Source organism: Chitinophaga sp. S165 (assembly GCF_003182155.1).
Taxonomy (GTDB): Bacteria; Bacteroidota; Bacteroidia; order Chitinophagales; family Chitinophagaceae; genus Chitinophaga.
In genome coordinates this window covers 346,030-403,700 of record NZ_QGTG01000007.1, presented here as the reverse complement: position 1 = coordinate 403,700, position 57,671 = coordinate 346,030, and the positions used below count along the sequence as shown (strand labels likewise).

The 57,671-nt window shown below is 45.0% G+C and carries 53 protein-coding genes (2 of these 53 only partly in view); 9 read left to right on the top strand and 44 right to left on the bottom strand.

Annotated features, from left to right (window positions below):
- The 14 genes from nuoL to C7475_RS24830 form a co-directional block, all read right to left on the bottom strand.
- Window positions 1-870, bottom strand: the beginning of a protein-coding gene (nuoL, locus tag C7475_RS24895; RefSeq protein WP_110056117.1) for an NADH-quinone oxidoreductase subunit L. The gene continues 1,035 nt to the left of window position 1, outside the view; the window shows 870 of its 1,905 coding nt (coding positions 1-870); it begins with the start codon at window positions 868-870; its stop codon lies beyond the left edge, outside the window.
- 43 nt (window positions 871-913) lie between these two features.
- Entirely contained in the window at window positions 914-1,231 is a 318-nt protein-coding gene (gene nuoK, locus C7475_RS24890; protein ID WP_110056116.1) for an NADH-quinone oxidoreductase subunit NuoK, read from the bottom strand.
- Between the two features lie 47 nt (window positions 1,232-1,278).
- Complete coding sequence (locus tag C7475_RS24885; protein WP_110056115.1) at window positions 1,279-1,776, bottom strand: NADH-quinone oxidoreductase subunit J; 498 nt, start codon at window positions 1,774-1,776, stop codon at window positions 1,279-1,281.
- A gap of 48 nt (window positions 1,777-1,824) precedes the next feature.
- The gene (gene nuoI, locus C7475_RS24880) at window positions 1,825-2,334 is read right to left on the bottom strand and encodes an NADH-quinone oxidoreductase subunit NuoI (protein WP_110056114.1); all 510 of its coding nucleotides are present in this window, start codon (window positions 2,332-2,334) and stop codon (window positions 1,825-1,827) included.
- Between the two features lie 26 nt (window positions 2,335-2,360).
- Window positions 2,361-3,398, bottom strand: coding sequence for an NADH-quinone oxidoreductase subunit NuoH (gene nuoH, locus C7475_RS24875; RefSeq protein WP_199236284.1), 1,038 nt, complete (start codon window positions 3,396-3,398; stop codon window positions 2,361-2,363).
- Between the two features lie 35 nt (window positions 3,399-3,433).
- Window positions 3,434-4,525 (bottom strand): 2Fe-2S iron-sulfur cluster-binding protein, encoded by a 1,092-nt coding sequence (locus C7475_RS24870; RefSeq protein WP_110056113.1) that lies wholly within the window; start codon window positions 4,523-4,525, stop codon window positions 3,434-3,436.
- Between the two features lie 22 nt (window positions 4,526-4,547).
- The gene (nuoF, locus tag C7475_RS24865) at window positions 4,548-5,912 is read right to left on the bottom strand and encodes an NADH-quinone oxidoreductase subunit NuoF (RefSeq protein ID WP_110056112.1); all 1,365 of its coding nucleotides are present in this window, start codon (window positions 5,910-5,912) and stop codon (window positions 4,548-4,550) included.
- Window positions 5,913-5,957: 45 nt separating this feature from the next.
- Window positions 5,958-6,443, bottom strand: a complete 486-nt coding sequence (gene nuoE / locus C7475_RS24860; RefSeq protein WP_110056111.1) for an NAD(P)H-dependent oxidoreductase subunit E — start codon at window positions 6,441-6,443, stop codon at window positions 5,958-5,960.
- 24 nt (window positions 6,444-6,467) lie between these two features.
- The gene (locus C7475_RS24855; protein ID WP_110056110.1) at window positions 6,468-7,685 is read right to left on the bottom strand and encodes an NADH-quinone oxidoreductase subunit D; all 1,218 of its coding nucleotides are present in this window, start codon (window positions 7,683-7,685) and stop codon (window positions 6,468-6,470) included.
- Between the two features lie 18 nt (window positions 7,686-7,703).
- Complete coding sequence (locus C7475_RS24850; protein WP_110056109.1) at window positions 7,704-8,225, bottom strand: NADH-quinone oxidoreductase subunit C; 522 nt, start codon at window positions 8,223-8,225, stop codon at window positions 7,704-7,706.
- A gap of 63 nt (window positions 8,226-8,288) precedes the next feature.
- Entirely contained in the window at window positions 8,289-8,852 is a 564-nt protein-coding gene (locus C7475_RS24845) for an NADH-quinone oxidoreductase subunit B (RefSeq protein ID WP_110056108.1), read from the bottom strand.
- Between the two features lie 98 nt (window positions 8,853-8,950).
- Entirely contained in the window at window positions 8,951-9,343 is a 393-nt protein-coding gene (locus C7475_RS24840) for an NADH-quinone oxidoreductase subunit A (protein WP_110056107.1), read from the bottom strand.
- Between the two features lie 161 nt (window positions 9,344-9,504).
- Complete coding sequence (locus tag C7475_RS24835; RefSeq protein ID WP_146217644.1) at window positions 9,505-11,223, bottom strand: lipopolysaccharide assembly protein LapB; 1,719 nt, start codon at window positions 11,221-11,223, stop codon at window positions 9,505-9,507.
- 40 nt (window positions 11,224-11,263) lie between these two features.
- A complete protein-coding gene (locus C7475_RS24830) occupies window positions 11,264-12,184 on the bottom strand; it encodes a substrate-binding domain-containing protein (protein WP_110056105.1) in 921 nt (306 codons plus the stop codon).
- Between the two features lie 690 nt (window positions 12,185-12,874).
- Here C7475_RS24830 and C7475_RS24820 point away from each other — a divergent pair.
- Together C7475_RS24820 and hisS are read left to right on the top strand one after the other, a co-directional pair.
- Window positions 12,875-13,312 carry a low molecular weight protein-tyrosine-phosphatase gene (locus C7475_RS24820; RefSeq protein ID WP_110056103.1) on the top strand — a complete coding sequence of 146 codons (438 nt, stop codon included), beginning with the start codon at window positions 12,875-12,877 and terminating at the stop codon, window positions 13,310-13,312.
- 28 nt (window positions 13,313-13,340) lie between these two features.
- On the top strand, window positions 13,341-14,690 hold the full coding sequence (gene hisS, locus C7475_RS24815) for a histidine--tRNA ligase (RefSeq protein ID WP_110056102.1): 1,350 nt from the start codon (window positions 13,341-13,343) through the stop codon (window positions 14,688-14,690).
- A 96-nt stretch (window positions 14,691-14,786) separates the two neighbouring features.
- On the opposite strand, the gene C7475_RS24810 is transcribed toward hisS, so the two are convergent.
- From C7475_RS24810 to C7475_RS24760, 12 genes are all read right to left on the bottom strand, one after another.
- On the bottom strand, window positions 14,787-16,766 hold the full coding sequence (locus C7475_RS24810) for a protein-disulfide reductase DsbD (protein WP_110056147.1): 1,980 nt from the start codon (window positions 16,764-16,766) through the stop codon (window positions 14,787-14,789).
- A gap of 114 nt (window positions 16,767-16,880) precedes the next feature.
- Window positions 16,881-17,336 (bottom strand): protein-disulfide reductase DsbD domain-containing protein, encoded by a 456-nt coding sequence (locus tag C7475_RS24805; protein WP_110056101.1) that lies wholly within the window; start codon window positions 17,334-17,336, stop codon window positions 16,881-16,883.
- 63 nt (window positions 17,337-17,399) lie between these two features.
- On the bottom strand, window positions 17,400-18,092 hold the full coding sequence (gene purQ / locus C7475_RS24800) for a phosphoribosylformylglycinamidine synthase subunit PurQ (protein ID WP_110056100.1): 693 nt from the start codon (window positions 18,090-18,092) through the stop codon (window positions 17,400-17,402).
- 170 nt (window positions 18,093-18,262) lie between these two features.
- Window positions 18,263-19,246, bottom strand: a complete 984-nt coding sequence (locus C7475_RS24795; RefSeq protein WP_110056099.1) for a hypothetical protein — start codon at window positions 19,244-19,246, stop codon at window positions 18,263-18,265.
- Between the two features lie 212 nt (window positions 19,247-19,458).
- Window positions 19,459-20,088, bottom strand: coding sequence for a hypothetical protein (locus C7475_RS24790; RefSeq protein ID WP_110056098.1), 630 nt, complete (start codon window positions 20,086-20,088; stop codon window positions 19,459-19,461).
- A gap of 77 nt (window positions 20,089-20,165) precedes the next feature.
- The gene (locus C7475_RS24785) at window positions 20,166-21,323 is read right to left on the bottom strand and encodes a tetratricopeptide repeat protein (RefSeq protein ID WP_110056097.1); all 1,158 of its coding nucleotides are present in this window, start codon (window positions 21,321-21,323) and stop codon (window positions 20,166-20,168) included.
- 102 nt (window positions 21,324-21,425) lie between these two features.
- Entirely contained in the window at window positions 21,426-22,052 is a 627-nt protein-coding gene (locus C7475_RS24780) for a DNA-3-methyladenine glycosylase (protein ID WP_110056096.1), read from the bottom strand.
- Window positions 22,053-22,076: 24 nt separating this feature from the next.
- Window positions 22,077-22,643, bottom strand: a complete 567-nt coding sequence (locus C7475_RS24775; RefSeq protein WP_110056095.1) for a hypothetical protein — start codon at window positions 22,641-22,643, stop codon at window positions 22,077-22,079.
- A gap of 90 nt (window positions 22,644-22,733) precedes the next feature.
- Entirely contained in the window at window positions 22,734-25,508 is a 2,775-nt protein-coding gene (locus C7475_RS24770) for a M14 metallopeptidase family protein (protein ID WP_110056146.1), read from the bottom strand.
- An 84-nt stretch (window positions 25,509-25,592) separates the two neighbouring features.
- Window positions 25,593-25,730, bottom strand: coding sequence for a hypothetical protein (locus C7475_RS33050; RefSeq protein ID WP_158286612.1), 138 nt, complete (start codon window positions 25,728-25,730; stop codon window positions 25,593-25,595).
- Complete coding sequence (locus C7475_RS24765) at window positions 25,727-28,507, bottom strand: M14 metallopeptidase family protein (RefSeq protein WP_110056094.1); 2,781 nt, start codon at window positions 28,505-28,507, stop codon at window positions 25,727-25,729. Before C7475_RS24765 ends, C7475_RS33050 begins: the two co-directional genes overlap by 4 nt.
- 446 nt (window positions 28,508-28,953) lie before the next feature.
- Window positions 28,954-30,465 carry a hypothetical protein gene (locus tag C7475_RS24760; protein ID WP_110056093.1) on the bottom strand — a complete coding sequence of 504 codons (1,512 nt, stop codon included), beginning with the start codon at window positions 30,463-30,465 and terminating at the stop codon, window positions 28,954-28,956.
- A gap of 266 nt (window positions 30,466-30,731) precedes the next feature.
- On the opposite strand from C7475_RS24760, the gene C7475_RS24755 reads away from it, so the two are divergent.
- On the top strand, window positions 30,732-31,661 hold the full coding sequence (locus C7475_RS24755) for a TIGR01777 family oxidoreductase (protein ID WP_110056092.1): 930 nt from the start codon (window positions 30,732-30,734) through the stop codon (window positions 31,659-31,661).
- Between the two features lie 9 nt (window positions 31,662-31,670).
- Here the strand turns inward: C7475_RS24755 and C7475_RS24750 are convergent, their stop codons facing one another.
- From C7475_RS24750 to C7475_RS24720, 7 genes are all read right to left on the bottom strand, one after another.
- A complete protein-coding gene (locus tag C7475_RS24750) occupies window positions 31,671-32,870 on the bottom strand; it encodes an anthranilate synthase component I family protein (protein ID WP_233259953.1) in 1,200 nt (399 codons plus the stop codon).
- 111 nt (window positions 32,871-32,981) lie between these two features.
- A complete protein-coding gene (locus C7475_RS24745; RefSeq protein WP_110056090.1) occupies window positions 32,982-33,440 on the bottom strand; it encodes a hypothetical protein in 459 nt (152 codons plus the stop codon).
- A 100-nt stretch (window positions 33,441-33,540) separates the two neighbouring features.
- Complete coding sequence (locus C7475_RS24740) at window positions 33,541-34,839, bottom strand: adenylosuccinate synthase (RefSeq protein ID WP_110056089.1); 1,299 nt, start codon at window positions 34,837-34,839, stop codon at window positions 33,541-33,543.
- Window positions 34,840-35,033: 194 nt separating this feature from the next.
- Window positions 35,034-37,286, bottom strand: coding sequence for a bifunctional (p)ppGpp synthetase/guanosine-3',5'-bis(diphosphate) 3'-pyrophosphohydrolase (locus C7475_RS24735; protein WP_110056088.1), 2,253 nt, complete (start codon window positions 37,284-37,286; stop codon window positions 35,034-35,036).
- 49 nt (window positions 37,287-37,335) lie between these two features.
- Window positions 37,336-38,061 carry a 2'-5' RNA ligase family protein gene (locus tag C7475_RS24730; RefSeq protein WP_110056087.1) on the bottom strand — a complete coding sequence of 242 codons (726 nt, stop codon included), beginning with the start codon at window positions 38,059-38,061 and terminating at the stop codon, window positions 37,336-37,338.
- Window positions 38,062-38,099: 38 nt separating this feature from the next.
- Entirely contained in the window at window positions 38,100-38,852 is a 753-nt protein-coding gene (locus C7475_RS24725; protein ID WP_110056086.1) for a response regulator transcription factor, read from the bottom strand.
- Window positions 38,853-39,143: 291 nt separating this feature from the next.
- Entirely contained in the window at window positions 39,144-40,604 is a 1,461-nt protein-coding gene (locus C7475_RS24720; RefSeq protein WP_110056085.1) for an alpha-L-fucosidase, read from the bottom strand.
- A gap of 270 nt (window positions 40,605-40,874) precedes the next feature.
- On the opposite strand from C7475_RS24720, the gene C7475_RS33195 reads away from it, so the two are divergent.
- On the top strand, window positions 40,875-41,048 hold the full coding sequence (locus C7475_RS33195) for a DUF6728 family protein (protein ID WP_199236283.1): 174 nt from the start codon (window positions 40,875-40,877) through the stop codon (window positions 41,046-41,048).
- A gap of 40 nt (window positions 41,049-41,088) precedes the next feature.
- Here the strand turns inward: C7475_RS33195 and lpxB are convergent, their stop codons facing one another.
- From lpxB to C7475_RS24685, 7 genes are all read right to left on the bottom strand, one after another.
- Window positions 41,089-42,192, bottom strand: coding sequence for a lipid-A-disaccharide synthase (gene lpxB, locus C7475_RS24715; protein WP_110056084.1), 1,104 nt, complete (start codon window positions 42,190-42,192; stop codon window positions 41,089-41,091).
- A gap of 90 nt (window positions 42,193-42,282) precedes the next feature.
- A complete protein-coding gene (locus C7475_RS24710) occupies window positions 42,283-42,588 on the bottom strand; it encodes a hypothetical protein (protein ID WP_110056083.1) in 306 nt (101 codons plus the stop codon).
- A 31-nt stretch (window positions 42,589-42,619) separates the two neighbouring features.
- Window positions 42,620-43,399 carry a 5'/3'-nucleotidase SurE gene (gene surE / locus C7475_RS24705; protein WP_110056082.1) on the bottom strand — a complete coding sequence of 260 codons (780 nt, stop codon included), beginning with the start codon at window positions 43,397-43,399 and terminating at the stop codon, window positions 42,620-42,622.
- Between the two features lie 103 nt (window positions 43,400-43,502).
- The gene (locus tag C7475_RS24700; RefSeq protein WP_110056081.1) at window positions 43,503-44,294 is read right to left on the bottom strand and encodes an ABC transporter permease; all 792 of its coding nucleotides are present in this window, start codon (window positions 44,292-44,294) and stop codon (window positions 43,503-43,505) included.
- A 17-nt stretch (window positions 44,295-44,311) separates the two neighbouring features.
- Entirely contained in the window at window positions 44,312-45,205 is an 894-nt protein-coding gene (locus C7475_RS24695; RefSeq protein WP_110056080.1) for an ABC transporter ATP-binding protein, read from the bottom strand.
- Window positions 45,206-45,213: 8 nt separating this feature from the next.
- Entirely contained in the window at window positions 45,214-47,613 is a 2,400-nt protein-coding gene (locus C7475_RS24690; protein WP_110056079.1) for a 3-hydroxyacyl-CoA dehydrogenase/enoyl-CoA hydratase family protein, read from the bottom strand.
- A gap of 173 nt (window positions 47,614-47,786) precedes the next feature.
- Window positions 47,787-49,019, bottom strand: coding sequence for a PepSY domain-containing protein (locus C7475_RS24685; protein WP_110056078.1), 1,233 nt, complete (start codon window positions 49,017-49,019; stop codon window positions 47,787-47,789).
- Between the two features lie 167 nt (window positions 49,020-49,186).
- Between C7475_RS24685 and gpmA the strand changes: the two genes are divergently transcribed.
- From gpmA to C7475_RS24670, 3 genes are all read left to right on the top strand, one after another.
- Window positions 49,187-49,876, top strand: a complete 690-nt coding sequence (gpmA, locus tag C7475_RS24680) for a 2,3-diphosphoglycerate-dependent phosphoglycerate mutase (RefSeq protein WP_110056077.1) — start codon at window positions 49,187-49,189, stop codon at window positions 49,874-49,876.
- A 94-nt stretch (window positions 49,877-49,970) separates the two neighbouring features.
- Window positions 49,971-50,453 (top strand): hypothetical protein, encoded by a 483-nt coding sequence (locus C7475_RS24675; protein ID WP_110056076.1) that lies wholly within the window; start codon window positions 49,971-49,973, stop codon window positions 50,451-50,453.
- The gene (locus C7475_RS24670; protein ID WP_110056075.1) at window positions 50,443-50,805 is read left to right on the top strand and encodes a type II toxin-antitoxin system PemK/MazF family toxin; all 363 of its coding nucleotides are present in this window, start codon (window positions 50,443-50,445) and stop codon (window positions 50,803-50,805) included. Before C7475_RS24675 ends, C7475_RS24670 begins: the two co-directional genes overlap by 11 nt.
- Window positions 50,806-50,857: 52 nt before the next feature.
- Here the strand turns inward: C7475_RS24670 and metG are convergent, their stop codons facing one another.
- Complete coding sequence (gene metG, locus C7475_RS24665) at window positions 50,858-52,924, bottom strand: methionine--tRNA ligase (protein WP_110056074.1); 2,067 nt, start codon at window positions 52,922-52,924, stop codon at window positions 50,858-50,860.
- Between the two features lie 137 nt (window positions 52,925-53,061).
- Here metG and C7475_RS24660 point away from each other — a divergent pair, with 137 nt between their 5' ends.
- Entirely contained in the window at window positions 53,062-53,973 is a 912-nt protein-coding gene (locus tag C7475_RS24660) for an LD-carboxypeptidase (protein ID WP_110056073.1), read from the top strand.
- On the opposite strand, the gene C7475_RS24655 is transcribed toward C7475_RS24660, so the two are convergent.
- The 3 genes from C7475_RS24655 to C7475_RS24645 form a co-directional block, all read right to left on the bottom strand.
- A complete protein-coding gene (locus C7475_RS24655) occupies window positions 53,953-54,756 on the bottom strand; it encodes an alpha/beta hydrolase (protein ID WP_110056072.1) in 804 nt (267 codons plus the stop codon). The genes C7475_RS24660 and C7475_RS24655 overlap by 21 nt on opposite strands.
- 9 nt (window positions 54,757-54,765) lie before the next feature.
- Window positions 54,766-55,578 carry a HesA/MoeB/ThiF family protein gene (locus C7475_RS24650; RefSeq protein WP_110056071.1) on the bottom strand — a complete coding sequence of 271 codons (813 nt, stop codon included), beginning with the start codon at window positions 55,576-55,578 and terminating at the stop codon, window positions 54,766-54,768.
- Window positions 55,579-55,672: 94 nt separating this feature from the next.
- Entirely contained in the window at window positions 55,673-57,040 is a 1,368-nt protein-coding gene (locus tag C7475_RS24645) for a sensor histidine kinase KdpD (protein ID WP_233259952.1), read from the bottom strand.
- A 494-nt stretch (window positions 57,041-57,534) separates the two neighbouring features.
- On the opposite strand from C7475_RS24645, the gene C7475_RS24640 reads away from it, so the two are divergent.
- On the top strand, window positions 57,535-57,671 hold the start of the coding sequence (locus C7475_RS24640; protein WP_110056070.1) for a YqgE/AlgH family protein. 418 nt of this gene lie beyond the right edge of the window; only the first 137 of its 555 coding nucleotides appear in the window; its start codon is at window positions 57,535-57,537; its stop codon lies beyond the right edge, outside the window.

Sequence of the window (57,671 nt, the reverse complement as noted above, 5' to 3'; positions counted from 1 at the left end):
CAGACCTATTACAGCAACAACAGTCTGAATGCATGGAGCAAGTGTATATAACACATTGCTGCGTGCAATCATGTAGATACCTGCGGTCACCATCGTAGCAGCGTGGATCAGGGCAGATACAGGTGTAGGACCCGCCATCGCATCAGGTAACCAGGTGTATAAAGGCAGCTGGGCAGATTTACCGGCAGCACCAACAAACAGTAGGATAGCGATAACAGGTATTATCTTATCACCTGCGCCAACTGCTGCAGCTTTTTCAAATACTTCAGGAAAAGTTACACTGCCAAATTTCACGATCATCGCGAAGATACCCAGCAGGAAGCCGAGGTCACCGATACGGTTCATCACGAAAGCCTTCTTGGCAGCATTGTTATAAGCGGTGTTTTTGAACCAGAACCCGATAAGCAGGTAAGAGCAAAGCCCTACGCCTTCCCATCCGATGAACATCATCACATAGTTAGCGCCCAGTACAAGTATCAGCATGGAGAAAACGAACAGGTTGAGGTAAGCGAAATAACGCGCAAACCCTTCACTGGTTTCATCATGCATGTAAGAAGTGGAGTAAATATGGATCAGAGAACCAACACCGGTAATGATCAGCAAAAATAAAGCGCTCAGCTGGTCTACCTGGAATGCGAAAGGTATGTGCAGGCTGCCTGCGGAAATAAAGTCAAACAACGTAACTGTCTGCGCCTGAAATCCGGGGGCTTTCACCTCCAGGAAGATCAGTAAGCTAATTACAAAGGCAGCCAATACAGCTCCGCTTCCTACTATACCCGCCAGTGATTTGGAGAGGTATCTTCTTCCCAATCCATTCACCAGGAAACCTAATAATGGTAAAAATGGTACCAGCCAAACTAGATGTATCATCTATTCAAATACTAATTACGATTTACAATTACGATTCAAGCTGTTAGTTCTTCAGCCTGTTCATGATATTAATATCCACCGACTGTGAATTCCTATATACCATCACGATAATGGCCAGTCCTACGGCAACTTCCGCAGCAGCTACCACCATGATAAAGAATACAAAGATCTGCGCTCCGCTGGCATCTACACGGCCAGCATCTGCCCACATCTTAGAGAAGGCAACCAGCAGCAGGTTTACAGCATTCAGCATCAGTTCCACGCACATGAAAATAATAATGGCATTTCTGCGCATCAGCACGCCCATCACCCCGATACAAAAGAGTACTATGCTTAAGAAAATGTAATATTGAACAGGCATCTTTAAAGAATTACAAATTGATCAATGACGATTTACAGATGTTGTGGTTATGCTTCTCTTTTCCCGATTATCACAGCACCGACCATAGCACTCAGGAACAGGATGCTGCTAACTTCAAAAGGGACTACGTATTGATTGAATAAAGTTTTACCAAGGTTGGAGATCAGCCCTATATCAGATGCTGCTGGCTGAATCGGAGTTACATCGGCTTCACGGAGCGCACCCAGTAATACCAGCAATAGGGCGCCGCCACTGATAGCACCGGCATATTTCAACCAGTTACGCTTCTGTGGCTCTATTTCTGCATTCAGGTTCATTAACATGATCACAAACAGGAACAATACCATGATGGCTCCCGCATATACTATAATATGCACCACAGCCAGGAACTGCGCATTGAGCATAATGTAATGCCCTGCTATGGTGAAAAAGGTAACTATCAGGCAAAGGACACTGGTAACGGGGTTCTTGCTCAATATAACGCCCAGGGCGGATATAATAGAGATGATTGAAAGTACCCCGAAAACGATTTGTTGTAAACTCATTCCCATTGCTATAATGACTATTATGGTTTTAGCTAAGACTGTCTTTTATTATGCTTGTTTCTTTTCACCAGGTGCTGGTATGAGCAGGTCTGGTTTTCCGTAAATGAAACCTTCGCGTTTGTAGTTAGCAGGTGCAAATGTTTCTGTCAGATAGATAGCATCTTTCGGACAAGCCTCTTCACAAAAACCACAGAAAATGCAACGCAGCATGTTGATCTCATAGCGGGCAGCATATTTCTCTTCACGGTACAGGTGCTCTTCACCTGGTTTTCTTTCTGCTGCTTCCATTGTGATCGCTTCTGCCGGACAAGCAACTGCACATAAACCACAGGCAGTACAGTTCTCACGTCCTTCAGCATCACGGTTCAGGATATGCAGACCACGGAACACCGGGCTGAATGCACGCTTCTGCTCCGGATAACGCACGGTTTCCTTCCTCTTCCAGATATGCTTAAAGGTGATCACCATCCCCTTTATAATATTCCACAAATAGATCTTCTCGATGAAGGTCATCGGCTTGCGGTCCACTTGTCTTGCCCTACTTGTTAAAGCTTGCATATTATGCTATTAAAATAAGTCGTTAATTAATGTGTGCTGCGATACAATACGATCGCTCCTGTTATCAACATATTAGCCAGTGCCAGCGGGATCATGATGTTCCAACCCAGACGCATCAGCTGATCGTAACGGAACCTCGGGATCGTCCAGCGTACCCACATAAAGAAGAACAGGAAGCAGATGATCTTGATGAACAGGGCTGCTGTGCCCAGGATAGTCACCAGGTTAGGTGCCAATCCGAGGCTGTCCATGAATGGGAAGGAATAACCACCGAAGTACAGACTTGCCATCAGCGCAGAGCTGATGAACATGTTGATGTATTCTGCAAAGAGATAGAAACCCAGTTTCATGGAAGAGTACTCCAGGTGATAACCTCCATTCAATTCACTCTCAGCTTCTGACAGGTCGAACGGCGTACGGTTACATTCTGCAAAAGAACATACCAGGAATATCAGGAAGCCCAGTGGCTGGTAAAGTACATTCCAACCGCCATGGCGCTGCTGTTCTACTATTTCTTTGATGCTTAAAGTACCGGTCATCATCAGCAGTGCGATGAGAGACAAACCCATTGCCAGCTCGTAAGAGATGATCTGGGAAGCAGCACGCACGGATGCCAGCAGAGAGTATTTATTATTGGAAGCCCATCCACCCAGCATGATACCATATACACCTAAACTCACTACTCCGAAAATGTATAAAATACCAATGTTAATATCGGCGATCTGCAAAGACACGGTATGACCTGCGATGGTCAGGGTATCTCCCCAGGGAATTACTGCGCTTGTCATACAGGCTACGATCATAGCCAGTGACGGACCAAGAATGAACAGGAAACGGTTGGAATTGCCCGGAATGATCTCTTCTTTAAAGAAGAGTTTACCTCCATCGGCCAGAGGCTGTAATAATCCCATAAAACCGGCCCTGTTAGGACCAATCCTGTCCTGAATTATACTTGCTACTTTTCTTTCACCCCATGTGGAATACATAGCAACCAGCAGTGATACCGCCAGTACGCCTGATATCAGCACTATCTTTTCGAGGATAAAGAACCAGTCTATATTCATCAAATACGAATTATCAATTACGAATAATGAGTCTATTATTTCTTATTAAAGTCATCTGAATGCGCCGGACCGTCGATCTGAGACAGATCAATCTCCGGTCTGTTCACCTCACTGATGTCATGGATATCCAGCAGCAGTTTAGGCTGACGGCCTTCCAGTACTTCTACCAGTGTATCTTTAGGTTTGTGAACACCTACATAGTGACCCTGAGAAATAACACTCTGGCGCTCTATTTTACGTGGGCCTTCTATGGTCCAGTCTTTTACGTCTTTCTTATCAAAGCGGCAGGTATCACAGATCCATTCTTCCACTTCACCGTATTTATCCTTGCGGGCAGTTACGCGGAATACTTCATCACCGCGCATCCACAATACGGTTTTACCACAACATTTCGGATCGTGGCAATCACGATGTGCATCTACCGGTTTCAGGAACCAAACACGGTTCTTGAAGCGGAAGGTCTTATCTGTCAGCGCACCTACAGGACAAACATCAATCACGTTACCGATGAAGTTGTTGTCCAGTGACTGCTGAATATAAGTTCCGATCTCCGCAGCTTCTCCACGACCGAGTACGCCATGCTCACGCTTTTCAGTCATCTGATCGGCAGTGAATACACAACGGTAGCAGAGGATGCAACGGGTCATGTGTAATTGTATCTTATCACCGATGTCGATCCTGTCGAACGTACGGCGTTTGAATTCGTAGCGGGTAGTATCTGCACCGTGCTCGTAGCTGAGGTCCTGCAGATGGCATTCGCCGGCCTGGTCGCATACAGGGCAGTCCAGCGGATGGTTCAGTAACAGGAATTCCACCACACCTTTACGTGCTTCCTGCACTTCCGGAGAGGTGATATTGGCTACTTCCATACCATCCATTACGTTGGTACGGCAGCTAGCTACCAGTTTAGGCATAGGACGGGGATCAGCTTCTGATCCTTTGGTCACTTTCACCAGGCAGGTACGGCATTTACCACCGCTACCCTGCAGTTTGGAATAGTAACACATTGCAGGCGGCACGATATCTCCACCAATTCTACGGGCAGCATTCAGGATAGAAGTACCCGGCTCCACTTCCACGGAGATATTATCGATCTTAACCTTAAAGAGTTTCTTTTCTTCAGCCATTTTGCATCGCTTAAATTGATTCTTATACAGCAGCAGGAGCAGCTATTTCCAGAGGATCTGCGTAATGTGCCAGTCCGAAGTTACGTTTGGTAGCTTCTTCAGGATGCAGCACATGCCATTCAAACTCGTCACGGAAGTGACGAATAGCAGCAGCTACCGGCCAGGCAGCAGCATCACCCAACGGGCAGATGGTGTTACCTTCTATTTTACGCTGGATATCCCACAGCAGGTCTATGTCGCTCATTTTACCCTTACCATTCTCGATATTCTGCAGTACACGCTTCATCCAACCGGTGCCTTCACGGCATGGGCTGCATTGACCGCAGCTTTCATGGTGATAGAAACGGGCGAATGTCAGGGTGTTCTTCACAATACACTGGTCTTCGTCCAGTACGATGAAACCACCGGAACCCAACATGGTACCGGTAGCAAAGCCACCGTCAGCGAGGCCTTCGTACGTCATCATACGCTGCTCGCCCTTTGCTGTTTTCAGCAACAGGTTAGCCGGCAGGATAGGTACGGAAGAACCACCGGGGATACACGCTTTCAGGCGTTTGCCATTAGCGATACCACCACAATATTCATCAGAGTAAATAAATTCTTCTACTGAAATATTCATCTCGATTTCGTACACCCCAGGTTTATTGATATTACCACAGGCAGAAATGAGTTTGGTACCGGTAGATTTGCCAATACCGTATTTCGCATATTCATCACCACCGATGCGCAGGATAGGCACTACGGCAGCAAGTGTTTCCACGTTGTTCACAACTGTCGGACAATCCCACAGACCTTTCACAGCCGGGAACGGAGGTTTGATACGCGGGTTACCACGTTTACCTTCCAGGGATTCTATCAGGGCAGTTTCCTCACCGCAGATATAAGCACCTGCACCGCGTTGTACATATATTTCAAGATCGAAGCCGGTACCCTGGATGTTTTTACCCAGCCAGCCATTTTTCTTAGCTTCCGCGATAGCCTGTTCCAGAATTTCAGGGATCCAGGCGTACTCACCACGGATATAGATATAGCAACTGTTACAACCCAGTGTATAACTGGAGATGAGCAGTCCTTCTATGAGCAGGTGAGGAATAAATTCCATCAGGTAACGGTCTTTGAACGTACCAGGTTCAGATTCGTCAGCATTACAAACCAGGTAGCGGGGTACGCCTTCCGGTTTTGCGATGAAGCTCCATTTCATACCGGTAGGGAAACCGGCGCCACCACGGCCTCTCAGACCGCTCTTCTTCACTTCTTCCAGCACCTCTTCAGGTTTCATGCTTTTGAGCGCCTTTTCTGCTGATCCATAACCTCCATTGGCCCGGTATACATCATAGTACCGGATCCCTTCTATGTGCGCTTTGTCAAAAAGTAGTTTGCGTCCCATCTTACTTTTTATGATTGTAGACCGGTATTCCGGTCATTCAAAGTTTTAGTTTGCTTTAACCCTGCATTCCTCAATAATAGCATCTACCTTTTCAGGGGTCAGGTGCTCACGGAAGTGTTTACCCAGCTGCATCATGGGAGCGTATCCACAGGCACCGAGACATTCTACCGTTTTGAGCGTGAACAGACCATCATTAGTGGTTTCACCCACACCGATGTCCAGTTTCTTTTTGATATAGTCGATGATGTTATCTGAACCACGCAGCATGCACGGACCTGTCTGACATACTTCAAATACGTATTTGCCTACAGGCTTCAGGTTAAACATCGAGTAAAAGGTAGCCACTTCATACACTTCAATCGGCTTGATCTGCAGCAGGGAAGCCACGTAATCCATGGTTTCCGCGCTCAGCCATCCGCCAAACTCTTCCTGTGCCAGGTGCAGCAAGGGAATCAAAGCACTCTTCTGCTTCCCGGCCGGGTAACGGGCGATGATCTCTTTTACTTTATTCAGCTTCTCTTCAGAAAACATAACTATAGAAAGAAAAATTAATAATTAAGCGTCCAGTTCACCTGCGATCAGATTCAGGCTACTCATACAGATAACGGCATCGCTGAGCATTGCGCCTTTGATGAGTTCCGCATAAGCCTGGTAGTATATGAAACATGGGCGGCGGAAATGCAGCCTGTAAGGGCTACGGCCACCATCGCTGATGAGGTAGAAACCCAGTTCACCGTTGCCTCCTTCTACAGGATTGTACAATTCGCCAGGCAGAATATCAGCTTCCCCCATGATGATCTTGAAGTGGTAGATAAGTGCTTCCATTTTGGTGTATACCGCACTCTTTTCAGGCAGGTAGTACGCTGGTACATCCGCATGGTATACATCTGAAGGCAGGTCTTTCAGCTTATCCATCGCCTGACGGATAATGCTCAGACTTTCCCACATTTCACCGTTACGTACCAGGAAACGGTCGTAACAGTCGCCGGTGGTACCTACTGGTATTGAAAAGTCGAAATCTTCGTAAGATGAATATGGCTGAGATACGCGTACATCATAATCCACACCTGCAGCACGCAGGTTAGGACCGGTAAAGCCATAATTCATGGCTCTTTCCGCGCTGATAGGACCTACGCCCTGAGTTCTTTCCATGAAGATACGGTTACGGTTCATCAGGGTTTCGAACTCCTTCAGCGCCACCGGATATTCCTTCAGGAAGCGTTCTATTTTCTCAAAGGCAGCAGGTGTAAAGTTTCTTTCGAAACCACCTACGCGTCCAATATTGGTCGTGAGACGGGAACCGCATATTTCCTCATATATTTCGTATGCCAGCTCACGGTACTTCATGAGATAAAGGAAGCCTGAGAAGGCGCCGCTATCCACGCCTACCACACCATTACAGATCAGGTGATCTGTAATACGGGCCAGTTCCATGATGATCACACGGAGGTAGTCAACACGTTTGGGTGTTTGAATACCCAACAGTTTTTCTACGGTCATGTGCCATCCCATATTATTGATAGGAGATGAACAATAGTTCAGACGATCTGTTAAAGGAGTGATCTGGTAGTAAGGACGGCGTTCTGCTATTTTCTCAAATGCACGGTGGATATATCCCACAGTAGATTCCGAACTCACGATACGCTCACCGTCAATTTCCAGAATATTCTGGAATACCCCGTGCGTAGCGGGGTGGGTAGGTCCCAGGTTAAGGGTTTGTGTCTGCCTTTCTATGGAGCCTTCCGGCAGTATGATATGTTGCTGCTCTGACATGTTCAAACGTATAATTTATTAAATGCCAATATGCCCGCCGCGGCCGAACATTTCATCATCTTTATCGGTACGGGTCTGATCTTCCAGCGGAAATTCCTTACGCATGGGGAAATAGGTCATTTCGTCCACGTTCAGGATACGTTTCAGGTTCGGGTGCCCTACGAAGTTCACACCGAAGAAATCGTATGTTTCCCTTTCCATCCAGTTGGCTGATTCAAACAGCCTGGTAGCTGTGAAAACGCGTGTATCCTCAATGCTGGTGTATACTTTAAAGCGCAGTCTCACCCTTTCTTTGAAATTGTGCAGGTGATATACTACTGCAAGCTCCTCCCCTGTTCTGTTGGGATAGTGTACGGCAGTGAGGTCCGTTAAAAAACGAAATTGCAGCTCCTCATCATCGTACAGGAACTGCATTACTTTCAGGTTCAGGTCTTTCGGCGCGGCAAATGATAAACATCCAAAGGATTCTTCCACCTGGCTGATTGATTCCCCAAACTTTTCTGTTAACCTTTGCTTTATATAGTCGTTTGTCAAAGACATTACGATTTCAATTTTCTATTTCAGATTGACTTTTCGCGGATATGTTCTTTCTCCTGTACCCGATTACTGGATACCGTAAGAGTTCAGTAATTCCTTGTATCTATCGCTATGACGGCGGCGCAGACTTTCCTGTCCTACCAGGTCCTGTACGCGCATGAAACCATCAATGATCGCTTCCGGACGCGGAGGGCATCCTGGAACATATACATCCACAGGGATTACCTGGTCGATACCCTGCAAAACGGAATAAGTATCAAATACACCACCGCTGCATGCACACGCGCCAACAGCTACAACCCAACGAGGTTCAGCCATTTGCAGGTACACCTGACGTAATACCGGACCCATTTTCTTGGAAATTGTGCCCATTACCATCAATAAGTCACACTGGCGGGGAGTGAAAGCCATTCTTTCGGAACCGAAACGGGCCATATCGTAGGTAGAAGCCATGGTCGCCATAAATTCGATACCACAGCAGGAAGTAGCAAAAGGTAAAGGCCAGATAGAATTCTTACGAGCTGCACCAATCACCTGGTCGAATGTTGTTGCGAAAAAACCTTCCCCTGCATACCCATCGGGTATTTCCACATTCTTCACTTTCTCATTATACTGAACCGGACGTGCCATACCATGTCAGATTTAAAAATTTCAAAATCAGATTTGACCTAAACGCACACGGGATTGCCAGCCATCGGCAACCCTTTCTGCAATATTTTATATAAAAATCAGTCTTCCCATTTCAGCGCTCCCTTCTTCAAAATGTAGAAGAAGCCGCCCATAAAGAACGCTACAAAAAGTAACATGGCCATGAAGCCATCCCATCCCAGTTCTCTGAAATTCACCGCATAAGGATAAAAGAAGATCACTTCTACGTCAAAAAGCACGAACAATATGGCGGTTAGGAAGTACTTAATGGCTACTGGCTGGCGTGCATTACCTTTTTGTTCAATACCGCTTTCAAAGGTAGCTAGTTTGTCGCTGGTTTTACGTTTTGGCCCCAAAAAATGTGTTGCTACCATTGTAAGACCAACGAAGCCCAGTGCAGCTACAAGCTGCATAACAATGGGAAAATAGCTGAAAGGAGTAGTTGCTGACAATAATTCTGTGTCTGTAAACATAAGCTTCCCTGTATAAAATCGTTCTCCGAATGAGCAAAAATAGGCTAACTAATGCAAAAATCAAATCTTATGAAGGATTAAAATATTATCTTTTTTCACCAAACGGCAATAAAAAAGCCTCCTGTCGGGGGACAGGAGGCCTTCATATAACTATTTGTTAATTATTTTTTGTTACCCTGAGCTGGTTTAACAGCAGCTGCTTTGGCTTTGTTATCCAGGTTTTCCTGGATAGCTTTCACGGTAGCATTGTTAGGATCGATAGCCAGTACTTTATCCATCCAGATCTTCATATTTGCCTGATCTTCTTTATTATAGTAGTAGATCATCATATACTGGTAAGGGAACATCAGCTGGGCTGGTTTGTTCACTTTTTCTTCACCTTTGATCTCGAAGAATTTCTGGAAGTAAGGTACAGCGGTACCTAATTTCGCATCCGGATCTTTAGCCATGTTAGCACGGCCTCTCCAGTAAGTACCCAGCGCTTCGTTAGTAGGATATTTTGCAGCAAAAGCACCCCAGGTTGAGTCAGCCTTATCGTATTCTTTTGCGTAGATTTCCCAGGTACCTTTAAAGAACATATCCTGTACTTTACCAGTATTCTGTTCGTCGGTGAAATCGCTAACAAGTTTACCGTACCATTCAGCGGAACGTTTGAAATCTCTCATGTTTTTGAAAGTCTCAGCTACGTTTCTGTATTTATCTACGTCTTTAGCAGTGTCTGCCAGTGCGTATTTTTCCAGGTACATAGCAGCCAATGAATCATTGAGAGCTTCCTGCGCAGAATCGGTAGTGTTCTGCTGGTAGATAGCGCTGAGCAGTTTATAATCGTTAGCCTGCAGTTTAGGCTCGCCAACGGTTTTAACGTACTCTTCGATCACTTGTTTACCGGTGGTAGTGTCACCTTTTTGCAGATAAGCATCTGTCAGCAGGCGTACGAATTTACCTTTATTACCTTCAGTTGTCTGAGGTAATACAGCTTTCGCCTTGTTGATAGCTGCATCATAGTCTTTTCTGTAGAAAGAGATAGCAGCCAGGTTGTATTCGTTTTCCAGTTTACCGGCGCCGGCGCCTACTACTTCCATGTATTTTTCAAGGTACTTAGCTGCATTTTCAAGTGACAGCTGAGCTTTGGTTGGAGTAATATAGAACTGGTACAGTTCCTGGTAAGCTGGTGCGTAGTTAGGATCAAGATTGGTTGCTTTTGTCCAATCGTTCACGGCATCCTGCAACAGTTTAGCGTTGTAGTTTACCAGTCCTTGTTTTGTTACTGCTTCAGCGTTGTTTTGATCCAACTCAAGTGCTTTATCGTAGGAAGTGATTGCCTTACCACCATTTTCACCTCCCAGGTAACGGTAAGCATCGCCTAATTCAATATAGTCAGCAGGTGTAGCAGTATACATCTGTTTTTTCTTACGGCCTTCATTATTCAGTAATTTTTCCATTACAGATAATGCATAACCGCGGTCACCACCTTTGATTTCAGTGTTTGCGTCGGCAATAGCACGTGCAACGTCACCATCACGTCCTTCTGTAGCAGTGCTAGCTGCTTCAAATTTTTGTTTTGCTGCAGCCGCATCACCTTTCATCAGATCAAGACGTCCCATAGCTACCTGCAGTAAAGACGATGTAGGCACGGCCTGCAATCCTTTCTGAAAAGTAGCAGCAGCACCAGCGTCATCATGCATACCCAGCTGCGCTATACCTGCGTAGTAATAGGCCCTGTCTTCAGTTGGTTTGGCAGCTATCACTTTTTCCAGGGTCTGTTTGGCTGTTTCATACTTGCCATAATACAGGTCTTTCAATCCATCTTCTACAGATTGGGCCATCACGCCGTTCGCGACGCACAGCATTGCAACAATTAAACTTTTCCGTCTGTTCATGAGCAATCCGGTTTTTAATTTTAGTTGTGTTAGTTTTTTTTTACCTAATGTTCGCTTCCCTGAATACCACATTCAATCTCGCAGGAAACAGTCTGAATTTCGAAATGATCATCTGTCCTTCATAACTCCCCAGGAAAGTGGCGAACCCTGATCCCAATCCAGAATATGGTTCCTTCAAGCAATAGAACAAACCACGTTTAAGTTGGTAGGATCCAAGAGCGATATATGCCTGATATGGTTTTACAAATTCCGAACCATAATCTGCCCTCACTTTGACCACTTGCACCTTATTTGTAAATTCAATCGAAGCCGAGTCGTTAGGATCAGAGATCCAGCTTACCCCAATTACGCCAATCGCATCCTTCATTTTAGCCACATAGTCAACCACTTCAGGGTTCGTTTTAGCAGCCATTACGTTCTGCGGCAACGGTTTCCCTTTGTTGATCGAATCGCGGACATATCTTACCGTACTTGAATTCTGATTATCAAAAACTACCTGAGGTTTTTTCGTGGAATCAGACCCGTCCATAATTTCCCGCACCTGGTCCATTGTGAGGATACTGTCGGGATTACTGCGGTTAGTAATCAACGCTACACCATCCCACGCCAGCAACAGGCTTTGCGGCTTTATCTTTAACTCCTTGATATACGCCCTTTCTTGTTCACTGAAATCTCTTGTTACAAAGATCAGTCTTGAACTGTCAGCCAACAGATCTTTAAAGCAATCTGCTTCGGGTTTATATTCAGCGATGATATGCGCTTTCTTATATAAGGATTCAAAAACCTTAATCTCGGCTTCCATCAGTGGACGATAGGTTTCATCCACACTTATTCTGATGGTCCCTGAAGTTGGCGTATCGTGCTCCTCCCCGGACTTGTTGGCCTGTCCGCAAGATGCCAGTAAAGCTACAGCTAACGAGAAAATAGCGACCTGGCCACGCCTTATTATTCTGGTGATCATATGTTCGTCTCTTTATTTAATCCTTTTGATGAAATAGATATCTCACTCCTCTATATACACGGAAAAGGCCATACGCAATTAGTACGATGCCTAAAATGTTCAATATAGTCTGAGATACCTGAAACTGGCCCAGGTTATATTTCTGCGCAAAGATTGCATATAGGCCAAAGAGCAGAAAAAATATACCTCTGATTAATTCCCCGAGCGAACGATAATTTACCTTAGTCCGCGTGTTTCCAGATCTTTCTTGTTGCATTAGCATTGTTAGCGAATTACAAGTATACAAAAAAATATTTCCAAATAAATACCTGTTCTTTTAGAGGATTGTTAAAAAAAGGCGGTTCCGGCCCCATACCTGTAACTCTAAACCAGCCACTACAGCAGGTTTAATAAACGTCCGGCATACACACATTTTTTCATATTCAATCTACATCTAATTAAACAAGAACTTGTTAAAGCCATGTTAAATACTTGTACTTTCAGACCTATGTCGTACATAATCACCCAAATATATACTCATAAAAATGAAAGTTTAGTATTAATCATTCTTGTTATATAGATGCAGAGAATTCCGGATTCCATAATACTCATTGTCCCCTTTTTTACTGTTGGTACGGCCTGATATAGTGTGGTTCAAGATTTGGGCCAGGGAATAAAATAATGTTAAAATCTTGTAGGTTTGCGGAAATTATGAAAATACTGATGGTATGCCTGGGCAATATTTGCCGTTCGCCCCTGGCAGAAGGAATATTAAGGCACCTGGCCATTCAGCAGGGATTGGACTGGGAAATAGACTCTGCCGGCACCGGCAACTGGCATGTTGGCGATCCGCCTGATAGACGTTCCGTGAAGGTTGCCCAGCAATATGGTATTGATATTTCCGGTCTGCGTGGCAGACAGTTCCAGGCTACTGATTTTGACCGTTTTGACCGCGTTTTTGCCATGGACCTGGATAATTACAGGGATATACTCCTTAAAGCGAGAACAGACGCAGATAAGGCTAAATTGCAGTTATTACTGGACGATCAGCAACCAGTACCTGATCCGTGGTATGACGACGCCTTGTTCGAACCGGTGTACAAAATGATCTACGAGGCCTGTGAAAAGATCGTGACAGGCAAAAAATAATTACTTTATAAAGCATAACTGAACAATAATGATAAAACCCAGTATACCCAAAGGTACCCGCGATTTCGGGCCAGTTGTGGTAAGAAAGCGGCAATATATATTCCAGACCATCCGTGAGACATTCGAACTGTTCGGGTTCCAGCCTCTGGAAACCCCTACTATGGAAAATCTGGATACACTTACGGGTAAATATGGTGAGGAAGGTGATAAACTGATCTTTAAGATCCTGGACAATGGTGATATCCTGGGACGCGCTCAGCAAGCAAAGGACAGTAGGGAATTGAGTATTTTGTTATGCGAAAAAGCCCTGCGTTACGACCTCACTATTCCATTCGCAAGATATGTGGTGATGAACCAACATGAACTGGCGCTTCCTTTCAAACGTTACCAGATGCAGCCCGTATGGCGTGCCGACAGACCACAAAAGGGCCGCTATCGCGAATTTTATCAATGCGATGCTGACGTAGTAGGTAGTAACTCGCTTCTAAATGAAATTGAACTTCTTCTTATATACGATACTGTTTTTACAAACCTGAAACTGGAGGGATACGAAGTTCGCATCAATAACAGGAAAATATTGAGTGCACTGGCAGAGGTGATCGGCCAACCAGCTCTGCTCACAGATATTACTGTCGCTATCGATAAATTAGATAAAATCGGTATTGATAAAGTTAAAGAAGAACTTCAGGAACGCGGACTTGCTGCAAGTGAAATAGGTATCATTGAAAACTTCCTGAGCATCGAGGGCAACAATGAGGAAAAACTGACACAGTTGAGCACTCTCTTCAAAGATTCTCCAACCGGCTTGAAAGGTATCGAGGAATTATCTTATGTACTGCACACTCAACCGGATGCCTTTAAAACTACCCCTATCCTGGACGTAACGCTTGCCCGTGGCCTGAACTACTATACAGGTATGATCGTGGAAGTAAAAGCCCCTGCTGCTGTAAAAATGGGTAGTATCGGAGGTGGCGGTCGCTATGACGACCTGACCGGCCTGTTTGGTCTCCCCGGTCTTTCAGGTGTGGGTATTTCCTTTGGTGTAGACCGCATTTATGATGTACTGGAAGAACTGCAGTTATTCCCTGCCGCCGCTCAACAGGGTACACAAGTGCTTTTCTTTAACCTTGATCCGAATGTGACAGGTACACTTTTTAAGTTGCTTATGCAGCTGCGTGCAAAAGGTGTTTCATCGGAGCTATTCCATGAGCCATCTAAGATGGATAAGCAAATGAAATATGCTAATAAAAGGAATATACCTTATGTGATCATTATGGGTGAAAGTGAAATGCAGGAACAAGTGGTGAGCATTAAGAATATGGTGACGGGAACACAGGAGAAAATAGCGATGAAAGATCTTGTGAATTATAATTTCTAAGGAAATTAAAATATAGGCAAAGGCCCGCATTAAAATTGAAAAGGGGCTGTCTCACAAGTTTTGAGACAGCCCCCTTTATAGTAGTATTTAATACCCTTATTTCCCCTTCCTGAACGCTTCTAATCCACACTTCAACCAGCTCGCATACTCCTTTGCATTTGGAGTATATCCTACTGGTTTCGTTAACAGTTTCTCATCAGGACTGATCAACACGTAATAAGGTTGTGAGTTATTCACAAAGTTCTCTGTCTGCATCGTTGCATACTTATCACCGATCGTTTTGATCTCCTTCTTGCGACCAGTATTGGTAGTAAACAAGAACTGCTGATCTTCCGGTAATAATTTCCTGTCATCCACATATAATGACACCAGGATATAATCTTCTTCTATCAACGTTTTCACCTGATCATCGGGCCATACATTCTCTTCCATTTTGCGGCAGTTTACACAAGCCCATCCTGTAAAGTCTATCAGGATCGGTTTGTTCTGTTCCTTCGCCAGTTTTAATGCGGCCTCATAATCATTCACCACATTCGCTTCTACTCCTTTAGCTGCATTCTTGTAAATACTATAGCTTAAAGGCGGCGGGAAACCACTGATCAGTTTACGGTTAGCGTACTTTGTATTGGTTACACCCGGTAGCAGGTACAAAGTTGCAGCGAGGAAGAGCAGGGCCAGTACCCAGCGGGTAGGACTGATCTTTTTCAATGGCGCATCATGCGGGAAACGGATCTTACCCAAAAGGTACAATACGATGAGGAAACCACAGATGATCCACACTGCAAAGAAGATCTCACGTTTTACCAATCCCCAGTGTGTTACCAGGTCAGCATTGGAGAGGAACTTAATTGCCATTGCCACTTCGATAAAACCTAATACTACTTTCACAGATGTCAACCATCCACCGGATTTAGGTAAGGATTTCAACATGTTAGGGAACATGGCGAATAATGCGAAAGGCAATGCCAATGCAAATCCGAAACCAGCCATACCAACTGTCAGCTGCATAGCACCTCCGTCGGTTGATAAGGAACCTGCCAGCAAAGATCCCAGAATAGGACCTGTACAGGAGAAGGATACCAGTGCCAGTGTCAATGCCATGAAGAAAATACCAATAATACCACCTACGCTCGTTTTTGCATCCACCTTACTGGCAAGACCACTTGGCAGTGTGATCTCAAAAAAGCCAAAGAACGAAATGGCAAATACAATGAAGATCACAAAGAAGATCACGTTTAACCATACGTTAGTTGAAATATTATTCAGGATCTCAGGATCCAGTGTATCAAGAAAATGGAATGGTAAACTTAACAACACATAGATCAGGAAAATGAAGAAGCCATAAATGCTGGCATTCATCACACCTGTCTTCTTGTCTTCCGATTTCTTAGTGAAGAAAGATACCGTCAGTGGGATCATAGGGAACACACAAGGCGTCAGCAATGCGATGAAACCGCCGATCACTCCCAGGATAAACAATCCCCAGAGACTTTTTTTAGCAGTTCCTTCTTCTCCACCGCAATTATTCACGGGATGATCTTTATCGATCGCTGCACGTTTCAGTGTTTGTCCGCCGGTAGCAGATTCCTGCAATCCTGCTGCTACGTTCACCAGGTTACCGTTTGCATCCACATTAAAGCGGAACTTCACTTCTTCCGGCCCCACAACCTCGTCGCCTTTCAGCGCCATGTAGTTTACAGCGCCTTCCAGCTTAGTAACAGGACCATTTAATTTTATTGCTACCAGGAGAGAAACCTGGTTTTCGAAGTATTTGATCTCAGTATTATCGAATAATGGTTCAGGCGCTTTCTTCAGCTCTCCTTCTTCCGTGATCCCCGTTACTGTGGCAATGCTGTCAATCACTACGCGGGTATTCGGCTCATCATCTTTCATTGTGGTGGAAAACAGCTTCCAATCTTTCTCTACAGTACCTTTCAGATGTAATATATATTCATGTTCACCCTTTTTTTCCGCTGTATATTCCCATTTTGCAACAGTGGCTGGTGCAGGATTTTCCTGCGCCCTTACAGCAAATACGGCGGTGATAAGGATAATGAACGTAAGCAAGTGCTTCATATAAATAATAGGCTTTAAAGACTTCTGACTATTCCAAATAATAAACGAGTCCCCGGGGAACTCGTTCATTACTTTCTGTTTACCGGCCGGATGGATCATCATCCGTAGTAATAATTATTTTCCTCCTACGCTGATAGCGAATTCCACTTCTTTCGGCGGCAGGCATTGATGATCATCGCAGACCATGAATTCTACACTGCCTTTTACTTTAGTGGCAGCCTTACCCTTAACGGTCACTTTCTGCACGAAATCCACCTGATTTTCGTAGTATTTCAGCTCGGAATCAAAGTTCTTATCGAATGCCTTATGCAGTTTACCTACTTCACGGATCTTACCTACAGGTACCACCAATGGATTCTTAGTCAGTTTGAAGGTGGTTGGTACCGGACCTTCACCTGCTTCCTGTGCGTACAGGTGCCACTTACTTTCCACGGTAGCTGTCATGTGCAGTTCATAGGTAGTAGCGTCGATCTTCTTGGCGGTAAAATCCCATTTTACCGGGTTTTCTATTTGCGCACTTGCCAGCACAGGCAATGCAAACAGTAAAACTGCTGTCAGTAATTTTTTCATGCTAGATTTTTTAACTGGTTGGTTGGCTCGATTTTTAAATATGGGTGGCTATTCCACCAAAGATCAATTGTTATTGATAAGGCTCTGGAAAATAAGCTGGCCATCGGTATTACCCAACACTGAGCTGGTAGCCCTCTCAGGGTGTGGCATCATACCGAAAACATTACGCTCTTTGTTACAGATACCGGCAATGTTACGCAGCGCACCATTAGGGTTAGCGGTATCAACCACATTACCAAACTCGTCGCAGTAACGGAAAAGTACCTGATTGTTAGCAAACAGGCTTTCCAGCGTAGCATCGTCAGCATAATAACGGCCTTCTCCATGTGCTACCGGGATCTTCAGCGCACGGCCAGTTACATCTTTTGTCAGGGATGCAGATGTATTTTCACTTTTCAGGAATACATTCTTACATACGAACTGCTGATGACCATTCTGCAGCAAAGCACCTGGCAGCAGGCCAGCCTCGCACAGGATCTGGAAACCATTACATACGCCAATCACACGGCCACCTTTATTGGCAAACTCAATCACGCTCTGCATCATAGGGCTAAAGCGGGCGATAGCGCCACAACGCAGGTAATCCCCATAAGAAAAGCCACCTGGCAGTACAATACAGTCTTCTTTAGTGAACTTGCTCAGGTCAGAGTCTTTGTGCCACAGCTCAATTACTTCCTGCCCAAGATCATTGCGCAGGGAATCGATCATATCATGATCACAGTTAGAGCCCGGAAAGGTGACAACGCCAAATTTCATGTTTAATTTATTGAAGGTTACGGTCTAAAATATTATTCATGCTTCTATCCGGCAGAGATAATAGCTGTTGGACCATTAGTCGAAATTACCGGAAAAGGCACAAAATTACTACGCCGTCCGCACATTTCCATAGCCGTTCGTCCGGTTTTAACAAAACCGGTACAATCCAGCTAATTTTTGCTGAAATACTGCATTATAATGACATAGGCCAATGTCAGGATGTGAACGACGTTGGCTACCGTATTATTGATAATCGACCAGTATGCGTTCGCTACAAACAGGGAAAGCGGTAAAATAGCCAGAACCCAGTAGGCGGGAGAGAAATGAACATTGAACAGGGGTACGATCATCGCTACAAATACATATACGATCAATACGCTCCAAATCTTACGGCCTTGTATCAGCATCTTTTTGAGCGTACGCTGCAGCAATAACCAGCCCAGAATGAAAAAGAAGACACTTATAGCTACAGCTCCCCATATTTTATAATGGTCAATAAAAGGTACTTCAAGGCCTATCCGGGGAATTTTTGCAAACAACGCCCACTGATCAGTCAGGAACAGGTAAGTTCCTAAAAGATAGATCGGGCAAATCAGACCCAGCAGGGCAATGATCCATTCTGCCAATCGGAACGGTCGCATAATGAGCAGACTTAACCACAATAACAGGCAAAAGATCGTTGCCGGGAAGTAGAACAGTCCACATACCCCGAGGGCAAACCCAATGTTAAATACCACATCACGGGCTGACGTACGGGTGTATAGTAAGGTAATACTGGAAAATACCCACAACATCACCAGATTGACCAGTAAAGCAGGGGAAAAGATGTTCCAGCCCTGATACAGGGAGGTAAAAAGTATATAGCTCATTGCCGGCAGGTAAGTCGGCTTTGAAAACAGTCGTTGGTGATTGACAATCTTGGTTACCAGCAGTGCCTGCAGCAATAGCAACAGTACAGCCAGCGAAGTGAACAGGAAGGGGCTCTTGCCAAATGCCATTTCCATCCATTTAACGAGCAGATCGTATAACAACCCTTCGTTACCATCTGAAAGGAAGGTAGACGGATGGATCAGGTAATAGAATTTTACCAGGAGCGTATATATCAACAGCAACAGTACCGTAAGCGGGTTGCCTGAGCGGAAAAACTTTACCACAATATGAATTCTCTTTTCAACTTTTGAAAGCGTTCCAAAGGTATTTTAAAGCGGGAGAAAATCAAAATATTATGAAAACCATGAATAATTAACCTGTTAGGTCCCTTTAAGCAGGGTGTGACTACGCTTTAAACATGCCTTGTACACGACGCATACATGACGCATACATGACGCATACATGACGCATATGTGGACTTAAACAGGGACAAAGGTCATTCGGCCTCCCCGGTCTCCCCCTCGGGTGTTACTACGTCAATTCTGTCGATCAGCAACCGGTCCCCCTGGATCACAAAGTCGATCCGGAGGGTATAGACAATAGTGACATCTATTGATGCCCCGTTTTCAGTTTCTGTATAATTAGCGAAGGTGGCCTCACTGAAATTGGAAATGTCCTCTTCGTACTCCTGGCTTAGCAGGATCAGGTCGGCATCAAATCCATAGGGAGACTCCGTCCGGACACTGTCCTGCCGGATCTTATCTGCGCAAAGCTGAAAATAGGCATTTTTGTCCTCGATGTAACCCTGGGTAAAAATGCCGGAATTGGCCAGAATACGGATATAAGCTGCGGTGCTGTCAAAATTGACCGCGTACCTGCCGGTGTCTTCCACCCCGGAGTTGTCTACCAACTGGATATCTACCAGCGAATCGACCCGGGTGGCGTACCAGTCAAAAAACTCCCGCACCTTTTCTTCAAGTACCGGCTGGTTGACCTCCGGACTAACGGTGCCCTTAAAATATGTTCTGGCAGAAGGGGTTTCCTGGTCCCTGTGAAAATCGATCAGGCTACAGGCACTGACCGTTAACGTAATCCCAAGCAGGAATAGGTTTCTTTCTCTTTTCATTGTCAGATATGGTATATAGATAGCTGTTACTTGCCCTGGGGTATCTACAAAAAAAGACCCATCATTGGGCGGGTTTGTTATTTCCCCGCGCTTCTGACAGCTCCTTCCACAACAATTCCCAAACGGGTGAACGTATTTCCCTTCGTGATCGTTATCCGGTTTTCCTTAAACCATTTCATAAAGTCATTCCATTTCTGTTCATGCTCGCTTGTCCACTCCCCGAAAGCTTTTTCCTCACCCTGACCCAGTATCCAGTAGTTATAAGCCTCCAGGTGCCCGGCTTCTCTCACTTTATGCTGGAAGTCGAAAAGCACCACCGGATGAAGTGTGTCATTTCCCTGTTGCTCATATAAGCGCAGGAACTTGGTCCTGATGCGATCTAAAGATGTCAGATTGATCATCTTCTCTCCTATCACCGATTGTACCAGGGTCTTTTCGTATACTCTGCTCGCGAATGAGCTACTCAATGCTGCCGTCATCTGAGAGGTCAGACTGGCAACACGTGCCTCCTTACCCAGCTTCGAATCGAGCAAGATCATATTATTGTTACGGGCAAAGCTTACGGTTACACTGGTATCGGAGTCAAATTTAATCTCTCCTTTGTAAGTATAATATAAAAGTTTACTGATTTCTTCTGTGCGTTTAGACCCTCGTTCCAGGTTCATAAATATTTCCCCATATATCATTCCCCATACTTCCTGGTCAGAATCGAGGAATATCTTCGCAGCCCTGTAATAATTGGACGGGTACATGGGTGCAGCCTTTATTCCCTTCTCGAAAAATCCCAATGCTGAATTCTGGTCATTTTTCTTCAATTCCATGACACCACGCTCCAGGTATAAACTACCTTCTTCCGGAAACTTTTTGATGCCTTCATCATAAGTGGCTATTGCCTTATCGGGCTTTCCCATTTCATCGAGGGCGTTTCCCATCATAGCGTATACTCGGCCCGTCGCTTTTTTTATTCTGACTAACTTTTTTAATAGCTGGACGGCATCATCAAATTTTCCTTGCTGATATTTAGCCAGGGCAATTTCGTAGAGAAACTCCGGTTCATCCGGGTCCAGTTTACGGCCTTCCTCAAGTAATGCTATTGATTCATCCAGTTTACCGTTGTCCATCAGCTCAATGGCTTCCCGCTTTTTCTCCTGGGCCTTTTCTTTGTCGGTCGTCTGGGCATGCACTACAGATACAGAAAAACAGCTGATGATTATCAGGGGTAAAAGTATTCGCATAAAATAGGTATTGAGATTGTCCCTTATAAGATAATAAAGATAAATATTTCCTATTTGAAGAAATACAGCTTTGCCTGAGGATTGGGAAAATTTTAACGAAGACTATTTCCGGAAGGGCTTTCCACTTACATATTTATTGTTGCTGACGATAAAGCGGTATGGCAACAAAGCATCAGCGCCTGCATAATCCACGCCTATCCGGGGAGTAGCGATAATGTCTTCTCCGGGAGGAACAAAACCATCTGAAGCAAGGTAAAAGTCATCGCTCACCAATGATTGCCCGGTACGGCTGGTATTGATCCCCAATGCCTTTGCAACATTGCCTGGGCCACGGGTCAATGTGAAATCGGCAATCTTCTTTCCTGTACGTTGCAGCATAACAGGTATACCTGTTAATGGCTCCGCCCCCCTGATAAGAATGGCATGCGGAATATCGATCTCGTTAGTCACGATATTGAACATCTGATGAATACCGTAACAAAGGTATACATATGCCATACCCGCCTCACCGTACATAACTTCTGTACGTGCAGTACGCCTGCCGCCATAAGCATGAGAAGCCTTGTCGGTAACACCGGCATAAGCTTCGGTTTCTACTATACGCGCAGTTGTGAGCTCACCGTTAAATTTTGTTACGATGATCTTTCCTAATAATTCACGGGCAATTGTCAGAACGTCAGGACGGTCATAAAAACCCGATGATAGTGGCTGATAAGCGGTGGTGTGCAAGGTGTTCAGATATAACCGTTCCCGTTAAACGATCTTCAAGCGGGGTTCCAGCAATGTGTAGATCTTGTTTAACACAGGCACAAGACTTTCAAAATCAAAATCTTCCCGGAAGGAGTCTGTATCCGACGACCACAGAAACAAGTCTGCACAGATCTCGATGTACTCCCTCACAATATCACTGTCCAGGAGGGCCAGCAACTCTCCTACATTTTCCTGCAATGCATAATCTTTTACAACGCCCAGGGCGCCATATATCTCATACAGCAGCGGATCATCATCTGCTTCCAGGAATTCAGATTTCAGGGAAGAAAAGTCAAAACCTGTATAGGCGGTATCTGTTTCATTGATATCTTTTCCCCAGGCCTGCAGGTTGGGCGTATCAAATGTAACAACACCTTCTTCAATACCTTTCCTTAAAGAAGGAAGATCAGCATATAAACAGATCCTGCCATCTGCATCTGTCAGTAACCTAACAGTGTCATTGTCTGACGTGTCGGCCCCTGAAACGGTGTAATAAGTCTCGTCGTTATAAACTACCTGCAGTAAATACTTCTTGTATTTTTCGGAGGCTGCATCATAAAATTCTTCCATATTAATGCTAGTTATTCTTCTAAGGTACTAAAATAAAAAAACCGCCCCACATAACATGAGGCGGTCTTTCTTCATCGTACCATTTATTCGCTATTTAATGCCGTATAAACCATTGAAAAGTAGCTTAAAAGTACCGTGTGACTGCGCTCTGAAAGTTATTTCCGGCCCAAAGGCGTATAACCTGCCCTTACCCACCGGGGCCTCAAATGCGGCTACCCCATCTTTAAGATAAGCCTGTCCCCATGCCCATCCACTACGCAAAGGCTTATCGGACGTAAACCATGCTACCGCGCGTACTCCCTTTTCCGCAGCATTGCTATCCAGCCTAAAAACGGGGCTATTGTCGAAATTAACATCTCCAACAGAAGGCATACCCCATGCTACCGTGCTTGTACTGTCAAAAGCCACCTGCAATATGCTTCCCGGTACAAAGTATTTGGTTCCTGGCAATGATTGTTCTTTGCCGTTCTTACCTTTTTCCACCAACGCATTGTGTACCGGAAGGCCCAGGTGATATGCCAGGTTAGTACTGGTCCCGATCGTGATAATAGTACCGCCTGCTTCCAGGAATTCCTTCAGTTTAGGAACAGAAGTATCCTTTGTGATCCGGCCTAACGTATGGCGATATTGTTCGGGTATCGTGGCAGGATCGGGAGGCGCCTGCCGGGAGCCATACCGGTTTCCTTCTTCTCCGGAAACCGGGGGAATGGCCCGTGTTACGAACACGATCACATCGTATTGCTGCTTCAGGTTCCCTGCATCAATTTCTTTCGCGTAGACCTGTTTGAAAGGGAAGTGATATTGCTCCATCATCCAACGAACCCAACCCGATGGCATAGAACCTCCATAGTTATCCCAAAGCGCAATGCGCAAAGGCGTTGCTTCCACCAGTCCTTTAGGACGCTTAGCTACCGGTTTTGCCACCACTCCCAGCCGTGCCGCCGCTGTTTTCAGGATATTATTTGCCTGCACTCCTGCCGGTACAAAGAAGGTCCCTGGCGCTTCGCTTTTATTACCTTCCAATAACCGGTAAACCTTCACACCTGCTTTCAATAGATCATTCACTGTAATGAACGCATTATTCACATAAGCACTCAAGAGATAACCTCCGCTTGTTGCCGGTGTGAATGACAGAGCTACCGGCAACTGAAGTTCGCCGTATGGCACTTTCTGAAACGGTCCATTGAAATCGTCCAGGATGCGGTCAAACTTTACACCCATCTGGAAAGCGAGCGTCCATCCTGCAGCGTCGTAAGGACGGACAGGAGGACCTCCGGGATATTGGAAGTCGTTAGGATGATCCTGTGGTTCGAACATGTCCAGAACATGTGGACGAAAGGCCTGATTTGTACGTACGATATAGGAGTTAGCCGGATATTCCTTTCCTGCTATAGTAAATGGCGCTGTGGCCTTCTGCACGGAAATACCTGTTTTGATCAGCGCATTGATGAATTTCACCGCCGTTGCAAAGTCCGGCTGATCTGCCGGAATAATATATCCTCGTGGATCTCTTTCTGCGGGATTTTTATATACAGCATCATAGTACTGCATGGGGATGTTATTGCCTCTTCTCATCCATCCATACGGATCACTGCCGTCATCTCTGGTAGTATCGTTCTTGTCCTTTTTGTAAGCAGCTGTAATAGCTTCTGCACGTTTGGGAGACAGTGTCCATGAGTCAGTATTCCCTTTATCTATGGCATTCTTACCCATCTTATAAATATTGAATAACACTTCATCACGCTGACGGGCGGCATAGTCCAGCACCGCATAATTCAACGAAACAGAGTAGTCGATAGACCTTCTGAAACGCCAGTCTGCCGTTGGTTTAACAGGATTAGGCGTCGCGCCGTTCGGGATCAGCCGTTGTGGTACAACCGGTATTTTTTCAGGGGTAGGATTACCTATTATCTCCGTGAGCAGGCCTATCATGTTATGATACTGTGTGGTAGTCCGCAAACCACCATTGTACCAGGTAGAAAAACTAGATCCATTCAGACGGGTATAACCCGGTTTATCTTCTGCATTCAGCCTGTTGTACATTGCTGCACCCAATGCATCAATACCAGTGATCATTAATGGATCGAAGAAATAATTGAAGGGATCGCGATACGGAGGTCCTGCTAGTACAGAGCCTTCGGGACCACGTTGGTGATGATTGTACATGATCTGCGGCATCCATTCCAGGAATAATTGTCTTCCCATATTGGTACTTTCCTTCATGTTCATCATATAGAAGTCACGATTGTTGTCGTGTCCTATATATTTCTGATACAGCACAGGTAGTTGTTCTGTTGAACGTTTCAACGTATCTGCATTGCGCATGTACCAGTTGGTAGTGATTTCCTGTCCGTCGGGATTAGCATGCGTCATCAGTACAATAACGTTATCGAGTATACGCATTGTCTCAGCATCCTTCCGGCTAATAAGCTGCCAGGCCGTTTCTATCAGCTGATGTGTACCTACTACTTCGGTCGCATGCAGGCCTCCGTCTATCCAGACAACCGCTTTTCCTTTATCAGCCAGGTCATGTGCCTGTTCGGGCGTGATACCTTCGGCTCTTGCTAGTTGCTGAGAGATCTTTTTATACTGATCGAGTTGTTTGATGTTGGCAGGCGAAGAGATGACCAGCATGTACTGGTGACGGCCTTCTTCAGTAAGACCAATGTCTACCAGTTTAACCCTGTCGGATGTTGCAGCCAGCTTTTCAAAATACGCTGCTGTTTGTGTGTAGGTAGCCAGCTGGTAATCATCTCCGATATTAAAACCAAAGTACTGTTTAGGTGATGGTATAGTCTGGGCCTGCAGCTGTGATGCGCAGCAGATACCTGCTATCATCAGCCAGCCCCTTAAAGTATGTTCCATAGTGCTCATTTTTTACGATAATCCAATGCCGGTGCACGGTTGCCCAGCATTGCCTCATATTTAAAAGTTGGTCCCTGACGTTTTTTAAGTTCTGTAGTAATGCCTGCAGTTGGTGTTACCCAGCTCACGGTCAAGATAAGCGGCAATTGTCTTCTTATCCTTGTTCTGCACTATAACCAATACCGGCAGGAAACAGCATAGTGACAGAATCAGTTTACTCATTTGTACAATTGGTTGAATAATAACTTAAAGGTGCCGTGCGATTGACCACGGAAAGTGATCTCCGGTCCGAATGCATATAACTTACCGGTACCTACCGGCGCTACGAATGCCGCTACACCGTCTTTCAGGTATTTCTGTCCCCAGGCCCAGCCACTATGTAACGGTGTGGTTGAAGAGAACCAGATTAGTTTCCGTACACCGGCTTCGGTGGCACCCTCTGTGAATTTAAATACCGGGCTCCTATCGAAATATACGTCATTCTTTGCGGGCATACCCCAGTTTTCTTCTGCTGTAGTGTCAAGATCGGCTGTCAGCAAACTACCTGGTATGTAGTACTTCGTACCCGGTATTGGCTTTAGCTCACCCTTTGCATTCTTTTCTACCAATGCATTTTCAACAGGCAATTTCAGATGATACGCCAGGTTCGTGCTTGTCCCGATTGCGACAATTTTACCACCTGCCTCCAGGAACTTCTTCAACTGCGGAACAGATGTATCTTTATTGATACGGCCCAGCCAGGGTCTGAATTCATCCGGCAACTCTTCCGGTTTAGGTGGTTTATTATAACTGTTCTCGTTTCTTTTCGGTTTGACGGTGTCAGGAATAGCACCAGATACGAAGATGAGCAGATCATATTTTTTACGCAGGTCACCTGCATCCACTTCCTGTGAATACAGCATCTTATAGTCGTAGTGATACTGCTCCATCAGCCAGCTTATCCATCCCGCAGGAATAGAACCGCCGTATGTATTCCATATACCTATCCGCAGTGGCGTTATCGCTTTCAATCGTGCGGGCGTATTATTCACCGCGCTTACGCGAATACCCAATTCAGCTGTGGCTTTCGTAAGTATCGCCTGTGCCTTCGCGCCTGCCGGTACATAGAAAGCACCGTTAGTTGTACGGGATACTTTCACACCGGCTTTCAGCAGATCATTCGCAGCTATGAATGCATTGTTTGAAGCGGCATCTATGAAATAACCCTTTTTACCAACAGGTAATGTAGCTGCCAATGGTGTTTCGATCTGACCATAAGGTAACTGCGTAAAAGGACCGTCGAATCCTTCTGTTATGCGATCAAACTGTACGCCCATCTGATATGCTAAAGTCCATCCTGCCGCGTCATATGGACGAATAGGAGGTCCTCCGGCATATTGAAAATCATTCGGATGGTCTTGCGGTTCAAACATATCAATTACATGCGGACGAAAAGGCTGCGCCGTTTTGACGACGTAAGAACCTGCGGGATATTGTTTATCATCAACAGTGAAAGCTGCACTCGCTTTATGAATAGCAATACCTGAACGGCTTAATGCATTAATGAATTTTACAGCTGTAGGAAAATCTGGTTGATCAGCAGAAATAATATAACCACGGGCATCTCTGTAATCGGGGTTCTTCAACACTCCTGCATAATACTTTGACGCGATCGTATCTTCTTTGCCAAAAGCAAACTCTCCCCCGGTTTCTCCTTCGGTGGTAGAATCTTTCTTCCTTTCTACCTTGTATGCTGTGCGGATGGAATCAATATATCTCGGATAGAATGTCCAGTGATCAGTGCTACCACGTTCGATAGCATTCTTTCCCATTTTGTAAATATTGAACAGCAGCTCACTTCTGTAACGTGCAGCATAATCAAGCACTGCATAATTAAGCGAAACAGAATAATCAATAGACTGACGGAAATGCCATTCCTGCGGTACTACAGGATTGGGCGTAGCTCCATTTGGAATGAGCCTGTCAGGTACCAGCGGTACGTTTTCAGGTGTTGGTCCGCCAATAATCTCAGTGAGCAATCCGACCATGTTATGAAAGTAAGGTGTAGTGCGTAATCCTCCATTCCACCAGGTAGAAAAAGTAGAGCCGTTACGTTGTGTATAACCAGGCTTATTTTCAACATTCAGTCTGTTGTTCATGGCAGCGCCAACCGCATCAATGCTGGTTACGATCAATGGATCATAGATATGATTGAAAGGATCGCGGTACGGAGGCCCGGCTAACACTGAACCTGCAGGTCCACGCTGATGATGATTGTACATGATCTGCGGGATCCATTCAACAAACAGCTGGCGGCTGATGTTCTGGCTTTCCTTCATGTTCATCATATAGAAATCCCGGTTGTTATCATGACCAACATACTTTTCATACAGACGGGGAATATTCAATGCACGTTTCTTTGGATCGGCCATACGCATGTACCAGTCAGATACAAGTTCCTGTCCGTCGGGGTTTGCATGGGTCAGCAGGATGATATCATTCTGCAGGATGTTCATTGTTTCTTCATCCGTACGTGTTATCAACTGATACATCGTTTCAATGAGCTGATGCGTTCCAACTGTTTCTGTTGCATGCAATCCGCCATCGATCCAGATCACGGCTTTGCCTTCTGCAGCCAGCTTACGCGCCGTTTCATCTGTCAGCCCGCTGGCATGTCCCAGCTTTTGTGAGATCTCTTTGTAACGGTCCAGTGCTTTCAGATTTTCCGGAGAGGACACGATCAGCATATACTGATGTCTTCCTTCTTCTGTCATACCGATATCTACCAGCCGTGCACGATCAGAAGCTGCCAGTTTTTTGAAGTAGGCTTCCGTTTGTGTGTAGTTGGCAAGTTGATAATCATCACCGATATTAAAACCAAAATGTTCTTTTGGGACGGGCACAGCATGAGCTTCCGCCTCATACTTTTTGTCTGCAGGTCCGGATGACTTGTCCTGGGCATACAGCCCCAGGGTTGCAGTCAGCAGAGCGAATGATAGTGTTGTTTTAATGCTGCTCATGTATAGTGGTTTACGACAGTAACTACTGTTTCTTAGATTTCACGCCTGCGCTGCAATTGCCGGGTTCACCGCGTGACTCATCAAAAATCACCAAGGTTTAGTATAAGCTTAAAGAGAAAACATCATAGGCAGTTGTATCTTTGCAATAAAGCAATAGGTCCTGCACCATTATATGCATACAGATTATTAATAATGTAGTTCTTTTAGCGTTCAGATTTTGGTTGATTGCTTAAACTAGCAAAAAAAAGTAAAGAATTCATTACCGATCATCAAAAAATGACCATTTCTCTAGATCTTTTCGACCTTTCTGGGATATTTTCAGGTTAATCCTTGTATAAGCCTTGTATGATCCTTGTTAGATAGATATCCAAACTACTGTATAAGCTATAAAAATGAAGCAGCCATCCCAAAGAGATGGCTGCTTCCCTATATCGTGTATATATGTTTTAAAAATCGACTTTCGCAAAGCAGATGTAGTTCCTGTAGATACAAGGTACCAGTATAGACCGGCCGCTGATCTGCTTACCATAACGTGGCATCCAGGTATAGCCTTTGTCCAGGTTACGTAAAGTAGGCTTGCGGGTACTTTTACCATCAGGTTGAACACTGTTGTCTGTCATAATAAAATTTCTTCCTCTCTCCAGTTCATTATACAGGAAGCGCAGTTCACTTCCTATGTTAACCATCATGTAGGACAGGTACAGGTCTGAACCATCGTCATACTGGCTTTTAGCTACAAAGTTGCTCCACAGCAGGTTACCTTCATTATCCAGGTTAAGCACAGCTATGTTATCGTAGTGAAAGCGGTCCTGGGAATTATAGTTATTGTACCATGGATTATAGTAAAACGGTGAGTATGGTGAGTAGTAATAAGGAGTATACATGCCGTAAGGACCGTACATGTAATTCCAGCGATTCCACGGCTGAGAGCGGGAAGTAGTATAGTAAGATTCAGCAGTAATTATAAAACCGCCATTGCTGGTATTAATGATCTTCCTGATGAAGTAGTCATTGAAAGCCGCATTGGTGGAAGATTCTCCCTTCGCATTATTCTTCAGTTCAGGCGTAAAAGCTACTTCCTTTTCATATAATAGCTGTTTCTGTGCATAGTCATATTTGCTGACATACAGTCCTTCCACATTCCCTCTTTTCTGCTTATAGAAAAAAGCGGTGATCAACACTTTTTTATTGTTGTTATCCACCTTCATCTTCACCTCGTCCAGCAACTGGGTCTTCAACTGCATAGAAACATTTTCGAAAGAATCTACTACAGCCCTTTTAATGATCAGATTACCGCTGACGATGTAATCTCTGTTGTTGGTCCGTTCCAGTTTATTGAAGATCAGGTCACCTTCATTAGTGAGATTGAAGTTGCTTAAGAAAGATTTTTTGCTTTCCATCGGCAAAGATACCCGGCTGTTGTTGATCAGATGAAACGCGCTGTCATACAGGAATGTATAGAAGACGTTATCGTTCTCCTTATCCTGATTGATCTTATACACCATGATCTTATTCTTGTCTTCCGAATATTCTACGGAATACACTTTATTGTCTTTGGAATAAAATCCTATCCTGGTAGAATCCACCATTACCGGAGCATCGGAAAAGCGGGCATTACCATCCATGGTAGCACAGAAGCTGTATACCGCGTCTTTACGTTGGAATTGATATAGCATGAAAACTTTATCGCCGTAAGATATAAAGTCAGCACTGATCAACTTTTTCGGTAAAAAATCGAGTTTTACCCTACTCTTCAGCTGCATGGAATTGTCGTAGATAGAAATGACACCATCACCTCTATCGCTCTTGTATACCAGTATATTTCCCGATACCCTGCCGATAATTTCGAATTCCGTGCTTTTGTAATCGTCCCTTTCCGGGTCTGTATAAGAAACCTTCTGAGCTATTGCAGCCCCGCTCCATAAGACCAGTAAAGCATAGAGATATAGAATGCGCATTGCTTATATTTTAAAAGGTTGCAAGTTTAGGATATAGATTTAACGGTAAATCGCTATCATTCATTGTGAAACATGGGCAGGAAAACGTGGGGCATCCCTGTATGCTAACACTAAAATAAGCAATTACGAATTATGAATAACGAATTGGGGCGATCTTCCTTCATCAGGCCGTCTGGCTTCCCTTTTATTTGGGAAATGGCGGCACTGCTGTAATTCGTCACTTCCAATTCGTAATTTCTAACCTTGAATTATGTATTTTTACGCTTATGGATACGGTGTTAATTACCGGCGGCACGGGTCTCGTGGGCCGGGCGCTTACAAAGTTGCTTACAGATGTTGGTTATAAAGTCATTATTCTGAGCCGGCGTAATGGCGGCGGTGCAGATAATGAGCTTGTCAGTTATGCCCATTGGGACATTGCCCGGCAAACAATTGATGAAGCAGCTATACAACAGGCTGATTACATTGTCCATCTTGCGGGTGCCAATGTAGGCGATAAACGCTGGACTGCAGCCCGTAAAAAAGAAATACTGAACAGCCGTACCCAGAGTGCGGAACTATTATTCAAAGCGCTATCCAAACATCCTAATAAGGTTAAAAAGGTGATCAGCGCCTCCGGCATAGGATACTATGGCGAAAACAAAGGAGGTCCTGCTTTTACGGAGAACGATCCACCGGAAAAAGATTTTCTGGGCACAACCTGTGTAGCCTGGGAAAACAGCATCCTGAAAATGCGGGATTTACAGAAGAAAGTAGTGATCCTACGCACCGGTATCGCACTCAGTCTTGCTGGTGGAGCGCTAAAGGAGTTCTACAAACCACTACAATTCGGCTTTGCCACCATTTTGGGCAACGGGGAGCAATTCGTTAGCTGGATCCATCTTCATGACCTGGCCCGTATTTATCTGAGTGCTATCGTTAATCATAATCTGGAAGGTATCTACAATGTGGCATCTCCACATCCGGTGCAGAATAAAGAGCTGGTAATGACCATGGCGCAGGAGGCTAAAGGCAAGAGCTTCATTCCTGTACATGTGCCGTCATTTGCCTTAAAAATGGCGTTGGGCGAAATGAGTATTGAAGTGTTGAAAAGCTGCCGTGTATCTACTGCAAAAATTCAGGAAACAGGGTTCGTATTTTCTTATCCTGATATCCGGGCGGCGATGGAAAATATCTTCCAGGAAAAAGACAAATAGTCTGCGACGTTATCCTTCCAGTATATTTTTCATAGCTTCTGCCTTTAACAGGCATTCTTCCCATTCCTTCACGGGATCAGCATAATATGTAATCGCCGAACCGGTCTGGAAGGACAAGTATTTGCGGCTGGCGTTATAGAGCATGCTGCGTATCACCACATTAAAGTCAAAATCACCATCCGGTGTGATATAGCCAAGAGCACCAGAGAACAGTCCTCTACGGGATTGCTCGTACTGTTCTATCAGCTGCATCACGCTTAATTTAGGCGCTCCCGTCATAGACCCCATCGGAAACGCATGACTGATGGCGGCGGTAAAGGGCACATCTGCTTCAAGGGTAGCCGTCACCGTAGAGATCATGTGATGCACCTGCGCAAATGAATAGATGCCGAATAACTCTGCTACCTGAACGCTACCCCGTGTAGCAGTATGAGAGAGGTCGTTACGCACGAGGTCCACTACCATTACATTTTCAGCCCTTTCCTTACTATTCCGCTGTAGTTCATTGCGGCGTTCATCATCAGCTGCCGGATCTCCTGCACGACGGATAGTGCCTTTAATGGGCTGTGAAATGACCACAGGGCCTTTTTTCTGCATAAAACGTTCAGGACTGGAGCAAACCAGGTAGAGATCATTTGTGCGATAATAAGCGGCAAATGGAGAAGGCGAAACGCTATTCAGGCGTCTAAACAGAGAGAGGGGATGTACGCTGGTATTTTCAATGAAATTCTCGCGGCAGAAATTCACTTCATAACAATCTCCCCGGTGTATGTGTTCCTGCAGGCTAGTAACGGCATTGAGATATTGTTCTTTCCTAAGATGGGCCTGTACTTTACCGGCCGGCATTTGTTGTATCTGCTGATCTGCTGCTTTGATGCATTCATCATAAACAGTACGGGCGGTTGCCTTGTCCATTTCCCACCCTCCTATCTGCACCTCGTTATTACGCAATAACATGACGATACGTGGCCTGAAGAAGAACAGGTCAGGAAAGCCTATACCATCTTTATTATCAGAATACAAGCCCGGAAAGGTCTCATTTTTGAGATCGTAGGCAAGGTGACCGAATAGCCAGTCGCGATAGGTGTTGTGATATTGAAGCAGGGAGGCGAATGCATTACCGGCATTGCAGGACAGTGTATCCAGCGCATCTGCGGCCAGTATAGCTTCGTTTTGGTGATAGATGGAAGCGTAGTTATTATTATCCAAAAAACAGCAAATGTTGAACTGATTACTCCAATTCAACATTTGCTGTTTAAATAATTTCGGATCATTAACCGGGAAACCGTAAAATATCCTGATAATGCGTGCTTTTAATGCTTAAAAATCGTCATCGTCATCGTCAAATCCACCTCTGTCGTTGAACAGACCCATGTCTTTGAACTCGTCATCAATGCCCAGATCATCATCGTCATCTGCGCTCTTTTTACCAGGGCGGCCACGTTTGCTCTTAGGTTTAGGCATATCAAACTCTTCGAAATCAGGATCATAGTCCTCATCATCACCTTTTCCCCAATTATCATCATCATCATCCAGATCTACATCATCGTCATCATCCAGATCATCTTCATCATCGTCATTTTTCTTCTTTGACTTTGACGCCGGCTTATCTGATTTTTTAGAAGCAGCAGACTTACGGGGAGTTTCCTCCTCATCCAGATCATCATCATCGTCCTCCTCTTCCTTCTTTGGCTTACTTGCAGCTTTAGGCGCGGCTTTCGTAGTCTTTGGAGAACTCGTCTTTTTGGTCTCTTTTTCGTTATCAGATTTTGATTTCATAATAGGTTCACTTAAGTCTTTAGCGTATTACTTTTGCGTAAAGTTTTAACAGTTTTTTGTATTAGCCAAATTTTTTTTGCCGATTTTTTTTCGTAATTTTTTAAGCATTTTCCTGCTCCAGGATCTGGTCCCTGCCTGGTCCATTGGACACAAATTTCACAGGTACTTCAAGGTAACTTTCAACTGCTTTTACAAACGATTTCATTTCGGCAGGCAATTCATTAAAATGCTTGCTTTTGGCGGCTGTTTCATCACTCCAACCCTTATGTTTCTCCCATATCGGTTTTACTTCAGCATCGTTCAATTGGTAAGGCATTGCTTTTGTCTGCTGACCATTGATCTCGTAAGCAGTACATGCATACACCTCATCGAACGCATCCAGCACATCACTTTTTGTCATTACCAACTGGGTAACACCACTCAGCATGCAGGTATAATTCAGGGCTACCAGGTCAATCCAGCCGCAACGGCGGGGACGTCCTGTAGTGGCGCCAAATTCATTACCTTCTGTACGCAGCTTCTCGCCGGTGGCATCATGCAGTTCTGTAGGGAATGGTCCGCTACCTACACGGGTACAATATGCTTTGGTCACACCGATCACTTCTTTTATCCATTTAGGCGCTACTCCCAGTCCGGAACATACGCCTGCAGAGATTGTACTTGAAGAAGTAACAAACGGATATGTTCCAAAGTCCACGTCCAGCATGCTACCCTGCGCGCCTTCCGCCAGGATCTTCTTGCCTGCTTTCAGTTTATCGTTAATAAAGTATTCACCGTTAACGATATTCATTTGCGTCAGGTAGTTTACCGCATCAAAGAATTCGGCTTCCCATTCAGCGATATCTTTTGCTATTTCAGCCTTTACTTCTGCTCCGAAATCATATCCTGCCAGCAGGTGCTGGTGTTTCTCTTTCAGCTTGTTATAGCGTTCATTAAAATCACTGCGTAATACGTCTCCTACCCGCAGACCATTACGACCTGTTTTATCCATATAAGCCGGTCCGATACCCTTCAGGGTTGAGCCGATCTTATCAACGCCTTTTGATATTTCTGAAGCTTTATCAAGAGCACGATGAGAAGGTACAATAATATGTGTTCTTTCTGCAATAAAAAGATTCTTTTTCAGATCAACGCCTAAAGAAGAGATCTTATCGCATTCTTTTTTGAAAGTTACGGGATCCAGTACCACACCATTACCGATCAGGTTAGTGGTGTTTTTATGGAATACACCGGAAGGGATCGTATGTAATACTACCTTCTGGCCATCCACATATAGCGTATGCCCTGCGTTGGGACCACCCTGAAAGCGGGCTATGACATCGTATTTACCTGCAAAGTAATCCACAATCTTTCCTTTGCCTTCATCGCCCCATTGTAGGCCCAGCAAAACATCTACCATAAGAGTTGATATTGATTTTTAAAAACGAAGTGGCAAAATTAAGGAAAAATAGCACGAATTGAAATTGAAATAAGATTTAGGATCAGGAATTAAGAATAAGGGTGACATGAGACAAAAAAAGACGAATTACAGGCAATATACCTCATAATTCGTCTTCTATATCTTTAAATTATCAATTTCTGCTTCTGTACGCCTTACTCATCTTCCAGGCGGCTTACCGATTGAATACCATCCAGTTTCTTCAGCCTTTCGAACAGTTCATCCAGCTCCTCCTTATCATGTACGAACACTTTGATCAGCCCCTCAAACAGCCCCTCGCGGGATTCGATGGTCAGACCGGCAATGTTCACCCTCAGCTCACCGGAGATCACATTGGTGATCTTGTGAATAACCCCTACATCGTCCATACCAACGATCCTCAACCCTGTCAGGAAGGAGATCTCCCTGTTCTTCACCCATTTGGTCTTTACAACACGGTGGCCGTAATTAGCCAGTAACTGGGCGGCATTGGGACAGTTTGTTCTATGGATCTTCAGGCCTTCACTGGCAGTGATGAACCCGAATACATCATCTCCCGGGATCGGGCGACAACAGTTGGCCAGCTTGTAGGCTATTTTATCTGAGCTTTCTCCGAAGATGATCAGTTCTGCATCTTTCTTGGAAGGGATCTGATGTTTCAGATGATCTTCCGAAATATGTTCAGGCTGTTTTACCGGTGGCGGTTTAGGCGCTTCCAGCTTGTCTCCCAGCACAGTGAACTGCTTCAGTTCCTTCAGGTCAATATTTTTAACAGCGATCTGGTAATACAGGTCCAGCGGCGATGGTTGCTTATAGAACTGTACCAGTTCATTGATATTATGCTGACTGTTAGAGATCTTCAGATGGTCCAGCTTACGTTCCAGCACATCCTTCCCATCCATGGCCACTTTCCTCTTTTCCTCCTTCAGCGCATCTTTGATCTTGGATTTCGCTTTGGCGGTCAGCGCATAGTTCAGCCAGTCCTCTGTGGGCTTCTGCTTGTTAGAGGTAATGATCTCTACCTGGTCGCCACTACGCAACTTGTGGCTGATGGGTACCAGCTTATAGTTTACTTTGGCACCAATACACTTATTACCAACAGCACTATGAATAGCGTAAGCAAAGTCCAGTGCGGTGGAGTTTACAGGTAATATCTTGAGATCACCTTTAGGTGTATATACATAGATCTCTTCTGTGAAGAGATTACTTTTGAAATCGGCCAGGAAATCCAGTGTATTGGAGTCCGGGTTGTTCAGGATCTCCCTGATCTGGGTAAACCATTGGTCAAACTTAGACTCTGTGCTCTGGCTCTGATTGCTGCCCTCCTTATAACGCCAATGGGCAGCCAGTCCTTTCTCAGCATAATCGTTCATTCGTTTTGTACGGATCTGCACTTCCACCCACTTACCTTGAGGGCCCATCACGGTCACATGCAATGCTTCATACCCATTCGATTTCGGATTACTGAGCCAGTCGCGGGTCCTCTCCGGACTAGGGTGATAAAAGTCTGTGATAATGGAGTAGACCTTCCAGCAGTCTGACTTTTCTTTATCCAGGGGAGAATCCAGGATGATACGGATCGCAAAGAGATCGTACACCTCTTCAAAGGTGACACCTTTCTTCTTGATCTTATTCCAGATGGAGTGTATGGATTTAGGCCGTCCGTAGATTTCGAACGTCAGGCCTTCTTCCTGTAATACCTCCTTAATAGGCTTTATGAATTCGTTGATATAACGGGTACGCTCACGTTTGGTTTCCTTCAAACGCTTGGCGATATCCCTGTAGGTCTGTTGCTCGGTGTACTTCATGGACAGGTCCTCCATCTCGGACTTGATGTTGTACAGGCCGAGGCGGTGGGCCAGCGGGGAATATATAAATACTGTTTCCGAAGCTATTTTGAGCTGTTTTTCACGGCTCATACTATCCAGGGTACGCATATTATGCAACCTGTCAGCCAATTTTATGAGTATCACTCTGGGGTCGTCCGCCAGTGTAAGCAGTATCTTTTTAAAGTTTTCCGCTTGTGCGGTACTTGTATTTGAGTCGATGACCGTTGATATTTTGGTCAGACCGTCAACGATATGGGCGATTTCGGTTCCAAAGGCGCGGTCCACATCTTCAAGGGTCACTTCGGTATCTTCTACTGTGTCGTGCAACAGGGCACAGATAGCCGAACGAACACCCAAGCCGATCTCGTCAACGCAGATCTGCGCTACAGCGAGAGGATGTAAGATATATGGCTCACCGGATTTCCGGCGCATTTCCTTGTGTGCGTCTGCCGCCATTTCGAAGGCAGTACGTACCAGTTCACGGTCTCCTTTCTTCAAACGGGGTTTAAGCGACTTAAGTAAAGCGCGGTAATGACGAACGATTTCTTTCTTTTCCTGTTCCTCGTCGAGGTTATATTGTTTTACTACCACTGTTTCCATCAGCTATAAAGTTACGATTTTATTGCATAGGAATAATGGCAGAAAAGTGCTAGTCAGCAGTCCCCAGCCTGCATTTCTGCAGCACCTCCCAGGAGGTGCCGGTATGGCGGAGCAGGTATAGGTTACGGACCTGGAAGGCTGCTTCGAAGGGCCGGCATTTGTATTCTTCCATGGCCAGCTCAAATTCCGTATCAGACAGGTCACGGAAGGCCACTGAAATATGCGGGTTAAATCCATAGCGGGCCAGCATATGACTAAAACCAAACTCTTGTTGCAGGAAGTCCATCATCCGCTGGTGCAGGTGTACAATCCCTTCATTTTTTTCCACGTTGATATACAATACTTTCCGCTTGGTAAATGAGAAGCCGCCAAAGCCACTCAACTTTATTTCGAAAGGCTGCATGGAAGCGGCGAAGGTCGCCAGTCCCGGACATAAGGTCTTTTCCAGTTCCGGGCTGGCCGTAAAGGGCACCTGCATGGTAATATGAGGAAGCACCCTCAATGCGCGGCGGGCATCATATTTCTCTGCGAATTCCTGTTTTAGCCGGATGATCTCCTTACCGGTTTCCGCGTTGGGGAGCAGGGCTATAAAATAGATCTTACTTTCCTCCCTGGGCGGTTTGATGCGTGGTGGAAAGCGATATCCGGTCTTGGGTCGGGAGGCGCGGAATTGGTTGCCGTTGTGTCTTTGTGTACGGTTGCGCTCATCACTCTCCGGACGACTGCCATTGCCCTGTTGCCTGTGGCGGGGCTGGTCATTTCTGCCGTAAGTCATTGTTTTGGTGGTTGTGGGGTTTTGATTTGTTCTGGTCCTCACCCGTCATTATCTGCTGACGTAGATTCGTCTTTATCATTTTTGCCGGTATTTTCAAGGATATTTAACCGGATGCCCACATTATGCAGGGTTTCCAGCTCTATTCCCGGCTCATTTTTAAAGTGCTTGCGCAAGCGGGTAATGAATACGTCCATACTTCTGCTGGAAAAGAAACTACTGTTTCCCCAGACCTTAAGCAGGATCTCATCCCTTTTTACCAGCTTGTTACTGTTCTCTACCAGGTATCGTAATACCTTCGCTTCCTTTTTGGTAAGGGTCCCGAAAAGCTCGCCGCTCGCTCTCCTCAACTCTTTTTCTTCATAATTGAACCTTACATCGTCACCCAATTTATAAATACCATCTCCCGGTACATCTTTAGGCAATGTTCTCCGCAGGAATACCCTGATCCGCATGATCAGTTCCCGCATACTGAATGGTTTCACCAGAAAATCGTCCCCTCCGATACGGAAGCCGTGCAATCGATCTTCATCAGCTGCTTTTCCTGAGACAAAAACAATCGGTATCATCCCGTTCTTTTTACGGATGTCCTGTGCCAGCGTGAAGCCATCCTTCTTTGGCATCATCACATCCAGTATACAGAGATCGAAATCGTCTCTCTGAAACTTCTTCCAGGCTACCTCACCGTCGAAGCAATGTACGACCTGATATCCGATTGCTTCAAGCTGCTTTTTAATGATAGTACCGTATTGATAATCATCTTCTGCAAGGAGAATTTGTACATTACTTACCATGCCTTAAGTTTTATACCCGGTTCAATTGTTGTTAACACACAATGTCATTCCATGACTCTGCTACAATATTGACGAATAAACTTCTCATTTTAGTTAATGATTAGTTATTATCAGAATTTTTCTTGATTTGCCATGCTCAGGATCATCTTGAAATTGAACGGATTGGGTTGTTCATAGATTTAGATTTATACACATTCATTTAGACAACAAAAAAAAAGGCCACCTGTTCACAGGCAGCCTTTTTTTTTCTCCACAGCTTTTGCAGGCTGTTTCGTAAGTATCAATATGTTATCACGATTCTACCGCAGAGATCTGTATTGCCACAGCATGTTGCCATGCCTTCTGCTGTAACGCAGCAGGAATAGTGATCTGTGTGCCTGTAGCACTTGTCTTCCAGGAGATCTTATCCTTTGCGCCCAGTATGGTAACCTTTGCACCTTTGGCTGGTTTCAGGCCATCAAATGCTACCTGCGCCGGCAGTTTTTCGCCCTCTTCCAACAGATAAATTGCGTATACATTGCCATTCTTCTTACGGGTGAAGCACACCTTACCGTCTTTATAAGGCGCTACCGAGCGGGTTCCATAAATAGCGTCACCATTGATCTTCATCCAATCGCCGATCGCTGCCATAGTGGTATACGCTTCGTCATGCAGCTGACCATCGGGACCAGGACCAACGTTCAGCAGGTAGTTGCCACCCTTCGCTACGATGTCAACCAGGTTATGGATCAATTTGTTAACAGACTTATACTTGTCATTAGGGACGTATGACCAGGAACCCGCCATTGTCATACAGGTTTCCCATGGATAGGACAATGGTTTTTCAGGGATCTGTTGTTCCGGAGTACGGTAGTTCTCAAACGGACCATGTACAGCACGGTCAACCACGATCAGACCTGGCTGATGGCTACGGGCCATTTTAGTGATGCCTGCCATGTCAATATCTTCATTCTGTTTGGCCGGTCTGGTATCGATTTCCGCAGCAGTAATATCGTTTTCCTTTTTAGTTCCTTGCTTACGGGCGCGTACCCAGCCGCCATCCAGCCAGAGGATCTCGATCTTACCCATTGTGGTCATCAACTCCTCGATCTGCTTATAAGTATAGTCCTTAAAATTGTTCCAACGTTCAGGATACCTGGTCACGTCATAGTTCACGTGCCTGTCTTTAGGCGGGAAATATGACCACCAGTAATTCTCGCTATGCCAGTCAGGCTTAGAAAAATAAGCTCCTGTATGGATGCCCTCCTTCTGGAACGCAGAAAATACTTCTTTCGCTACGTTCTTTCTCGGGTCATTGCGGAATGGGCTTTTTGAGCCGGCTATACCGTAGTCGGTCTGTTTGGTGTCCCACATACAAAAACCGTCATGGTGTTTGGTCGTGAAAACCACATACTCCATACCAGCGCCTTTAGCTGCCTTTGCCCATTTGGAAGGATCAAATTTCGTAGGATTGAAAGTGGTAGACAGTGCCTCATACTTTTGCACATAATCATAGTAAGGAATGCCGTAAGGCTTACGCTGTGTCCAGCCCTCATCTTCCGGACAGATACTCCAAGATTCCACCACACCCCACTGGGAATAAGCGCCCCAATGGATGATCATACCAAATTTCCAGTCCTGCCATTGATCAAGCTTTTGCAATACTGCCGGATCTGTTTCAGGGATATAGGGCTGTTCGAGACCGTGGTCCTGCGCATTGGCTGTAGAAAATGCCAATAATGCGCTACTAAATAATAGAAATAGTTTTCGCATGATTAATTTTTAAATGTATCTCTGAGAAACTTAGAACTTCGTGCTCTTCCTTTAGCGGCTACAAGATAACCGGCGCCGGGTCCGGCAATTCATAAGTGGCCCTGACAAAGTAATATACATTCCCGCTTAATAACTCATTTTACTTTACCACTTTCCTATAGGATATTACCTTCCGCCATTCCCGTTCATTCCATGAATGCTCCTGCGGACCGGTCTTGCTGAGTCAGGTTATTGGTTATGTAGGTGTATAAAAACTATCTTTGTATTATTATGAAAAGCATCTGGCAACAAATACTGCGTTACCTCTACATAGGTAAAAAAGATCCCTCCGCACCTAAGAATCGTTATGTCTACATGATGCATGGAATGAACCGTATCTCAATTGTCGTGTTCCTGATAGCACTGATAATAATGCTGATCAGGTTATTCACCCGTCATCACTAAACGGACGCTGCTCACATCCCTGTTTAAAAGGCCATGACGCTTACTGAACCGCTTCCGCATAGATCACTTCTGCTGCCCGGCGGCTGGCGTCTTTTTCTCCCAGCTTCGCCCAAAGTGTGGCATAATCTGCTTTTATCCGGTTACGCACTATGCTATCTTTTAATAACAAAGTCAGTTCCCTTAACAGATTCTCCTCATTCAGGTCATGCTGGATCAACTCTTTAACAACAGGTTTATCCATTACTAAGTTGACTAACGCTATATATTTTACTTTGATCAGTCTCTTGGCAAAGAAATAGGAGATGGCGCTTCCTTTATAACAAACCACTTCAGGCACTCCAAATAAGGCAGTCTCCAATGTGGCCGTTCCCGAAGTAACCAGCGCGGCTTCTGCCTGACGTAACAGGTTATATGTTTGTCCCTTTACGGTGGAAACATTGGGATGCGCACCTGTCAATCCCGCTATAAAAGCGTCATCCAGGCTGGGGGCCTGTGCTACGATGAATTGATGATCAGGAAAATGTTTTGCCATAGTGAGCATGATCGGAAGTTTGACGCTCACTTCCTGCTTACGGCTGCCGGGCAGGATGGCAATAATGGGTTTATCTGACAATGGCTTATCTACCGGCTTTTCCTTCGCTTCCTTTATTACCTGGATAAGCGGATGGCCGACATATTCTACGGCGTAATCCCATTTTTTATAAAACTCCTGCTCGAATGGCAGGATACAGAGCATCTTGTCAACACTCTGTTTGATCTTCTTTACGCGGTTCTCTTTCCAGGCCCATACCTGCGGGGAGATATAAAATACTGTCTTATACCCCAACGGTTTGGCCCATTCCGCAATACGCAGGTTGAAACCTGCATAGTCGATCAGTACCAATACATCCGGTTGATATTGCTGGATATCCTTTTTACAGAATTCCATATTCCTCAACACCGTACGGATGTTCATCACCACTTCAATGAAACCCATGAAAGCAAGGTCCTTATAATGCTTTACCAGCGTTCCTCCCGCCTCCTGCATCATATCACCTCCCCAGCAACGGATATCCGCTGTGGTGTCCTGTTGTTTCAATTGTTTGATCAGATTGCTGCCATGGAGATCACCGGAAGCTTCACCGGCGATGATATAATACTTCATAGGACAAATATAAATCAGGGATCAGGAATTAAGAATCAGGAATTAAAATGTACCTGGTTTATTAATTCCTGGCCCCTGATCTGAAATGACTTATCCGTGTAATATCTTCAGAAGGATAATAGTGATGGCGTAAAGCATGGTAACCAGAAAGATCCCTTTTGCTGTGATGTCTTTCCGGCTCCTGGTATAAAAATAGAATACCAGGCCGTTTAATAACAGACATACACTTATCAGCTTTGGGAGCGCCTGGCGGTTGTCTCCAAGAATATCGATGAACTCTGCTAATGATTTTTGATATTTAGGCAGATATACCAATAGGTAGTACAGGAAGAAGGCTAATACCGGTGTGATAAGGCCCAGTATAATGCCTAATAGGAGATTATCTCGTTTTAACATAGTAGGTTTTGATAATGTGCGGTAATACACATCAGAATGTCCAGTCGTTCTCTATCTTTTTCTTAAGCTTATAGTCAGTCAGGTCAAACTGTACTGGTACCAGTGAAGCATAGTTATTGGCCAATGCATATACATCAGTATCTTCTCCGTTATCGCGGTTAATGAACTCACCGGTAAGCCAGTAATACTTCTTACCCCGCGGGTCACGGCGCTCATCAAACGCTTCCACCCATTTTGCATCTGCCTGACGGCATATCTTAATTCCTTTATAGTCTTCTTTTTTTACAACGGGAATGTTCACGTTGAACAAGGTCCCTTCCGGCAGTTCAGATTCCAGCATCTTTTTAGCTACCGTATGAGCCACTTCCTTACACAAAGAGAAATCAGCATCGAAACTGTAATCAAGGTAAGAAAACCCTACCGAAGGTACTCCTTCTATTGCTGCTTCCATGGCGGCAGACATAGTACCGGAATAGATCACATTGATGGAATGGTTCGCGCCATGATTGATACCACTTACACAGATGTCCGGCAGGCGGTGCAGGATCTTGTCACGGGCCAGTTTCACACAATCAACCGGCGTGCCGGAGCATTGCCAGGCTTCAATGCCTTCAAACAGATATACCTGGTCGAGCCGCAGGGGTACTCCGATCGTGATAGCATGCCCTTTGCCCGATTGCGGGCTGTCCGGGGCCACTACTACAACCTTACCCAGCGGACTTACCGCTTCTATCAATGCCCTGATGCCAGGAGCAGTTACACCATCATCGTTCGTTACAAGTATGATCTTTTCCTGCGCGTTTCCCTTCACAAATGTTCAATTTACGTTTCGGAACAAATTTAATATTCTTAACCGATAAGTAATAATGCGTAACAGATTAAGAACGCAAATAACATATAATTAACATGTTATATTACAGATCAGTACGAGTTGTCTTTGAGAACACAACGAATACTAACAGTACAATATATATGACCATTGCCATCAGGTATACCCCGTTATCGTAAGGTACCTGATAACCAGCTAATTTCTCTACTTTCTCCATAACAGGAAACGGCAGCAATTCATCTCCTGCCTGTAATGGTAACAACCCTCCGGCATTACCCCAATTGCGTTTTGCGATAAACACAAGGAGTTGTTCAAGGAACATCGTATATCCTATGAACAGTATAATAGCCAGTCCGGTACGTTTTACCAGTATTGCCAGGCACAAGGCCAGTGACAACGATACGATCACCTGTAACAGGTAGTAGAATATATAATGACTATTTTCCAGGCTGAAAGCAGCCTTCCCATAAAAACTACCAAAGATGAACACCGCGATAAGGGAGGCCAGAAATGCCACCAGAGCCAGTGTTACAACCCAGAATAACTTGGAGAGCACAAAATCTCGGCGCTCCCATCCATCAATGATATTCTGACGGTGTGTCTTGTAAGTAAATTCATTGGTCACCAATGTGATCAGTAACAGGCCGAAAATACCGGAGGTATAGGAGCCGACACTGCTCACTGTTTGCCAGACCGTCGGAAAATCGTATATGGATGGCCCCAGCAGTGGTTGTGCCTCTTTGGGAATTCTCCTGGCGAAGACATCGTGAATAATAAAGTTAGGCGCCAGAATGGACAACAGGCCCAGGCCGATGAAGACCCAGAAAGTGCGGTAGTACTTTACCTTCAGCCATTCTATTTTAATGATCTGCAGCATATGCTCGGTACAATAGATTAGTTATTGGTTAATTCCAGGAATGCGGTTTCCAGGCTCTTTCTGCTCATCTGAAGATGATTGAGCCAGATGCCTTGCTGTGCGCACCAGTTATTGAGATCCGCCAGATCGACCGTTTCATTGAATGTCACCCGCAACAGTCCCTCATTGGAAGGTAGCAATTGCACAAAAGCAGGATGATCCCTTATTATCGTTCCCAGTATGTGATTGTCTGCACTTCCTATTTCAACGAAATTATCCCTGGACATAACGGTATTTACCGGACCGGAGCCCAGTAATTTTCCTTTTCTGAGCACCACCACATGTGTACATACCTTTTCCACTTCATCCAGCAGGTGGCTAGCCATAATGATGGTCTTTCCCGACTTCGCCAGCTCTCTGATCAGGTTCCTGACTTCGGCTATTCCCACAGGGTCCAGTCCATTGGCCGGTTCGTCCAGTATCAGCACTTCCGGATCTCCCAGCATGGCGCTTGCAATTGCCAGCCTTTGTTTCATACCCAGTGAATAGGTCTTAAAAGCGGAATGCTGCCGGGCCGTTAGTCCCGCCAACTCCAGTACCCGGGGGATGTCTGCCTCGCTTTGCTGTTTAATGGCGGCTGCTATCTGCAGATTCCGGTAGCCGGAGAGATAATGGTAGAAGTTCGGCGTTTCCAGCAGCGTACCGATCTTCCGCCTTTGCACGGCTGAAGATGGGGCTCCCATCAGGGTAAAAGTACCTACGTCCGGCATTAGCACGTTGGTTACTATACCCAACAAAGTGGTTTTGCCACTGCCATTCGGCCCGAGTATACCGAATACACTACCCGCAGGGATATCGAATGATATACTTGTCAGGGCGTGTACGGACCCATACATTTTTGAAATGTTCTTAACGGAAAGAATAGTTGACATCAGGTGTTTTAGTTTCTTATTGGTTTCCCTGTTTTGATCACGCTTTGCAGCCTTTCCAAGGTCTTACGCTCTCCCGCCAGACTAAGAAATGCTTCCCGCTCAATATCGAGCAGATATTGCTCGCTTACCAGCGTTGCTTCAGACAGATCACCCCCACTCATTACATAGGCAAGTTTACCTGCTATTTTTGCATCGTGGTCTGATATATAATTTGAGAACCGCATACTATGGATACCCGTCAACATCATACCCAATGCTGTACGGCCCAGTACTTTCACGTCTTTTCTTTCTATCGGGCGGGTATATCCTTCCTCTGCCATCTGTAGTATGCTTCGTTTGGCGTCAGCTATCACACGGCTCTGGTTAAGGCTGATCTCATCATGGCCTTTCCGCAGAATACCCAGATCGAACGCCTCATGAGCAGATGTACTCACTTTGGCCATCGCGATGGTCATAAACCTATCCTTCAGCGGTTCTTCTTCTATGCGGCCTTCCTTGAATTCATCGCTGGCACGCAAAGCCATTTCTTTAGTACCGCCACCACCTGGTATCAGTCCTACACCGAGTTCCACCAACCCGATATAAGATTCGGCTGCTGCCTGTACTTTATCTGCATGCAGGCACATTTCACATCCGCCGCCTAATGTCAGTGCATGAGGCGCTACAATTGTCGGGATAGACGAATAACGAAGACGCATGGTAGTTTTCTGGAACATCCGCACTGCCATATCCAGTTCATCATATTCCTGCTCAGCAGCAAACATGAAGATCATTCCAACGTTAGCCCCTGCTGAGAAATTAGCGCCTTCGTTAGCGAGGATCAGTCCGCGGAAATCCTTCTCCGCCCTGTCAATCGCTTTATTCACACCTTCCAGTACCTCACCGCCTATCGTATTCATTTTCGTTTTCCAGTCGAGCGCTACTACCCCATCGCCTATATCATACAGGTTGCAGGCACTGTTCTTCCAGACTACATTGCCGGAAAGATTCTCCAGGATAACGAAAGTATCTGCACCTGGCAGCAGTTTATATACATGTGTCTTAACGTCGTAGTAATACCGCTTTCCATTCTCCACCTTGTAGAAATGCTTCACTCCTTTATCCAACATTTCTTTTACCCAGGCTGCAACAGTCAATCCCTTTGCTTCTATTGCCTTGATGCCATTTTCAACACCTATTACGTCCCACGATTCAAAGGGCCCTATTTCCCAGCCAAAACCTGCTTTCATAGCGTCATCCACTTTGTAGATATCATCCGCTATTTCCGGGATACGATGAGATATATAAGAGAATAAATGAGCGTGGAACTGCTGATAGAATTGTCCGGCTTTATCCGTCGCGTTGTACAGTGCTGCCAATCGTGGCTTCAGGTCTTCTACCTGTTTAGCTGCTTCAATACTGGCAAATTTTGATTTCTGTCTTGGACCATACTCCATGGTTTCCAGGTTCAGTGTCAGGATCTCCTTACCACCTTCACCTTTGGTCTTTTTGTAGAAGCCCTGACCGGTTTTATCGCCCAGCCATTTATTTTCCACCACTTTCTGCAGAAATGGCGGGATCACAAAAATATCCCTGGCTTCATCCCGCGGACAATTTTCAGCTACTCCTTTTGCCACTTTTACAAGTGTATCGATTCCCACCACATCGGCTGTACGGAAAGTAGCCGATTTAGGCCGTCCGATCACCGGTCCTGTCAGCGTATCTATCTCGTCGATATTCAGCTTCATTTCCTGCATGATATGGAAGATCGCCATGATGGAATATACCCCTACCCTGTTGGCAATAAATGCCGGCGTATCCTTACAGAGTACGGTAGTTTTACCAAGATAGAGATCGCCGTAATGCATCAGGAAGTCAATTATCTCCTGGTCAGTATATGGAGTTGGAATAATTTCCAGTAGGCGCAGATAACGCGGAGGGTTAAAGAAGTGCGTACCGCAGAAATGTTTCTTAAAATCATCACTACGGCCTTCTGCCATCAGGTGAATGGGAATACCTGATGTATTGGAAGTGATAAGCGTACCCGGTTTACGGTACTTTTCCACTTCCGTGAATATAGATTTTTTGATATCAAGGTTCTCTACTACTACTTCAATGATCCAGTCATAGTTAGCGATCTCTTTCATATCATCCGTAAAGTTGCCTGTACGGATCAGTTTTACCACATCCTTATTGTATACAGGCGAAGGGTTTGCCTTCAGGGCAGACTGCAATGCTTCATTTACGATGCGGTTCTTTACGGGTTTACTGTCCAGCGACAGTCCTTTAGCTTTTTCTGTATCAGTTAACTCTTTAGGGGCAATATCCAGTAACAATACCTGAACTCCGACTCCTGCAAAATGAGCTGCTATACGTGAACCCATTACTCCTGAACCTAAAACGGCCACCTTGTTGATGTGTCTTTTCATAGAACGCGTTTTATTAAGCTACAAGCACTGAGGCATTGTAGTGAGTCTTTATGTTAATATCAATAAATGAATATATGATTTTTTAGCAGACTTCCCTCAAAAGGAATAAAAAAACGAACAGGCCGTCTCCGGTGTACGGGACGGCCTGTCAAACAATATAATGGCGCGCTTACTTAAACTGGCTGAAATGCTTTCGCTGTCTGCTGTTTCTTAACAGCTCCTTTTTTGCTCTTCTTTTTACGTCCCAGCCAAACCAGAAGGCCGGTAACCGGTAAACTGGCCCCGATCAGGGCGCCAAAGAAGGCAAGGATCTTTCCGGGTAATCCCAGTATAGACCCAACGTGTATATCGTAGTTCATTCTACGCAGTTTCCCGCCAAAGCCTGCCTCTTCAAAACTTGTGTCGTAAACTTTATTGCCTTTCAGCTGCTCCAGGGTATGCTGGTCAAAAGCATAACTCCTGTTATTATAATATTTACCGACAGTAGGGTAGACAGTGATGTTAATGGCTGCTTTAGGTTTTGAAGTATCCGCAAAGGTGTAATAAAACCCTTCTGCTTCCGGATGTTTACTGAGTACTTTCCCCCATGCCAGGTCCATTGCCTGTTCAGGGGTATATAATTTACCAGCCTGCAAAGAATCAGACTGCGGTCTTTTAAACTCAGGCAGTGTTTGTCCGGCAGAAGTAACCCAGTACAATCCCTGGCTATACCATTTTATGCCATACACCATACCGGTCAGTGCCATTGCCAATACAACCAGCAATGAGTAAAAACCGAGTACATTATGCAGGTCATAGTTCACTCTTTTGAACGAGGCCTTCCACTTGATCTTGAAACTCTGGTCGCGGGTAGCTTTCGTCCACTTCTGTGGCCACCACATTATCATTCCGGTAATAAGGATGATTACAAAAATGAGGGTGCTGTAGTTCACGATGGGTCTTCCTATTTCAACAGGCATCCACAGGAAACGGTGGCCATTCAATATAAAACGGAAAAAATCTGTCTCGCCGGCTTTATGCTCCTGTACACTGATCACCTGACCTGTGTAAGGATTCAATCTCATTACGGTATTACCCTTTCTCCCCTCGCCCAGGCTCAGATAAATAGCCGTTCCCTGCTGGTAGGTAACATAACCGGCTTTTTTATCCGGATATCTTGCCGCTGCTATTGACTTTACCTGATTAGGAGTGATCACGGGTTTATCCTGGCGGGCAACTACTGTTTCGGATTCCGTCAACCGGGTGATCTCATCATGAAATACCCATATGCAGGCGGTAACGCATACAATAAGCATAACGAGGCCAGTGATCAGCCCCAGCCATAAATGCAGCCAGGCCGATATACGGTAGAATAGGCTACGTTTCTTTTTAACAGCTGGCTTCGGCTTCCGGGAGAAAAAATTCATGTTTACGAGATTGAGTACGCGCTATAAGTTGATAGATGTGGCAAAAGTACCCCCTTATAAAGCAAATGGTTTACGCAATCGGGAAATAAAAAACCATGAAAAGGCCATGAAAAAGATCGGATACGAGTAGGTAAAAGTTATACCTTTTCCTACACAATACAACAACGATGACTAAACTGGTATTGCTTCGGCATGGACAAAGCCAATGGAACCTGGAAAACCGTTTCACGGGCTGGACAGATGTAGATCTTTCAGAAGAAGGTATTGCACAGGCCAGGCATGCGGGGAAAATCTTAAAAGAGAATGGCTACTCTTTCGACATCGGGTTCACGTCTGTTTTAAAACGGTCCATTAAAACCATGAACCTCGCACTGGAAGAAATGGACCTTTTATGGATACCCGTGCAGAAGTCATGGCGCCTGAACGAACGCTTTTATGGCGCCTTGCAAGGATTGAACAAAGCGGAAATAGTCACTAAATATGGAGAAGCGCAAGTACATAAATGGCGGAGGGACCCACATGAACATCCACCCGCACTTGACAAAGCTGATCCGCGATATCCAGGCAATGATCCGCGGTATAAAGAACTAACGGAAAGAGAATTACCACTGACTGAAAATCTTAGTGAAACAATGGATAGGGTATTGCCTTACTGGACTGAAACGATCATGAGCGCTGTAAGGAATCATAAGAACGTAATCATTGCTGCACATGGTAATAGCTTACGTGCTTTGATACAGTATGTGGACCACCTGACGGATGATGAAGTAACACAACTGGACATTCCTACTGGAGTGCCGTGGGTGTATGAACTGGATGAGGATTTTAACAGGGTGAGGCATTATTATTTGGAGTAAAACAAACTAATTATTTTTTGTGTAAGCACTTAAAGTAGTAACTTAGATTATTGATTTTGTTAACATTACCAGAAAAACATTAGCTGAGTAAATAATGATTACACTTGATTTAAATTCAGTCTTAAATTCTCAGTACAGGGAAAATAGAGGGTACAAAAAACTACTCTCCTGGCATTTCCTGCTCCGTAGTTTAATACCCATCAGCTGGCCGCTCAAAAAGGCCAATAGAAAGCTGGCAACCATTCTCACAACTTTAAAAGAAACGCATGCCTATCTGATCGAAATGACGCCGGAATTAAAAGGCACAGACCTGCATACTGAAATAAGATCTGCTGAAAAACTACTTGAGTACTTGTACGAACAGCAGGGAGTTTTGGAAGATCATATGAGTCAATCCAGGTTCAGAGCTCTACAACCTTCTCTTGATATTACGTCAGAAATGATACACGTGCTGCATAGCATATCACGTGTATTGCGGAAAAATACACTCAAACAACCATTGACAAAGAGAAGCGAAGAAGCAATTCTTGCTGTTAACCGTTCCAAAAAAACAATGAATAAACTGTATGGCCGTTAACCAACGCGACGTTTACATACTCCCTCATCCTTTCGGAAATAATCACGGCGAACCACACCCACACATTGTTCTCTCGGTACTTGAAGCAAATGAGTATGAGAATACTTTTGTTGCCGTAATGATTACCAGTTCGGCTGTGACCAAGGATGACCTCTCTTTTCCTATAAATGACCGGATGTTTGAGAAACCTTTGGCTAAAAAGGATTGCCACGTCAGAATGCACCTGGTAACAATGGCATTTAAAGAAGATATAGACAGGCCCAAGATCAATACAATGAAAATAGCTGCATTCAAAGAGCTGATGGAAGACATAGGTGATCTGATATTCGATTACGACTTCCAATCCAAATAAAAAGCCCTCCAAAGCATACGCTCTGAAGGACCCTCTATATCTGGAAAAACAATTATCTCACTTCACTACCTGCATCTACCGCAGCATCCGGATTCACGAACACCAGTTTACCTGCTGCGTTTTCCGCCATCAGGATCATTCCCTGGCTTTCAATACCACGCATCTTTCTTGGTGCGAGGTTAGCAACAAGTGTAACTTGTTTACCTACCACTTCTTCCGGTGCAAAATGGGCAGCAATACCTGATACAACAGTACGTTTTTCAGTACCGATATCTACCAGCAGCTTCAGTAGTTTATCTGCTTTAGGTACTTTCTCTGCTTCCAGGATAGTACCAACACGCAAGTCTAATTTAGCGAAATCTTCAAACTGGATCTCTTCCTTTACTTCTTTCGCTTCCGGCGCTGCTGCTTCAGCTGGAGTTACCGGCTTAACCAGGCCTGCATGCAGTTTATCGATCTGCTCCTGTATCTTAACATCGTCAATTTTAGTGAACAGATATTCCGGCGGACGCAGAGAATAACCTACGCTCACCAGTTTCAGACTACCTGCATTTTCCCACTCCAGCATACGGTCTACCACTTTCAGCATATGACAGATCTTCTTTGCCGTAAATGGTAAGAATGGATTCGCAAGGATAGCCAGGTTAGCAGTCAGCTGTAAACAAAGATGCAGACAGTTGTCGATCAGCTTCTGATTTTCTTCCGCGTTCTTTGCCAGTATCCATGGTTCTTTTTCCTGCAGATACCTGTTACCCTGACGGGATACTTCGATCACTTCGGCCAGCGCCTCACGGAGACGGAAGTTCTCGATAGAATCTTCTATCTTCTGTTTTGAAGCAAGTAAGTTGGTCAATACGGCATCGTCTTTCTCATCCTTTACTTCAGGATGGAAAGCAGGCACTTTACCTCCACACAGCTTGTGCATCAATACCATAGTACGGTGCACGAAATTGCTGAAGATGTCCACCAGCTCACTGTTGTTACGCTGCTGGAAGTCTTTCCAGGTAAAGTCGTTATCCTTTGTTTCAGGAGCAGTGCTGGTTAACACATAACGCAGTACATCCTGCTGATCAGGGAAGTCTTTTACATAGTCGTGTACCCACACTGCCCAGTTACGGGATGTCGACACTTTATCTCCTTCAATGTTCAGGAATTCATTGGCCGGAACGTTTTCAGGCAATACAAAACCACCATGCGCCTTGAGCATCGCCGGGAAGATGATACAGTGGAACACGATATTATCCTTACCGATGAAGTGTACCAGTTTGGTATCTTCTTTACACCAGTAATCCGCCCAGTTCTCCGTCAGTTCTTTAGTAGCGGAAATATATCCGATAGGCGCATCGAACCATACGTACAACACTTTTCCTTCTGCGTCAGGCAGTGGCACTTTAATACCCCAGTTGCTGTCGCGGGTCATCGCCCTGCTTTGCAGACCGCTATCCAGCCAGCTTTTACACTGACCGTACACGTTGTTTTTCCACTCTTTATGACCTTCCAGGATCCACTCCTTCAGGAATGGCTCATAGTTCTGTAAAGGCATATACCAGTGCTTTGTCTGTCTTTTGACAGGCACGGCGTTACTGAGAGTAGAACGCGGATTGATCAGTTCATCCGGACTAAGGGAAGAACCGCATTTCTCACACTGGTCGCCATATGCATTGGGGTTGCCACATTTAGGGCAGGTACCGGTGATATAACGGTCGGCCAGGAATACGCCTGCTGTTTCATCGTAGAACTGTTCGGTCACTTTCTCTTCGAACAGGCCTTTATCGTACATCGTTTTGAAGAAGGCCGCTGAAGTTTCATGATGTACCTGTTTAGTGGTACGGGAGAAAATATCGAAAGAGATACCCATGTCTGTAAAGCTGTCATAGATGATCTTATGATATTTATCTACTATATCCTGAGGAGTAACACCTTCTTTCATCGCTTTGATGGTGATAGGTACTCCATGTTCGTCTGTTCCTCCTACGAACTTTACATCCGCCTTTTTAGCACGCAGGTAGCGCACATATATGTCGGCGGGAATATAACAGCCGGCCAGGTGTCCGATGTGGACCGGACCATTGGCATAAGGCAATGCCGCTGTTATTAGATATCTGTTAAATTTTCCCATGTTCGCTTAAAGAATGCTTAAATAATCGAAATTCTGTTTTTGGTTTTGGAAGAGCGAAAAGTATTTATCAACTTAGCCCTATCGGGATTGGGATTTCGCCCCCAAATAGTCAGCAAAGGTAATTAAAGCATAGAACAATGAGAATTCCGCCATACCTCAAAAAAGGTGATCTTATAGGCATCACCTGCAGCAGTAGTAAAATGGAGCAGCAGGCAGCAGAATACGCCGCTGGAGTGATCAGTTCCTGGGGTTACCAGGTACACCTGGGCATCACGGTAGGCACCAGTTTCCATAATTTTTCCGCTCCGGATGAGCTGCGGCTGGAAGAGCTGCAGGACATGCTGGACGATCCGGATATTAAGGCCATTATCTTTGGTCGTGGTGGTTATGGCATGGTGTGCATCCTGGACGACCTGGATTTCAAGCAGTTCCGTAAACATCCGAAATGGATCTGCGGGTACAGCGACATCACGGCGCTCCATACACACATTCACAACCAATACGGCATTCCAACTATTCACTCCATGATGTGCAGCGGTATCAGGCCGGAAACAGTGGAAAATGAATATGTTGACAGTCTCCGCCTGGCGCTGAAAGGTACCCCTTACCGCTATACCAGTGCGCCGCATGAACTGAACCGTACTGGCAAGGCCACCGGTAAACTGATCGGCGGGAACCTTTCCCTGTTAGCAAACCTGTCAGGTACTGATTCACAGCCGGATACGAAAGGAAAGATCCTTTTCCTGGAAGATATCGGCGAGTACCGGTACAACGTTGACCGTATGATGTACAACCTGAAAAGGGCCGGATGGCTGGAAGACCTCGCCGGACTGGTAATAGGGTCGTTTACAGATGGTAAAGAGACTGAAACGCCTTTTGGTCAGACTGAATACGAGATCATCAGGAATATCGTGCAGGATTACGACTACCCGGTTTGTTTTGGTTTCCCGGTAGGTCATACGCACGAGAACTATTCCCTGAAAATAGGGCTATCGCATGAACTGCATGTTACTGCCAGACAGGGTAAATTACTGCAACGCGATATCTAAGGCCTTGCCATACGCCGGATAGTTGTCCAGGTTATTATGATCAGCGCCCGGGATGGGAATAAACTTGTCTCCCGGTTTCAGGAATCTCTCCAGTTTTTTACCAGATGTCAGCGGTATTGTGTGATCGTCCGTTCCATGGATGATCACAATGGGAGCTGTTACTTTAGGCAGATATTCATCTGTAGGGAATTTGTACTCCAGCATATAACCATACGGGTAGATGGGCGCCATCCGCATAGCCATATCAGTCATGTTATAATACGGCGCTTCCAGCACCAGTCTCTTACAATCCCTGACAGTGGCCAGTTGTGCAGCCACACCTGTCCCCAGTGATCTTCCGTAAAGAAGAATACTATCCGGCGGAAAGAATTTCCTGGCCACTCTGTACATCTCCAATGCATTAGCATATATAGCGGCTTCCGTTAAAGGGCCTGTAGATTTCCCATAACCGGGATAATCCATCATCAGCACACTATAGCCATGATCAATAAAGTGTTTCGCCTTACTCGCGTATTTGGAGATATTCCTCGCATTGCCATGGAAGTACACAACCATCCCTTTAGGGGCATCTGCCTTGAATAACACTGCGCTCAACGTCGCTTTATCATTGAGACGGATACGCATTTCCTCAAATGGAATATCGTATTTGAAAGTATAGTCTGCAGACAGCGGTTCAGGATGGAAGATCAACTTCTTCTGCAGGAAATACAATACAACGCCACCTATCAGATAGATGGCAAGTATCCAGGAAAGTATGGGGCGTAATTTCAGTTTTCGGAACATGCGTTACATTTAATCTTCAATATCAGGCACGAGGTCCAGACCATAGTCGTCGGCAGTTAACACGCCTTTCGCCCTTGTATCTGCCAGTATCGCAGCATTAGGAGTCAGCGTGCTTACCCCATAGGTATTATGCAGGAAATTCATGCTATAAAACTTATTCGCCAGTCCATCAGGAACACCGGCAATAAACTTCAACACTTCATTTACGATCATCATTCCTGTAGCGCCATGTGTTACACCGATAGCACCGGCATCGAAATTACGATGGTCATCTATCAGCTCCATTGCACAACGATAAGAGGCAGCAGCATCTCCGCTTACAGGGGCGATATTAAAACCTGCCCACCAGGATACCCAGTTATGTACTTCGCCTACCACAAAAGGCTTACCCTGCGATATACATGCGTCATTGATCACAAGATGCGTAGCAGCATGTTGAGAACAGTCAATAACAAGGTCCATACCTTCCAGCAGCTGTTTTATATTATCTGGTTTTACCTGTAACAGTAAAGGATAATGTTTGGTAAAGGGGTTGCTGGCCCACAGACGGCTGGCGGCCATCTTCGCTTTATGTTTGCGCTGGTCCTGCATCAGGTACAGCGGTTGTCTGTGCATATCTTCATCATTGATCACACCATAATCGGCAATGCCGATCACACCAACACCGCTGGCGCTTAAATACTGGATCACCGGAGATCCGAGTCCGCCGGCGCCAACTACCAGTATACGTGTTTCCTTCAGCTTTTCCTGCATTGCTACTCCCATACCAGGAACGGCAATAGGATGTTTAAAATGCGCTAGTTCTTTTTCAATTAATGCCATAACTAATCTATTGAAAAATCAGGAATGAAATATTGATCATCAGCAATCGCATTGTTCAATTCCTGATGATCAATTTTATTTTCTGATCGTTTATTTATTCTTGTGGAAACTCCATTGTAAACTTGCTACCCTTTCCTACTGCGCTCTCCACTTTGATCTTACCCTTATGGGCATCGACGATAGCTTTCACATAACTTAGTCCCAATCCGAATCCTTTCACATTATGCACATTACCTGTATGTGCACGATAGAATTTTTCAAAGATACGGGAAATCGTATCACGGCTCATACCGATACCGTTATCAGCGATTGTAATAACGAGGCTCTTGCGTGTGCTATATGTGGAGATCACCACTTCCAGGTGCTCTTTGGAATACTTGATAGCGTTATCAAGCAGGTTGAATATAACGTTGGAGAAATGCACATCATCTGCCATGATAATAGGATTGATAGCATCCAGGCGAAGCTCTACCTGTCCTTGTTTAGAAGCCAGCTGCAACTGCAGGTTCTCTACTGTGTGAGATATCACATCATGTACATCAGTGACCTGCAGATTCAGTGATATTTCATTTTTCTCCAGCAAAGCAGATTGCAGGATACTCTCTACCTGCTTATTCATGCGTTTGTTCTCTTCCTTGATAATGCCGGAGAAGTAGCGGATCTTTTCTTTATTGTCCATGACCTTTTCATTGCCGATCGCATCGATGGCAAGCGAGATAGTAGCCAATGGCGTTTTCAGTTCATGGGTCATGTTATTGATGAAGTCAGATTTGATCTCGGAGATCTTCTTCTGATTCAGCATTGTACGGATCGTTAGGATGAATGCTGTAATAATGACCGCAGTGAATAACAGACCACCTGCCATCATCCTTCCCAGTGATAATAACAACAGGAAATTATTCTTCGGTTGTACAACCAGTAATGTCTCGGTTTCGCCTGTGGCATATTCGAAACTGTTCAATAGCGGGATATACTGGAATAAATAATCCATACTATCCCTTCCGGCGCTTTCCACCATGCGGGTAAAGCCACTGGACTGCATCTTAACACCGTTACTGTTACCAAAATATCCTTTTCCGAGAATGGCAAATTCAAACGTAGTGTCCAGATGTTCTTTGCGAAGCCCGCCAGATATCAGTTTCTGCACTTCATCTATCGTAAAGCGGTCACTTACATTTACATTCAGGTCTATCGTATTGGTTATCTCATATTTATCGATAGCCAGCCCTTTGTCGGTAGGCCTGATGTGTGCACCATCCACTTTAAAACGCATAGGAGGAGCTTTACGTGCAAGCATCTGTTCACGCACGTTATTCATAACCTCTACGGCCTTTTGTTCCATCTGTTCACGCCGAACAATAGAGGCGTTATATATCCAGTTTACCTGTATCCAGATGATACCCAGTAACGACAGGGTAATTAACACCACAATAATGGGAAATACTTTCTTCAATGGTACCATGCTACATCGATAGTAAGGCGCACAAGATACTCACAAACCCTGAGGGTACCAGCACCGGAACTGTTAAAAATCATTATTTGCTATAGCAACGTTAATACAAAATTAATCTCTCTAAACCGTTAACTGTATTCACTTTAGCAATAAAACATCACTTTAACGTAATTTTAACTGGGAAATAATACTTGTAATTCCCCAATCTTCTGTACATTTGCCTTATCAAACTGGTACTAAATTTGATGTACTGGTTTATACAAACTAGCAATTTTTAAATTTCTACATACATCGACATGGATTCGTTTCCATAAGCGATTTAGATTTTGGTTGATAAAATGGTAAGGAGGCTTTCTAGCCTCCTTTTACTTTTTATACCGCTCTCTCCAAGCTTTCCCTGCTCACTTAAATAATAGATGATTCTGGCAAGTAAATCTGGAATAAATACTATTATACTTGCTTTCAATTAGTTAAATTTGGTTAGTGATAAAATTGTTTGTGTTATGGTTTCTTTAGCGCCTGGGATATTGTTGATAGCGGACCCTTTTCTTAAAGATCAGAACTTTGCCCGCACCGTTGTATTACTATGCGAACATCAGGAAAACAAAGGCAGTTTTGGTTTTGTGATCAACAAGCTGTT

Excerpts from the sequence above, each read along its gene's own strand:
- purQ (WP_110056100.1), bottom strand. The coding sequence starts at position 18,092 with ATGAAATTTGGCGTTGTCACCTTTCCGGGCTCTAACTGTGATCATGAT.
- C7475_RS24710 (WP_110056083.1), bottom strand. The coding sequence starts at position 42,588 with ATGTTAAAACGAGATAATCTCCTATTAGGCATTATACTGGGCCTTATC.
- C7475_RS24810 (WP_110056147.1), bottom strand. The coding sequence starts at position 16,766 with ATGAAGCACTTGCTTACGTTCATTATCCTTATCACCGCCGTATTTGCT.
- gpmA (WP_110056077.1), top strand. The coding sequence starts at position 49,187 with ATGACTAAACTGGTATTGCTTCGGCATGGACAAAGCCAATGGAACCTG.
- C7475_RS24850 (WP_110056109.1), bottom strand. The coding sequence starts at position 8,225 with ATGTCTTTGACAAACGACTATATAAAGCAAAGGTTAACAGAAAAGTTT.
- C7475_RS24690 (WP_110056079.1), bottom strand. The coding sequence starts at position 47,613 with ATGAAAAGACACATCAACAAGGTGGCCGTTTTAGGTTCAGGAGTAATG.
- C7475_RS33195 (WP_199236283.1), top strand. The coding sequence starts at position 40,875 with ATGAAAAGCATCTGGCAACAAATACTGCGTTACCTCTACATAGGTAAA.
- nuoE (WP_110056111.1), bottom strand. The coding sequence starts at position 6,443 with ATGTTTTCTGAAGAGAAGCTGAATAAAGTAAAAGAGATCATCGCCCGT.
- C7475_RS24725 (WP_110056086.1), bottom strand. The coding sequence starts at position 38,852 with ATGGTAAGTAATGTACAAATTCTCCTTGCAGAAGATGATTATCAATAC.
- nuoI (WP_110056114.1), bottom strand. The coding sequence starts at position 2,334 with ATGCAAGCTTTAACAAGTAGGGCAAGACAAGTGGACCGCAAGCCGATG.
- C7475_RS24740 (WP_110056089.1), bottom strand. The coding sequence starts at position 34,839 with ATGGTAGATGTTTTGCTGGGCCTACAATGGGGCGATGAAGGCAAAGGA.
- C7475_RS24670 (WP_110056075.1), top strand. The coding sequence starts at position 50,443 with ATGGCCGTTAACCAACGCGACGTTTACATACTCCCTCATCCTTTCGGA.
- C7475_RS24660 (WP_110056073.1), top strand. The coding sequence starts at position 53,062 with ATGAGAATTCCGCCATACCTCAAAAAAGGTGATCTTATAGGCATCACC.
- C7475_RS24720 (WP_110056085.1), bottom strand. The coding sequence starts at position 40,604 with ATGCGAAAACTATTTCTATTATTTAGTAGCGCATTATTGGCATTTTCT.
- hisS (WP_110056102.1), top strand. The coding sequence starts at position 13,341 with ATGATAAAACCCAGTATACCCAAAGGTACCCGCGATTTCGGGCCAGTT.
- C7475_RS24835 (WP_146217644.1), bottom strand. The coding sequence starts at position 11,223 with ATGAACAGACGGAAAAGTTTAATTGTTGCAATGCTGTGCGTCGCGAAC.
- C7475_RS24790 (WP_110056098.1), bottom strand. The coding sequence starts at position 20,088 with ATGAAAAGAGAAAGAAACCTATTCCTGCTTGGGATTACGTTAACGGTC.
- C7475_RS24775 (WP_110056095.1), bottom strand. The coding sequence starts at position 22,643 with ATGGAAGAATTTTATGATGCAGCCTCCGAAAAATACAAGAAGTATTTA.
- nuoH (WP_199236284.1), bottom strand. The coding sequence starts at position 3,398 with ATGAATATAGACTGGTTCTTTATCCTCGAAAAGATAGTGCTGATATCA.
- C7475_RS24845 (WP_110056108.1), bottom strand. The coding sequence starts at position 8,852 with ATGGCACGTCCGGTTCAGTATAATGAGAAAGTGAAGAATGTGGAAATA.
- C7475_RS33050 (WP_158286612.1), bottom strand. The coding sequence starts at position 25,730 with ATGAGTAAACTGATTCTGTCACTATGCTGTTTCCTGCCGGTATTGGTT.
- C7475_RS24830 (WP_110056105.1), bottom strand. The coding sequence starts at position 12,184 with ATGATCACCAGAATAATAAGGCGTGGCCAGGTCGCTATTTTCTCGTTA.
- C7475_RS24870 (WP_110056113.1), bottom strand. The coding sequence starts at position 4,525 with ATGGCTGAAGAAAAGAAACTCTTTAAGGTTAAGATCGATAATATCTCC.
- C7475_RS24805 (WP_110056101.1), bottom strand. The coding sequence starts at position 17,336 with ATGAAAAAATTACTGACAGCAGTTTTACTGTTTGCATTGCCTGTGCTG.
- C7475_RS24855 (WP_110056110.1), bottom strand. The coding sequence starts at position 7,685 with ATGTCAGAGCAGCAACATATCATACTGCCGGAAGGCTCCATAGAAAGG.
- C7475_RS24840 (WP_110056107.1), bottom strand. The coding sequence starts at position 9,343 with ATGTTTACAGACACAGAATTATTGTCAGCAACTACTCCTTTCAGCTAT.
- C7475_RS24695 (WP_110056080.1), bottom strand. The coding sequence starts at position 45,205 with ATGTCAACTATTCTTTCCGTTAAGAACATTTCAAAAATGTATGGGTCC.
- C7475_RS24770 (WP_110056146.1), bottom strand. The coding sequence starts at position 25,508 with ATGGAACATACTTTAAGGGGCTGGCTGATGATAGCAGGTATCTGCTGC.
- C7475_RS24655 (WP_110056072.1), bottom strand. The coding sequence starts at position 54,756 with ATGTTCCGAAAACTGAAATTACGCCCCATACTTTCCTGGATACTTGCC.
- C7475_RS24755 (WP_110056092.1), top strand. The coding sequence starts at position 30,732 with ATGGATACGGTGTTAATTACCGGCGGCACGGGTCTCGTGGGCCGGGCG.
- C7475_RS24675 (WP_110056076.1), top strand. The coding sequence starts at position 49,971 with ATGATTACACTTGATTTAAATTCAGTCTTAAATTCTCAGTACAGGGAA.
- C7475_RS24735 (WP_110056088.1), bottom strand. The coding sequence starts at position 37,286 with ATGGAAACAGTGGTAGTAAAACAATATAACCTCGACGAGGAACAGGAA.
- C7475_RS24685 (WP_110056078.1), bottom strand. The coding sequence starts at position 49,019 with ATGAATTTTTTCTCCCGGAAGCCGAAGCCAGCTGTTAAAAAGAAACGT.
- lpxB (WP_110056084.1), bottom strand. The coding sequence starts at position 42,192 with ATGAAGTATTATATCATCGCCGGTGAAGCTTCCGGTGATCTCCATGGC.
- C7475_RS24745 (WP_110056090.1), bottom strand. The coding sequence starts at position 33,440 with ATGAAATCAAAATCTGATAACGAAAAAGAGACCAAAAAGACGAGTTCT.
- C7475_RS24650 (WP_110056071.1), bottom strand. The coding sequence starts at position 55,578 with ATGGCATTAATTGAAAAAGAACTAGCGCATTTTAAACATCCTATTGCC.
- C7475_RS24765 (WP_110056094.1), bottom strand. The coding sequence starts at position 28,507 with ATGAGCAGCATTAAAACAACACTATCATTCGCTCTGCTGACTGCAACC.
- C7475_RS24820 (WP_110056103.1), top strand. The coding sequence starts at position 12,875 with ATGAAAATACTGATGGTATGCCTGGGCAATATTTGCCGTTCGCCCCTG.
- C7475_RS24730 (WP_110056087.1), bottom strand. The coding sequence starts at position 38,061 with ATGACTTACGGCAGAAATGACCAGCCCCGCCACAGGCAACAGGGCAAT.
- C7475_RS24885 (WP_110056115.1), bottom strand. The coding sequence starts at position 1,776 with ATGAGTTTACAACAAATCGTTTTCGGGGTACTTTCAATCATCTCTATT.
- C7475_RS24700 (WP_110056081.1), bottom strand. The coding sequence starts at position 44,294 with ATGCTGCAGATCATTAAAATAGAATGGCTGAAGGTAAAGTACTACCGC.
- nuoF (WP_110056112.1), bottom strand. The coding sequence starts at position 5,912 with ATGGGACGCAAACTACTTTTTGACAAAGCGCACATAGAAGGGATCCGG.
- C7475_RS24645 (WP_233259952.1), bottom strand. The coding sequence starts at position 57,040 with ATGGTACCATTGAAGAAAGTATTTCCCATTATTGTGGTGTTAATTACC.
- nuoK (WP_110056116.1), bottom strand. The coding sequence starts at position 1,231 with ATGCCTGTTCAATATTACATTTTCTTAAGCATAGTACTCTTTTGTATC.
- C7475_RS24785 (WP_110056097.1), bottom strand. The coding sequence starts at position 21,323 with ATGCGAATACTTTTACCCCTGATAATCATCAGCTGTTTTTCTGTATCT.
- metG (WP_110056074.1), bottom strand. The coding sequence starts at position 52,924 with ATGGGAAAATTTAACAGATATCTAATAACAGCGGCATTGCCTTATGCC.
- C7475_RS24760 (WP_110056093.1), bottom strand. The coding sequence starts at position 30,465 with ATGCGCATTCTATATCTCTATGCTTTACTGGTCTTATGGAGCGGGGCT.